This window comes from Ruegeria sp. ANG10 (assembly GCF_040705255.1).
GTDB lineage: Bacteria > Pseudomonadota > Alphaproteobacteria > Rhodobacterales > Rhodobacteraceae > Ruegeria.
The window spans coordinates 445,767-502,634 of sequence record NZ_JBFCVU010000002.1 but is presented as its reverse complement, the minus strand read 5'-3'; the positions used below and the strand labels follow the sequence as shown (position 1 = coordinate 502,634).

Annotated in this window: 55 protein-coding genes (2 of these 55 running past the window's edge); 36 read left to right on the top strand and 19 right to left on the bottom strand. The window is 58.4% G+C overall.

Annotated elements, in window-relative coordinates; translation table 11 throughout:
- Window positions 1–588: the 5' end (the start) of a polyhydroxyalkanoate depolymerase gene (gene phaZ / locus AB1A64_RS06555; RefSeq protein WP_366550670.1), read on the bottom strand. 684 nt of this gene lie to the left of the window's left edge; only the first 588 of its 1,272 coding nucleotides appear in the window; it begins with the start codon at window positions 586–588; its stop codon lies beyond the left edge, outside the window.
- A gap of 112 nt (window positions 589–700) precedes the next feature.
- On the opposite strand from phaZ, the gene phaC reads away from it, so the two are divergent.
- The 4 genes from phaC to AB1A64_RS06535 all read left to right on the top strand — a co-directional run bounded on the left by phaC (window position 701) and on the right by AB1A64_RS06535 (window position 4,541).
- Entirely contained in the window at window positions 701–2,503 is a 1,803-nt protein-coding gene (gene phaC, locus AB1A64_RS06550) for a class I poly(R)-hydroxyalkanoic acid synthase (protein ID WP_366550669.1), read from the top strand.
- Between the two features lie 131 nt (window positions 2,504–2,634).
- Complete coding sequence (locus AB1A64_RS06545) at window positions 2,635–3,081, top strand: phasin family protein (RefSeq protein ID WP_170349152.1); 447 nt, start codon at window positions 2,635–2,637, stop codon at window positions 3,079–3,081.
- A 135-nt stretch (window positions 3,082–3,216) separates the two neighbouring features.
- Window positions 3,217–3,771, top strand: a complete 555-nt coding sequence (gene phaR / locus AB1A64_RS06540) for a polyhydroxyalkanoate synthesis repressor PhaR (RefSeq protein ID WP_170375923.1) — start codon at window positions 3,217–3,219, stop codon at window positions 3,769–3,771.
- 104 nt (window positions 3,772–3,875) lie between these two features.
- Window positions 3,876–4,541, top strand: coding sequence for a trypsin-like serine protease (locus AB1A64_RS06535; protein ID WP_366550668.1), 666 nt, complete (start codon window positions 3,876–3,878; stop codon window positions 4,539–4,541).
- Between the two features lie 6 nt (window positions 4,542–4,547).
- On the opposite strand, the gene AB1A64_RS06530 is transcribed toward AB1A64_RS06535, so the two are convergent.
- The 7 genes from AB1A64_RS06530 to AB1A64_RS06500 all read right to left on the bottom strand — a co-directional run bounded on the left by AB1A64_RS06530 (window position 4,548) and on the right by AB1A64_RS06500 (window position 13,397).
- On the bottom strand, window positions 4,548–5,762 hold the full coding sequence (locus AB1A64_RS06530) for an aminotransferase class I/II-fold pyridoxal phosphate-dependent enzyme (protein WP_366550667.1): 1,215 nt from the start codon (window positions 5,760–5,762) through the stop codon (window positions 4,548–4,550).
- A gap of 113 nt (window positions 5,763–5,875) precedes the next feature.
- Window positions 5,876–7,180 carry an FAD-binding oxidoreductase gene (locus tag AB1A64_RS06525; RefSeq protein WP_366550666.1) on the bottom strand — a complete coding sequence of 435 codons (1,305 nt, stop codon included), beginning with the start codon at window positions 7,178–7,180 and terminating at the stop codon, window positions 5,876–5,878.
- Window positions 7,181–7,188: 8 nt separating this feature from the next.
- Window positions 7,189–8,547 carry a glutamine synthetase family protein gene (locus AB1A64_RS06520; protein WP_366550665.1) on the bottom strand — a complete coding sequence of 453 codons (1,359 nt, stop codon included), beginning with the start codon at window positions 8,545–8,547 and terminating at the stop codon, window positions 7,189–7,191.
- A complete protein-coding gene (locus tag AB1A64_RS06515) occupies window positions 8,547–9,227 on the bottom strand; it encodes a type 1 glutamine amidotransferase (protein ID WP_366550664.1) in 681 nt (226 codons plus the stop codon). The genes AB1A64_RS06520 and AB1A64_RS06515 overlap by 1 nt, the downstream gene beginning before the upstream one ends.
- A 58-nt stretch (window positions 9,228–9,285) precedes the next feature.
- A complete protein-coding gene (locus AB1A64_RS06510) occupies window positions 9,286–10,605 on the bottom strand; it encodes a glutamine synthetase family protein (RefSeq protein WP_366550663.1) in 1,320 nt (439 codons plus the stop codon).
- 137 nt (window positions 10,606–10,742) lie between these two features.
- Window positions 10,743–12,929, bottom strand: a complete 2,187-nt coding sequence (locus AB1A64_RS06505) for a xanthine dehydrogenase family protein molybdopterin-binding subunit (protein ID WP_366550662.1) — start codon at window positions 12,927–12,929, stop codon at window positions 10,743–10,745.
- Between the two features lie 3 nt (window positions 12,930–12,932).
- Window positions 12,933–13,397, bottom strand: a complete 465-nt coding sequence (locus AB1A64_RS06500; RefSeq protein WP_366550661.1) for a (2Fe-2S)-binding protein — start codon at window positions 13,395–13,397, stop codon at window positions 12,933–12,935.
- Between the two features lie 139 nt (window positions 13,398–13,536).
- On the opposite strand from AB1A64_RS06500, the gene AB1A64_RS06495 reads away from it, so the two are divergent.
- From AB1A64_RS06495 to AB1A64_RS06475, 5 genes are all read left to right on the top strand, one after another.
- Complete coding sequence (locus AB1A64_RS06495; protein WP_366550660.1) at window positions 13,537–14,139, top strand: TetR/AcrR family transcriptional regulator; 603 nt, start codon at window positions 13,537–13,539, stop codon at window positions 14,137–14,139.
- Window positions 14,140–14,291: 152 nt separating this feature from the next.
- A complete protein-coding gene (dusA, locus tag AB1A64_RS06490; RefSeq protein ID WP_366550659.1) occupies window positions 14,292–15,317 on the top strand; it encodes a tRNA dihydrouridine(20/20a) synthase DusA in 1,026 nt (341 codons plus the stop codon).
- Between the two features lie 39 nt (window positions 15,318–15,356).
- Window positions 15,357–16,181, top strand: coding sequence for a sulfite exporter TauE/SafE family protein (locus AB1A64_RS06485; RefSeq protein ID WP_366550658.1), 825 nt, complete (start codon window positions 15,357–15,359; stop codon window positions 16,179–16,181).
- The gene (locus AB1A64_RS06480; RefSeq protein ID WP_366550657.1) at window positions 16,178–16,960 is read left to right on the top strand and encodes a hypothetical protein; all 783 of its coding nucleotides are present in this window, start codon (window positions 16,178–16,180) and stop codon (window positions 16,958–16,960) included. The genes AB1A64_RS06485 and AB1A64_RS06480 overlap by 4 nt, the downstream gene beginning before the upstream one ends.
- A 34-nt stretch (window positions 16,961–16,994) precedes the next feature.
- Window positions 16,995–17,723 carry an STAS/SEC14 domain-containing protein gene (locus AB1A64_RS06475; protein WP_366550656.1) on the top strand — a complete coding sequence of 243 codons (729 nt, stop codon included), beginning with the start codon at window positions 16,995–16,997 and terminating at the stop codon, window positions 17,721–17,723.
- A 250-nt stretch (window positions 17,724–17,973) separates the two neighbouring features.
- Here the strand turns inward: AB1A64_RS06475 and AB1A64_RS06470 are convergent, their stop codons facing one another.
- The 3 genes from AB1A64_RS06470 to ccmI are packed head-to-tail and all read right to left on the bottom strand — an operon-like array spanning window position 17,974 to window position 19,907.
- Window positions 17,974–18,207, bottom strand: a complete 234-nt coding sequence (locus tag AB1A64_RS06470; RefSeq protein WP_170359116.1) for a DUF1289 domain-containing protein — start codon at window positions 18,205–18,207, stop codon at window positions 17,974–17,976.
- Between the two features lie 18 nt (window positions 18,208–18,225).
- Window positions 18,226–18,690, bottom strand: coding sequence for a Holliday junction resolvase RuvX (gene ruvX, locus AB1A64_RS06465; protein WP_366550655.1), 465 nt, complete (start codon window positions 18,688–18,690; stop codon window positions 18,226–18,228).
- Window positions 18,687–19,907: a c-type cytochrome biogenesis protein CcmI gene (gene ccmI / locus AB1A64_RS06460; protein WP_366550654.1), complete on the bottom strand. Its 1,221-nt coding sequence runs from the start codon at window positions 19,905–19,907 to the stop codon at window positions 18,687–18,689. Before ccmI ends, ruvX begins: the two co-directional genes overlap by 4 nt.
- Window positions 19,908–20,102: 195 nt before the next feature.
- On the opposite strand from ccmI, the gene AB1A64_RS06455 reads away from it, so the two are divergent.
- The 5 genes from AB1A64_RS06455 (at window position 20,103) to AB1A64_RS06435 (ending at window position 26,003) form a co-directional block, all read left to right on the top strand.
- Window positions 20,103–21,347 carry a sarcosine oxidase subunit beta family protein gene (locus AB1A64_RS06455; RefSeq protein ID WP_366550653.1) on the top strand — a complete coding sequence of 415 codons (1,245 nt, stop codon included), beginning with the start codon at window positions 20,103–20,105 and terminating at the stop codon, window positions 21,345–21,347.
- Between the two features lie 76 nt (window positions 21,348–21,423).
- Entirely contained in the window at window positions 21,424–21,753 is a 330-nt protein-coding gene (locus tag AB1A64_RS06450) for a sarcosine oxidase subunit delta (RefSeq protein WP_170349132.1), read from the top strand.
- A gap of 43 nt (window positions 21,754–21,796) precedes the next feature.
- Window positions 21,797–24,811, top strand: a complete 3,015-nt coding sequence (locus AB1A64_RS06445) for a sarcosine oxidase subunit alpha family protein (protein ID WP_366550652.1) — start codon at window positions 21,797–21,799, stop codon at window positions 24,809–24,811.
- A complete protein-coding gene (locus tag AB1A64_RS06440) occupies window positions 24,804–25,370 on the top strand; it encodes a sarcosine oxidase subunit gamma family protein (RefSeq protein WP_366550651.1) in 567 nt (188 codons plus the stop codon). Before AB1A64_RS06445 ends, AB1A64_RS06440 begins: the two co-directional genes overlap by 8 nt.
- Window positions 25,371–25,574: 204 nt before the next feature.
- Window positions 25,575–26,003: a hypothetical protein gene (locus tag AB1A64_RS06435; RefSeq protein WP_366550650.1), complete on the top strand. Its 429-nt coding sequence runs from the start codon at window positions 25,575–25,577 to the stop codon at window positions 26,001–26,003.
- A 66-nt stretch (window positions 26,004–26,069) separates the two neighbouring features.
- Here the strand turns inward: AB1A64_RS06435 and AB1A64_RS06430 are convergent, their stop codons facing one another.
- Entirely contained in the window at window positions 26,070–26,459 is a 390-nt protein-coding gene (locus tag AB1A64_RS06430; RefSeq protein ID WP_366550649.1) for a hypothetical protein, read from the bottom strand.
- A 100-nt stretch (window positions 26,460–26,559) separates the two neighbouring features.
- Window positions 26,560–27,321 (bottom strand): FkbM family methyltransferase, encoded by a 762-nt coding sequence (locus AB1A64_RS06425; protein WP_366550648.1) that lies wholly within the window; start codon window positions 27,319–27,321, stop codon window positions 26,560–26,562.
- A 101-nt stretch (window positions 27,322–27,422) separates the two neighbouring features.
- On the opposite strand from AB1A64_RS06425, the gene AB1A64_RS06420 reads away from it, so the two are divergent.
- The 3 genes from AB1A64_RS06420 (at window position 27,423) to AB1A64_RS06410 (ending at window position 29,561) form a co-directional block, all read left to right on the top strand.
- The gene (locus AB1A64_RS06420; protein WP_366550647.1) at window positions 27,423–28,022 is read left to right on the top strand and encodes a superoxide dismutase; all 600 of its coding nucleotides are present in this window, start codon (window positions 27,423–27,425) and stop codon (window positions 28,020–28,022) included.
- Window positions 28,023–28,025: 3 nt separating this feature from the next.
- Window positions 28,026–28,904, top strand: coding sequence for a metallophosphoesterase (locus AB1A64_RS06415; RefSeq protein WP_366550646.1), 879 nt, complete (start codon window positions 28,026–28,028; stop codon window positions 28,902–28,904).
- A 207-nt stretch (window positions 28,905–29,111) separates the two neighbouring features.
- Entirely contained in the window at window positions 29,112–29,561 is a 450-nt protein-coding gene (locus AB1A64_RS06410) for a host attachment family protein (protein ID WP_170349125.1), read from the top strand.
- Window positions 29,562–29,605: 44 nt separating this feature from the next.
- Here the strand turns inward: AB1A64_RS06410 and AB1A64_RS06405 are convergent, their stop codons facing one another.
- Window positions 29,606–30,157 (bottom strand): TIGR00730 family Rossman fold protein, encoded by a 552-nt coding sequence (locus AB1A64_RS06405; RefSeq protein WP_366550645.1) that lies wholly within the window; start codon window positions 30,155–30,157, stop codon window positions 29,606–29,608.
- A gap of 126 nt (window positions 30,158–30,283) precedes the next feature.
- Here AB1A64_RS06405 and AB1A64_RS06400 point away from each other — a divergent pair, with 126 nt between their 5' ends.
- From AB1A64_RS06400 to AB1A64_RS06385, 4 genes are all read left to right on the top strand, one after another.
- Window positions 30,284–31,630, top strand: coding sequence for a LysM peptidoglycan-binding domain-containing protein (locus tag AB1A64_RS06400; protein ID WP_366550644.1), 1,347 nt, complete (start codon window positions 30,284–30,286; stop codon window positions 31,628–31,630).
- 61 nt (window positions 31,631–31,691) lie between these two features.
- Window positions 31,692–33,515 carry an ABC transporter ATP-binding protein/permease gene (locus AB1A64_RS06395; RefSeq protein WP_366550643.1) on the top strand — a complete coding sequence of 608 codons (1,824 nt, stop codon included), beginning with the start codon at window positions 31,692–31,694 and terminating at the stop codon, window positions 33,513–33,515.
- A gap of 63 nt (window positions 33,516–33,578) precedes the next feature.
- Complete coding sequence (locus AB1A64_RS06390; protein WP_366550642.1) at window positions 33,579–33,983, top strand: DUF2147 domain-containing protein; 405 nt, start codon at window positions 33,579–33,581, stop codon at window positions 33,981–33,983.
- Window positions 33,984–34,137: 154 nt separating this feature from the next.
- Window positions 34,138–34,461, top strand: coding sequence for a hypothetical protein (locus AB1A64_RS06385; protein WP_366550641.1), 324 nt, complete (start codon window positions 34,138–34,140; stop codon window positions 34,459–34,461).
- Window positions 34,462–34,507: 46 nt separating this feature from the next.
- On the opposite strand, the gene AB1A64_RS06380 is transcribed toward AB1A64_RS06385, so the two are convergent.
- Both AB1A64_RS06380 and AB1A64_RS06375 read right to left on the bottom strand, forming a co-directional pair.
- Window positions 34,508–38,284, bottom strand: a complete 3,777-nt coding sequence (locus AB1A64_RS06380) for an efflux RND transporter permease subunit (protein WP_366550640.1) — start codon at window positions 38,282–38,284, stop codon at window positions 34,508–34,510.
- On the bottom strand, window positions 38,281–39,513 hold the full coding sequence (locus AB1A64_RS06375; protein ID WP_366550639.1) for an efflux RND transporter periplasmic adaptor subunit: 1,233 nt from the start codon (window positions 39,511–39,513) through the stop codon (window positions 38,281–38,283). The genes AB1A64_RS06380 and AB1A64_RS06375 overlap by 4 nt, the downstream gene beginning before the upstream one ends.
- Window positions 39,514–39,737: 224 nt before the next feature.
- Between AB1A64_RS06375 and AB1A64_RS06370 the strand changes: the two genes are divergently transcribed.
- From AB1A64_RS06370 to AB1A64_RS06350, 5 genes are all read left to right on the top strand, one after another.
- Complete coding sequence (locus AB1A64_RS06370; protein WP_366550638.1) at window positions 39,738–40,409, top strand: hypothetical protein; 672 nt, start codon at window positions 39,738–39,740, stop codon at window positions 40,407–40,409.
- A 39-nt stretch (window positions 40,410–40,448) separates the two neighbouring features.
- Window positions 40,449–41,771: a PQQ-binding-like beta-propeller repeat protein gene (locus AB1A64_RS06365; protein ID WP_366550637.1), complete on the top strand. Its 1,323-nt coding sequence runs from the start codon at window positions 40,449–40,451 to the stop codon at window positions 41,769–41,771.
- 48 nt (window positions 41,772–41,819) lie between these two features.
- Window positions 41,820–43,283, top strand: coding sequence for a ribosome biogenesis GTPase Der (gene der, locus AB1A64_RS06360; protein ID WP_366550636.1), 1,464 nt, complete (start codon window positions 41,820–41,822; stop codon window positions 43,281–43,283).
- A 164-nt stretch (window positions 43,284–43,447) separates the two neighbouring features.
- Complete coding sequence (locus tag AB1A64_RS06355) at window positions 43,448–44,434, top strand: fatty acid desaturase (RefSeq protein ID WP_366550635.1); 987 nt, start codon at window positions 43,448–43,450, stop codon at window positions 44,432–44,434.
- Between the two features lie 96 nt (window positions 44,435–44,530).
- A complete protein-coding gene (locus AB1A64_RS06350) occupies window positions 44,531–45,145 on the top strand; it encodes a helix-hairpin-helix domain-containing protein (RefSeq protein WP_366550634.1) in 615 nt (204 codons plus the stop codon).
- 58 nt (window positions 45,146–45,203) lie between these two features.
- Here the strand turns inward: AB1A64_RS06350 and serS are convergent, their stop codons facing one another.
- Both serS and AB1A64_RS06340 read right to left on the bottom strand, forming a co-directional pair.
- Complete coding sequence (gene serS, locus AB1A64_RS06345) at window positions 45,204–46,496, bottom strand: serine--tRNA ligase (protein WP_366550633.1); 1,293 nt, start codon at window positions 46,494–46,496, stop codon at window positions 45,204–45,206.
- A gap of 71 nt (window positions 46,497–46,567) precedes the next feature.
- Window positions 46,568–48,232 (bottom strand): mechanosensitive ion channel family protein, encoded by a 1,665-nt coding sequence (locus tag AB1A64_RS06340; protein ID WP_366550632.1) that lies wholly within the window; start codon window positions 48,230–48,232, stop codon window positions 46,568–46,570.
- A gap of 201 nt (window positions 48,233–48,433) precedes the next feature.
- Between AB1A64_RS06340 and yajC the strand changes: the two genes are divergently transcribed.
- From yajC to AB1A64_RS06290, 10 genes are all read left to right on the top strand, one after another.
- Window positions 48,434–48,721 (top strand): preprotein translocase subunit YajC, encoded by a 288-nt coding sequence (gene yajC, locus AB1A64_RS06335; protein ID WP_058280646.1) that lies wholly within the window; start codon window positions 48,434–48,436, stop codon window positions 48,719–48,721.
- Between the two features lie 33 nt (window positions 48,722–48,754).
- Window positions 48,755–50,416: a protein translocase subunit SecD gene (gene secD, locus AB1A64_RS06330; RefSeq protein ID WP_366550631.1), complete on the top strand. Its 1,662-nt coding sequence runs from the start codon at window positions 48,755–48,757 to the stop codon at window positions 50,414–50,416.
- A 1-nt stretch (window position 50,417) separates the two neighbouring features.
- Window positions 50,418–51,386, top strand: coding sequence for a protein translocase subunit SecF (secF, locus tag AB1A64_RS06325; RefSeq protein WP_366550630.1), 969 nt, complete (start codon window positions 50,418–50,420; stop codon window positions 51,384–51,386).
- Window positions 51,367–52,125 carry a TSUP family transporter gene (locus AB1A64_RS06320; RefSeq protein ID WP_366550629.1) on the top strand — a complete coding sequence of 253 codons (759 nt, stop codon included), beginning with the start codon at window positions 51,367–51,369 and terminating at the stop codon, window positions 52,123–52,125. Before secF ends, AB1A64_RS06320 begins: the two co-directional genes overlap by 20 nt.
- 9 nt (window positions 52,126–52,134) lie before the next feature.
- Entirely contained in the window at window positions 52,135–52,488 is a 354-nt protein-coding gene (locus AB1A64_RS06315; protein WP_366550628.1) for an Mth938-like domain-containing protein, read from the top strand.
- A gap of 66 nt (window positions 52,489–52,554) precedes the next feature.
- Complete coding sequence (gene ccmA, locus AB1A64_RS06310; protein WP_170349107.1) at window positions 52,555–53,169, top strand: heme ABC exporter ATP-binding protein CcmA; 615 nt, start codon at window positions 52,555–52,557, stop codon at window positions 53,167–53,169.
- A complete protein-coding gene (ccmB, locus tag AB1A64_RS06305) occupies window positions 53,166–53,822 on the top strand; it encodes a heme exporter protein CcmB (RefSeq protein WP_170349106.1) in 657 nt (218 codons plus the stop codon). Before ccmA ends, ccmB begins: the two co-directional genes overlap by 4 nt.
- A 61-nt stretch (window positions 53,823–53,883) precedes the next feature.
- A complete protein-coding gene (locus AB1A64_RS06300; protein WP_366550627.1) occupies window positions 53,884–54,657 on the top strand; it encodes a heme ABC transporter permease in 774 nt (257 codons plus the stop codon).
- The gene (ccmD, locus tag AB1A64_RS06295; protein WP_366550626.1) at window positions 54,654–54,812 is read left to right on the top strand and encodes a heme exporter protein CcmD; all 159 of its coding nucleotides are present in this window, start codon (window positions 54,654–54,656) and stop codon (window positions 54,810–54,812) included. Before AB1A64_RS06300 ends, ccmD begins: the two co-directional genes overlap by 4 nt.
- Window positions 54,805–55,344, top strand: coding sequence for a DsbE family thiol:disulfide interchange protein (locus AB1A64_RS06290; protein WP_366550625.1), 540 nt, complete (start codon window positions 54,805–54,807; stop codon window positions 55,342–55,344). Before ccmD ends, AB1A64_RS06290 begins: the two co-directional genes overlap by 8 nt.
- 91 nt (window positions 55,345–55,435) lie before the next feature.
- Here the strand turns inward: AB1A64_RS06290 and acnA are convergent, their stop codons facing one another.
- A protein-coding gene (gene acnA, locus AB1A64_RS06285; protein ID WP_366550624.1) for an aconitate hydratase AcnA crosses the window boundary here: on the bottom strand, window positions 55,436–56,868 show its 3' portion. The gene runs 1,258 nt beyond the window's last position; 1,433 of the gene's 2,691 nt are visible here — the last part of the coding sequence; its start codon lies off the right edge, out of view; the stop codon is at window positions 55,436–55,438.

Here is a 56,868-nt window from a genome sequence, read left to right as displayed (position 1 = left end):
GGGCTCAACCTCGGCCAGATAGGCCGTCGCGGCCAGAGTCAGCGGCGCGGGTTGGCAAATCGCCACAACATGAGTGTCGGGACCAAGTTCTTTCATGAAATCGACAAGATAGAGTGTATAGTCCTCTACATCGAACTTGCCTTCGGAAACAGGAATGTCGCGCGCGTTATGCCAATCAGTGATATAGACTTCGCAATTCACCAGCAGGCTTTTCACCGTCGAGCGCAACAACGTCGCATAATGCCCGGACATCGGCGCCACCAACAACACCTTGAGGGGCTGTTCCTCGCGGCCATTGACCCGGAAATGCACCAGGTCACCAAAGGGACGTTCGACAACGGGCGTGATGTCGACCAGGTGGTCTTTGCCATCCTCGCATGTAAAAGTGCGGATGCCCCAGTCCGGTTTGACGATCATCCGTTGGAAAGTACGTTCGGTGACATCACCCCAGGCAGCCATCATACTAATTGCGGGGTTGGGAATCATGGAAAACGCGGGGTAGGATGCGATTGCGCTGGCAGTTGCGCCCATCCATTGGTTGGTGTTGCGCATCGTTTCCATCAGGTCGTATGTCATCATGTAGCGCATGGAAAAGGGGCCTCCTAGATGTCAGCCAATAGATTGGACCATTCGCCGCTTTGCCCCCCGACACCCACGACGTTATTCTGCGTAGCAGCGAGGTTAGGGGGGAATTGTTAAAATGACAACAAGTGAAGACAAAATGCCAGAACTGACCGAAGAAAACGTTGAACGCCTTAAAGAAAATATGGAAAGGGTCGAGGCGCTTTCGAAGCGGCTGATCGAAGTCATGTCGGCCAAAAAGCCTCATACCCCCGCTTTGGATGGCCCGAATCAAGAGCTTTTCGCACGAGCAGCAACAGCCTATTGGGCCGAAGCTTGGCAAAATCCGGCAAAATTGCTGGAACAACAGATAGAATACTGGGGCAAGTCAGTTCTGAACTTCGCCGAAGCCCAAAAGACAATGACCACGGGTGAGGCTGACGACGACCAGCCCAAACCCCAGGACAAGCGCTTTTCCAACCCGTTGTGGGAAACCAACCCCTATTTCCGCCTGATCCGACAGCAATACCAGACCAACGCAGAAGCCATCGCGCAAGCCGTGGCCTCGGTTGAGGATCTGGATGACAAGGACAAACGTCGCCTAAAGTACTTCTCGCAGCAGATTGTCGACATGATGTCTCCTACGAATTTCCTGGCGACTAATCCAGACGCCCTACAAAAGGCGGTTGAAACCGAAGGGCAGTCATTGATCAAAGGGCTGGAAAACCTTGTCTCGGATCTTGAGGCCAATGACGGTGAGCTGGTTGTCAAACTGGCCGACGAAAACGCGTTTGAGGTCGGCGGCAATCTGGCGACCACCCCGGGCGATGTAGTCTATCGCAACCGCATGATGGAACTGATCCAGTACAAACCCGCGACTGAGACGGTGTATGAAACACCGATCGTGCTGTTCCCACCCTGGATCAACAAGTTCTACATTCTTGACCTCAAAGTCCAGAACAGCCTGATCAAATGGATCACTGAAAAAGGTTATACTCTGTTTGTGGTCAGTTGGGTCAATCCTGATGAAAGCTATGCGGATGTCGGGATGGAAAACTATATCGAGGATGGCTTTCTTACCGCAATCGACGAGGTAAAAAAGATCTGCAAGGTCAAGCAGGTGAACGCGATTGGCTATTGCATCGCGGGCACCACACTGAGTTTGACCCTGGCGCTACAGAAGCAGCGTGGCGACAAGTCGATCAAATCGGCCACCATGTTTACTGCGCTGACGGATTTTTCCGAACAGGGCGAGTTTACGCCATTTCTGCAGAACGACTTTATCGACGGCGTTGAGGCAGAGGTAAACAAAGAAGGTATCCTGCGCTCATGGATCATGGGGCGCACTATGTCCTTCCTGCGTTCGCGTGATCTGGTCTACGGTCCAGCCATCCGCAGCTATATGCTGGGCGAGATGCCGCCAGCCTTTGATCTGCTGTACTGGAATGGCGACGGGGCCAACCTGCCGGCCAAGATGACGGTGCAATACCTGCGCGGGCTGTGCCAGCGCAATGAGTTCGCCGAAGGCGGTTTCGAACTGCTTGGGCACAAACTGCATGTCAGTGACGTGGACGTGCCGTTGATGGCGATCACCTGCCAGACGGACCATATCGCCGCTTGGAAAGATTGCTATCGTGGGGTGCAGAAAATGGGGTCACGTTCCAAGACGTTCGTGGTCTCGGAGTCCGGTCATATCGCAGGCATCATCAACCCGCCCAGCAAGAAAAAATACGGCCATTACACCAACCCTGATCTGAAGGCGGACGCGGACACCTGGATGAAAGAGGCCGACTTCCACGAAGGTTCGTGGTGGCCCCTATGGGAGGCATGGTTGAAGAAGCGATCCGGCAAGCAGGTTCCTGCCCGCGACACCGGCGATTCGGATCATCCGCGGCTCGCCCCTGCGCCCGGGACCTATGTTGTAGCCGATCCAAACGGCTGATTTCATTTTGAAACTTAAAATTTTCTGCGTTGCAGCAAGAAAAAACTTGCAATGCTGCAACGCAGCAATCATATTGCCCTCAAGCTGATGAAAGCCGGGGTGGGCCCGGTTCGGCAAAAAGGATTAGGACAATGGCAAAGACTCAAGACTTTACCGCGACCCTGAAAGACATGATGGGTGCATTCCCCGTAGACACCACCGCTCTGGAAGGTGCCTTCAAATCGACCGCTTCGCTGAACGAAAAGCTGTCGGGTGTTGCTCTGGAAGCAGCAGAGAAGTCGGCTGAAATCTCGAACAAATGGACCAAAGACACACTGTCCAAGCTGACCGAGATGTCGAAAGCAAAGGCCGAGCCTGCAGAATACGCAAAAGCCGCAACCGACTTCGCAAGCGCGTCGGCTGAAGTTGCTGCTGAAAACATGGCTGCTTTCGCTGAAATCGCGAAAAAACTGCAGACCGAAACTGTCGAGCTGCTGATGGCTGCTGGTAAAGACGCTGCTGAAGAAGCAACCGTTGCTGTTCAGAAAGCCACCAACGACGTGACAGCTGCTGCCAAAAAAGCTGCAGCCACCAAGTAAAATTTGGGCGCGAGGCGCACCCACTCCTCCCATTTGGTGCATTCGCGCAGGGCGGGTCTTAGGACCTGCCCTTTCTTTTTGTTCTGCGGTCGCATAATCTCTGCTGCAATGCATCATCCTTGGGGAGGGCAAACGGTGCCAGAACAAGAAAAACCGCTGTTGATCAAGCGCTATGCAAGCCGCAGGCTGTATAACACCGAGACCAGCGACTATGTCACGCTCGAAGATATCGCGACCTTCATCCGCGATGGGCGCGAAGTGCAGATCATTGACCTGAAATCTGGCGACGATCTGACCCGGCAATATCTACTGCAAATCATCGCCGAACACGAAAGCCGGGGTGAAAATGTGCTGCCGGTCAACGTGCTGAACGATCTGGTGCGCAGCTACATGATTCCAGGCGGCGGGATGATGCCGCAATTCCTGCAAAGTTCATTTGAAATGCTGCGCGAAAGCCAAAGCAAGATGATGGAGAATATGAATGCCATGAACCCGATGTCGCAGATACCGGGTTTCGAAGCGATGCAGGCGCAGCAACAGGCATTCCTCAAGGCGATGACCGGAGGGCTGTCAGGCAATTGGTCAGGCCCTGAAGAAGGTGAAGATGCCAATCCGGAATCGAAAGAAGATCTGGATGACATTAAAAAGCAGCTGGCCGAGTTGCAGAAAAAGCTCTCCAAGTTGAACTGACGTCTGTTGTGTTGCGCTGGCTGGTCTTGAGTGTTGCGGTGCTTTGGGCCCACCCGGCGCTATCACAGGGCGTTTTTTCGGAAGGCTGGTCTGCGGTCTGCACGATGGGCGCCCAGTCCGAAGAAGGGTGCGGTGCCATTCGTGCGCGCGAGATCCTGGATGCGGATCAGCCCCCATGGCGTGCCATTGGGCGCCTCAATTTCGCCAGCCGGGACCGGCGATCACATTGTACTGGCGTATTGGTGTCTGACCGGCTGGTCCTGACTGCTGCCCATTGCCTGTACAATTCCCCGCGCAAACGTTGGATACCGCCCTCTAGCATCCGGTTTGCCGCTGGCTATCAACGCGGAGAGGCCGCGGCCGTTGCGGGCATCGATGGGTATAAGATGCATCCCGAACAAGGCGCTGACGGGGCGTTCGACGACCGTGCCGAATTGGACTGGGCGGTTCTGGAATTGACCGAGCCTATTGGTCAAACGGTTGGTTATCTGCCGTTGGCATCTGCGTTGACGCCTTCGTCGTTTGTTGCGGGGTATCCCGGTCTTCGGCCTCATGTCCTCAGCCGGACTTTGACCTGTGCGCCGCGTCCCCTTGAGGGTGGAATGGTCTTGTCGCTGTGCCCGGTCATGATGGGGGATTCGGGTGCGCCGCTCTTAGTGGACACACCGACCGGCCCCCAAGTCGCGGCGATCCTGTCGCGTGTGGGTGTAACCCCCGAGGGGATTACAGCCCTGTTTCTGTCGACCGAGGTTTTTGACCTCGATCCGTAAGCCTTATCAGGTGCCGTAGACGGGAACCGGGCCGGTCACCTCGCCGACCGAAGCCAGCAAAATATCGGCGATCACGTCCAGCTCTTCCTTGGTCAGCCGTACAGGCAGACGGACGTCGCACGCTTTCATCAGCATGTCCCGTGTCTGCGGCAAGTCGAACTTCTCGGGCAGGAATTGCCAGTTCCAGAAGGCGCGGGCGTTGTCCTCGCTCAGGCCAAAGACCTGAACTTTGACACCGCGTGCCTCGGAGGCCGCCGCAAAGGCGCGGATTTCGGCCTCATTCATTCCAACCAGATTGAACTGTATTGAATCCGGTGCCCGACGTTCGGGTGTCAGGGGGGCAGGGACGTCGATATGGGACGAAGTGTTCAGCCGCTCGGCCACGTAGTCGTGGTTCGACAGGCCATCCCGCACTCGCCGCGCCAGTTCGGGGATTTGCGGGCGGATCACAGCAGCGCTCAGGTTGCTCATCCGCAGGTTATACAGCGGCAACTGGTTCTGCCAGCGGGCAAAGGCTTGCTCCAACTCGGGCGAGTTGTCGCCATGCGGGGTTTTGTGCTTTTTCCAGTTATGTTCATAAGCGCCCGACATGATCACGGCCTGGGCCACCAGGTCGGCATCGTCGGTGATCAGGATACCGCCTTCGCCCGCGTTGATCATCTTGTAGGACTGGAACGAGAAGCACCCCACCTTGCCGATGGTGCCAATGTTCTGCCCATGCCAGGTGGTGCCCAGCGAATGGGCCGCATCCTCGATCACCGGGATGTTGCGTTCGTTGCACAGCGCCATGATCGCGTCCATGTCGGACGTGTGGCCACGCATGTGGCTGATGATCACGGCCTGTACGTCGTCCAGCTTGGCGGCAAAATCCTCCATGTCGATGCGATAATTCTCGCCGACTTCGCACAGTACGGGAATGCAATCCGCATGCACGACAGACGAAGGCACGGCAGCAAAGGTAAAGCCCGGGATCAGCACCCGCGCATCGCGCGGCAAGCCTAACGCCTTAAGAGACAGGAACAAAGCAGCCGAACACGATGACACGGCCAGCGCGTATTTCGTGCCCAGCAAAGTGGCGAACTCCGCCTCAAGCAAGGCCACCGGCGCGTCCTGCGGCGCGGTATAGCGGAACAGGTCCCCCGACTGCATCAGGGCGTCGATGGCGTCTTTTGCGGCTGCGGGGATGGGTTCGGCGTCATGAACGTTTGGAGGAAGCGTCATATTTGATTTTCCCAAATTCTAACTTTGGGAAAGATAAAGCTATTCGAATGGCAAGAAAACCCCTCAATCGCTGTGTGGGCGAAATTTCACCAATCTGTCATGGTTTTCTAAGGTCAGACCCCGAGGCGATCCCGTAGCGCGAACCATGTCATCGCCAGTACCAGCAGCGGGCTGCGCAGGGCGGGGCCGCCGGGGAAGGGCAAAGCGGGGACGCGGGCCATGGTGTCGAACCCTTCAGCTTGTCCCTGAACGGCCAGTGCCATCAATTGCCCGGCATGGGTGGCCGTGCCGACACCGTGACCTGAATAACCCGAGGCGGACAGGATATTTGGTGCAACCCGCGCCAGATAGGGCATGCGACGCATGGTGATGGCCAGTGTGCCGCCCCAGGCAAAATCGATCTTCACATCCTGCAGGTGAGGGAAGATTTCCGTCATCGGTTTGCGCACTTTCGCGGCAATGTCGCTGGGAAAACGGTAGCCATAGCTTTCACCGCCACCGAACAGCAGGCGCCCATCCGCGCTGAGGCGGAAGTAATTCACCACGAATTTGGTGTCAGCGACCGCGACGTCTTGTGTCAGAACGCGGGCAGCGTCGGAGCCCAAAGGTTCGGTCGCCGCAATGAAGTTATTGATCGGCATGACCCTTGACGCCACCTTGCGGTTCAGATCGCCCAGATAGCCGTTGCAGGCCAGAATAACATGGTCTGCGCTAACCGTTCCGTTCACCGTCTGCACCTTGGCAAGTTGGCCTTCCTCGATCCCGGTGACCTCGGTGCTTTCAAAGATGCGCACCCCGGCTTTTGCCGCCGCTTGCGCCAGACCCAAGGCAAAGTTCAACGGGTGCAGATGTGCCGCACCCATGTCCAGATATCCCCCTTTATACGAGGGCGATGGGCACAGCGCGTGGCCGGCGGCCTCATTCAGCAATTCAATCTGATCGTATCCGTAACGGCCGGACAGATGCGCGGCATGTTCATGCAGGTCTTGCTTTTCGCCGGAGCTGAGACCCAAAACAGCTACGCCGGGTTTCAAGTCACAGTTGATCTGATGCTTTGCGATCAGCGATTTGACCAGATCTTTCGCATCCTCGGCCAGATCCCACAGCTTGGCGGCATCATCGTCACCGACCAGCCGCTCGAGGTCTTCCTGATCCATACGCTGGGCGCTTCCCAACTGACCGCCGTTGCGACCGGACGCGCCGAACCCCACACGGTGCGCCTCAAGCAGTACCACGCTGAGCCCGGCTTCGGCCAAATGCAGCGCGGCGGACAGGCCGGTGTAGCCTGCACCGACGACACAGACATCGGCTTTCTCGTCTTTGCAGAGTGCCGGAAACCGATCCACCGGGTTGGCCGTCGCCGCATACCAACTGGCCGGATACTCGGCCTTGCGGTCGTTGGAATAGAGCAGGTTCATCGCGCACCTCAGACGTTCAGCAATAGATGCTCACGCTCCCACGGAGAGATCACTTGTAGGAATTCCTCGTATTCTGCGCGTTTGACGATGCTGTAGACGCGAGCGAATTCTGGGCCAAGGACCTCATGCAGGGCGTTGGCCTCATCAAACAAGTCAAGCGCGCTGCCCATGACCTGCGGGATATCGCCGTCGCCCTCATAAGCGTCGCCATAGAATTGACGGCGGGGGCGCTCTTGTTGGGTCAGGCCCAGATAGCCACAGGCCAGCGACAGCGCGATGCCCAGATAGGGGTTGCAGTCCATCCCGGCGATACGGTTTTCCACCCGGCGCGCCTCGGGCCCTGACAGGGGCACGCGGATACCCGTGGTGCGATTATCACGCGCCCATTCCAGATTGATCGGCGCGGCGTGGTCTTTCACGTAGCGCCTGTACGAATTCACATATGGTGCCATCACGGCAAGACCGGCGGGCAGGTGGTTCTGCAGCCCGGCAATGAAGTTATAGAACGCGTCCGTCTCTCCTCCCTGCGGGCCAGAGAATATGTTTTGCCCGGTCTCGGTATCGATGATCGAGTGGTGGATATGCATGGCTGAGCCCGGCTCATCTTCGATCGGCTTGGCCATGAAGGTGGCAAAGCAATCGTGACGCAAAGCGGCCTCGCGGATCAGGCGTTTGAAGTAGAACACCTCATCCGCCAGCTTGACCGGATCGCCATGGCGTAGGTTGATTTCCAGCTGGCCCGCGCCGCCTTCTTGCGTGATGCCGTCGATCTCGAACCCTTGATGTTCGGCGAAATCGTAGATGTCGTCGATCACCGGGCCGAATTCGTCCACCGCTGTCATCGAATAGGCCTGACGTGCCGCCGCCGGACGGCCCGAACGCCCCATCATCGGCTTGATTCCTTGTGCCGGATCGACATTGCGGGCGACCAGAAAGAACTCCATTTCAGGCGCGACAATCGGCTTCCAGCCCTTGTCGTGATACATCTGCACGACCCGTTTCAGTACGTTGCGGGGGCTGAAGGGGATCGGCTCACCATCCCGGTCATAGGCGTCGTGGATCACTTGCAACGTCCAGTCGCCGGTCCAGGGCGCGGCCGAGGCGGTCGAAAAGTCAGGCTTGAGGATCATGTCCCGTTCGATAAACCCATCCTCGCCCGCGGCCTCGCCCCAGTCACCGGTGATGGTCTGGTAGAAAACGCTGTCGGGCAGGTGGAAATAAGCCTGCTTTGCAAATTTCGATGCGGGCACCGCCTTGCCGCGGGCAATGCCGGGCAGGTCAGAGATGATGCATTCAACCTCATCCAGCCGCTGGCCGTCGATATAGGTTCGGGCTGCCTGTGGCAGTTGATCTTTCCAGTCGGCCATCAGGCCCTCTCTTTCTTCAGAAACTCGGCCATCATCTGTCCGATCTTCGGATTGTCGTTCTGGGCAGGCAGGCGGTTGGCGGCCGCCTCCATCAGCGCATCCGGCACAACGCCTTTGCCGCGTGTGTTCATCAGGCCTTGAATGAAGGCGTCGCCATATTCCGGGTGCGCCTGCACCGTCCAGACGTTGTCGCCATAGGCCACCATCGCGTTGCGGCAGAAGGTGTTTGTACCCAGCACACGCGCGTCTTCCGGCAGCTCAACCACCTGATCCTGATGCCAGGCGTTCAGCGTAACGGTCTGACTATTATATTCATAATCGGTGCGTCCGACGGCCCAGCCGCCTTTGAATTTTTCGACCTTCCCACCTAGCGCCTGCGCAACGATCTGATGGCCGAAACAGACGCCGATCAGGGGGCGACCACTGTGGCGGATGGCGCGGATCAGATCCTCGAGCGGCGGAATCCATGGATGGTCTTCATATGCCCCGTGGCGCGAACCGGTGATGATCCAGCCATCGGCTTGAAATTCATCTTTGGGAAACTGGCCATCCACGACGGCAAAGGTTTCATAGGTAAAGCCATTGCCGTCCAGAAGCGCGCGAAACATCACGTCGTATTCGTCGAACTGGTCCTGCAACACGTCAGGAGGGTGGCCGGTCAGTAGGATGCCGATTTTCATGGGTCACCAAATTTGATCAAATTTATTCTAGCCCACCGGGTTCACGCGGGCAAGAGGGTCATACCGCCTCGAGATAGCTTAGCCAGTGTTCTTCCGCCGGGCGGTCGGCAAAGCGGCGCATTTCCTGCCGCTTGGTCATGGCAAAAAAACGGATCAGATCGGCGGGGAAGATGCGCGCCACATTCGGGTCGGTTTCGAACGCGGTAATGGCTGCACCCCAATCTGCCGCCAGTTGCGGCAGGCCGTCGATCTCATAGGCATTGCCCGAGATCGGAGCAGGGGGTTCGGTCTCATCCTCAATCCCGTTGAGCGCGGCACCCAGCACGGCCGCCAGCATCAGATAAGGGTTGATGTCACCGCCCGCGACGCGATGTTCGATCCGCCGCGCGGCAGGGGCACCGCCGGGAATGCGTAGGGCGGCGGTGCGGTTTTCATAGGCCCAGCTGGCACCGGTGGGGGCGTGTGCGCCGGGTATGAGGCGCGTGTAGGAATTGCCGTGGGGCGCAAAAATCAGCGTGCATCCTGGCATCGCCGACAGACATCCGGCGACAGCCCAACGCAGCAGATCTGTGCCTTCCGGCCCGCCATTGTCGAACACGTTCCGGCCTTTTTCATCCACGACCGAGAAATGCACGTGCATCCCGTTGCCCGCGTCATCGGCGTACGGTTTCGACATGAATGTGGCCGTAAACCCATGTTTGCGGGCAAGGCCGCGCGTCAAGGTCTTGAAAAGCCACGTATCATCGGCGCAGCGCATGGCATCCTGATGGTTCAGGTTGATCTCGAACTGGCCAATGCCGCTTTCGGATATCGCTGTCTGGGCTGGTATGCCCATGGCTGCGCATCCGTCGTAGAGATCGGTGAAAAACGCGTCGAACGCGTCCATCTCGGCCATGGACAAAACTGCCTCATCCGCCAGCCGCCGATCTGTGACCGGGTTGATTGGAGGCTGCGGCTGGGGGCCGGATGCGTCCAGCAGAGTGAACTCCAGTTCGGTCGCTGCGATGACAGACCAACCGCGCTGGGCATAGCGTTCCAGCAAAGCGGCCAGAGCGTGCCGGGGATCCCCAGCAAAGGGCACACCTGCGTCATCGTGCAGGCACATCGGGACCAGCGCCGTGTCTGCGTCCAGCCAAGGCATTGGCACCGGCCCGCGATCCGTCGGCAGCAGCATTCCATCGGCGTCACCGGATTCAAAGACCAGCGGGCTGCCGTCGATATCCGCGCCCCACAGGTCGACGTTCAGCGCGGAAAAGGGCATCCGTACCGCGCCTTTGGTCAACTTGTCGGCATATGAGGGCGGCACTCGCTTGCCGCGCAGCTGACCGTTCAAGTCACAGGCAGCAACGCGAAAACTGTGCAGGGCGCTCAGGTCCATCGGGGTCTCCATTCTTCGAGTTACCCGAGATGTAATGGGTTAAACGCGCCTTGTCACTAAATTTGATCAAATTATCGCCGTGACGATATGGCGGAAAGTTGCTCCGCGCCCAAGGGGGACGGCGCGGAGCAGGGGCTTTAAACGAAGTTGACGCCGTTTTCAGCCATTGGCAGTTCGGCCACGTGCGTTCCGGACAAGGCGTTAATCGCATTGGCCAGAGCTGGGGCCGAGGGTGGGGTGCCCGGTTCGCCGACACCTGTGGGTGCCTCAGCAGACGGCACGATATGTACGTCGATCGCTGCGATGTCACCGATCCGCAGCGGCTCATAATCCGGGAAGTTGAATTGATCCACGGTGCCGTCTGTCAACGTGATCTGGTCGCGCATCACATGTCCGATGCCGTAACCGATACCGCCTTCCATCTGCGCGCGCACCACATCGGGGTTCACCGCAATGCCGCAATCGACGGCACATGTGACCCTTTCGATCTTGATGCCGTTTTCCGGATCGCCCGAAACCTCGACAACCTGAGCGGCATAAGACCCAAAGGACTTGTGAACTGCGATACCCTGTGCGCGGCCTGCAGGTACGTTGCCCCAGTTGGCCTTTTCAACCGCCAGTTTCAGAACCGCAGCTTTGCGTGCCTGATCCGGGTTGCTGCTATCGGCCAAATGCGACAGGCGGAACTCTACCGGGTCGCGACCTGCGGCCTCGGCAACCGCATCCATCATCGTCTCCATGACATAGCCGGTGTGGGTGTGGCCCACAGAACGCCACCACAGAACCGTTGTCGCCTTCGGTGTGTCGGTCAGCCCAAGCGCGATGCCAGGGATAGCATACGGACTGTCGGCGATACCCTCGATCGAGCTGTGGTCGATCCCGTCATGTACCAGAACGGATTCGAACGGGGTGCCTTTGATAACGGATTGACCGGCGACCTGATGCTGCCAGCCGACGATGTTGCCATCGGCATTCAAACCCACGCGGACCTTGTGTCCGAAGGCCGGGCGGTAATAGCCGCTGCGAATGTCATCCTCACGCGTCCACACCAGTTTGACCGGGCGCGAGCGGTCGGTGACCACAAAGGCCAGCGCAGCCTCAACCTGATAATCCGCATCCGGTGTCGCGCGACGCCCGAACGACCCACCCGCCAGCATCGTCTTGATGTGGATCTTTTCGGGCGGCAATTGGAAGATCTGCTGATACGCCATGTGCGGGCCGGTCGGCATTTGCGCACCGTCATGCAGAACGATGTCTCCTTCGGCAGTCTGCTCAATGGTGCAGTTCAGAGGCTCCATCGGTGCATGCGCAAGCAGCGGGAAATAAAAGGTCTTTTCGATGACCTTGTCTGCTCCGTCGATTGCTGCGGCGACTGCTGCAATGTCCGCCTTGTTCACATTGTATGTGGGGGCGGCGTCCAGTGCGGCCATGATCTCGGCCTTGATCTGATCCGAATGGCGGGTTTCCGCGCCCGACATATCCCAATCAACCTCAAGCGCGTCGCGCGCCTGAATCGCGGCCCAGGTGTTTTCGGCGTAAACCGCGACCCCTGCCTGATTGGGCAGCACGGCGGCTGAGATATAGCCTTTGACCTCTTTCGACGCGCTGTCGTCAAAGCCGTTGGCGATGCCGCCTTTTGACTCAGGGCGCTTGATCATGGCGACCATCTGCTTTGGCAGGTGAACGTCCATGGCGTACATGGCCTGACCATTGCCCTTGATGGCGGAATCCTTGCGGCGAACGGATTCGTTGCCGATCAGACGGAATTCCGATGGGTCTTTCAGGCGCGGCTCGGTGGGAGCCTCTAGCTGAGAGGCAGCAGCCACAAAATCGGCAATCGGGGCGGACAGGTCGCCCGCTTTGATGATGCCTTCGTCGATGGTGATACCCGCGGCATCCACGCCCCAGCTTTGGGCGGCGGCGGCGATCAGCATTTCACGCGCGGCGGCACCGGCCTGACGATATTGTATCCACGAATTCGCCATTGCGGTCGATCCACCCGTGCCCTGGAAGGGGCCGAACAGGAGGTTGTTGTAAACCTGCGCGTTAGACGGCGCGAATTCGTAGTCGATCTGATCCATGCGAAGACCGATTTCTTCAGCGATCAGTGTTGGCAGGCCGGTTGCGGGGCCCTGACCTTTTTCAAAGTGTTTGACGATGGCAGTCACTGTGCCATCCGCGTCAATCTTGACGAAGGGGTTGAACTGCGCAGTCTCGGATGAGGTCGCGGCCAGCACGCCATCGGCACGTGCACCAACCAGCAGAACAGCACCGGCAGCGGCGGCCCCTTTCAGAAATCCACGGCGAGAGGTGTTAATGGTCATGGATCAGGCCTCCAGAATTTCGGACGCGCGCTGAATGCCGGCGCGGATGCGTTGATAGGTGGCGCAGCGGCAGGCATTGCCGTGCATGTAATCGTCAATCTCTTCGACGGATGGGGTGGGATTTTCGGACAACAGCCCAACGGCCGACATCACCTGACCCGACTGGCAATAGCCGCACTGAACAACGTCCAACTCGACCCAGGCCTGCTGAACGGCGGCGCCGATCTTGTCCTTACCGACGGCCTCGATTGTGGTGATTTCGGCATCTTCAACGTCTTCGACATAGGTCTGGCACGAGCGTACGGGCTCGCCATTCAGATGCACGGTACAGGCACCGCACGAGGCGACGCCGCAGCCGAACTTGGTGCCGGTCAGTTTTAGTTCGTCCCGGATCACCCACAGCAGAGGGGTGCCGGGTTCGGCGTCAACCGTGTGGGTTTCGCCATTCAGTTTTAATGTCAGTGCCATGAGGGGACCTTCCGTGTTGGGCTGGTTACCTGAGTCGGTAAACTGGCGCGTTTACTATTTGCACAGAAATCCGCCCTTGTAAACTCCTGCGTTTACCTAGGATTTGACCGCCCCCGGTCAATAGGTCTATAGCTCTGACATGACCGAATGCAGCGCACCGAATGCGACCAAATACGCGCAGATCATCGAAGCCGCTGTGGCCGAGTTCCAGGACAAGGGCTTTGCCGCGGCCAGCATGGATCGCATCTCGGCGCAGGCCGAGGTGTCTAAGCGTACGCTGTATAAGTATTTCGAAAGCAAGGAAAACCTGTTTCGCTCAATTGTGATCGAACTGTCCAGCCGCTTTGCCGAAGTGGTCGAGATACGGTACGAAAAAGGGCGTGATATTCGCGAGCAACTGACCGAACTGGCCTGGGCCGAAGGGCGCATCCTGATGATGCCGGATGTGATGGCGATGTCCCGGATGATTATCAGCGAAACCTTGCGCAGCCCGGAACTGGCAGCGGCGGCTCAGGGTAAGCTGGATAAAACCGCCGCCTTCATTGGCATGATGCGGGATGCAGTCGAGGACGGGCAGTTGCAGATCAACGATCCGGAACAGGCGGGGCGCGAATTCATCGGCCTGATCAAGGCGCGCGCATTTTGGCCCCTTTTGTTCACCGGGTCTGTGCTGAGCGAGGCCGAAATGGCCGAAACCATCGAAAACAGCGTCGAAATGATGATCAGCCGTTATGCGGTTTGAGGGTCAAAACCCGTCGTATCATCCGCCCTGGCTGAGATTGGTCACGAAACTGACAATTTGGCATTCCGAGTGGCACTCGATCCCGAAATAGTGCTACAGGGCTGTTCTGAAATGATCCCCTGAGGAACAAGGCCTAGGCGGGCGCGGAAAGTATGTCGAATTTAGCAGAAAACACAGCCCCAAAAGGGGATGGACTTAGGCGTGCGGCCCGTCTGTCCGTTGCCCCTATGATGGATTGGACGGATCGGCACTGCCGCTATCTGCACCGGCTGCTCAGTGGGCAGGCATTGCTTTACACGGAAATGGTCACGGCCCCAGCGTTGGTGCGCGGTGGGGCGATGCATTTGCTGAGATACAGCCCGGAAGAACACCCCGTTGCGCTGCAACTGGGCGGGTCCGATCCAAAGGAATTGGCGCAGGCGGCGCGACTTGGGGTCGAGGCGGGCTATGATGAGGTCAACCTGAACTGCGGCTGCCCTTCGGATCGGGTGCAGTCGGGCACTTTTGGGGCGGTCTTAATGAAAGACCCGGGCCGGGTTGCCGAATGCGTGTCCGCTATGGGTGAGGTTGTGGATGTTGACGTGACCGTCAAATGCCGGATCGGCGTGGATGAACGAAACCCCGAAGAGGTTCTGCCAACATTTCTGGACCAAATCCGCGCCGCCGGTTGCGAACGGGTAACGATCCACGCGCGTAAGGCTTGGTTGCAGGGCCTCAGCCCCAAGGAAAACCGTGATATTCCGCCTTTGGACTATGATCTGGTTCACCGGATGAAGGCGGCATTTCCCGATCTGCATATCTCGATCAATGGGGGAATTACCTCTCTGGATCAGGCGCGAACGCATCTTGAAGCAGGGCTGGACGGCGTCATGATCGGCCGCGCGGCCTATCATCAGCCGACCGACATTTTGGCGGAAGCCGACCCGCTGATCTACGGCACCGGGCAGGCGGCTGATCCTGTCGAAGTTGTGCAAAAAATGGTTCCCTATGTCGAGGCTCACCTTGTCGAAGGGGGCCGGTTGCACCAGATCACTCGTCATATGCTGGGCTTGTTTGCCGGTCGCCCCGGTGCGCGGGCCTGGCGGCGGGCCTTGTCCGAAGGCGCGGTGCACGAGGGCGCAGGCCCCGAGGTAATGTTACAGGCACTGGAGCGCGTGGCGCCTCTGGTCGAGGTTTGAGCGGATCAAGATACGGCCACAGGCCGCTATGGGGGGAAGATGCCCGAGACAATGTTGCTGGCCCAGATGCTGGGCCTTTTGCTTGTAATCGGGGCGCTGGCCGGTGTGCTGGCCGGATTGCTGGGCGTTGGCGGGGGCATCGTGCTGGTTCCGGCCTTTTTCTATGCGTTTCAGACGCTTGGCTATGGCGGCCCGCAATTGATGCAGCTGTGTCTGGCGACCTCTTTGGCGACGATCATCGTGACCTCATTCCGGTCCGTGTTGTCGCACAATAAGAAAGGCGCGGTGGATTGGGATATACTGCGCGGCTGGGGGCCTGGGATTGCGGTCGGGGCGATCATCGGCGTTCTGGTGGCCTCGGCGCTGCGGACCGAGGTCCTGCAGATTTTGTTCGGGGTGCTAGGGATGGTCATCGGGGCCTATCTTGGGCTAGGCAAATCTGAATGGCGGTTGGGTGACGCCATGCCCAAAGGGATCAAACGTGCCGTACTGTCGCCTCCGGTGGGTTTTCTTTCGGTGTTGATGGGGATCGGAGGCGGCAGTTTCGGCGTGCCATTGATGAGCCTTTACAACACGCCCATTCACCGCGCCGTGGCAACAGCCGCCGGTTTTGGCGTGATTATCGCGGTGCCTTCCGTTTTGGGATTTCTATTTCTGGACGTTCCGTCGGAACACCGCCCGCCACTGACTATTGGGGCGGTAAATTTGATTGCCTTTGGTGTCGTTGTCACCATGACGACAATCACCGCGCCTTGGGGGGTAAAGCTGGCTCATGCGATGGATCCCAAACCCCTCAGACGAGTGTTTGCGGTGTTCCTGACGCTGGTCGCCCTGAACATGCTGCGTAAAGCACTGGGGCTGTGAGTGATTTTTACGAAAAAGGTTGGGTCAGGTTCCCCTTCGATCCAGCGCTGGCCGAGTGGGTAGGGCACGCGCTGCCCGCTGCCCGCGCGTCTGTCACTGATCCGGCCCATGCCCAATGGCTGGATTGTGAGGGGACGTGGTTTATTGGCGTCGACGCGCTGGACAATGACCCGCAGGGCAGGGTGGGGCAGTCAGGTGTGTTGTCTGGCCGAGCCATGGACTTCATCACCGAACAATACGGAGAACTGCCGCTGCACAAGGGGCAGGTCTCGGTCATCTATCCCGGCTATCCACGCCCGCGGCAGGGTGAAAGCACCAGCGCCGGGCAGTATCGGTTAAAGCGGGACGCGGCACATGTGGACGGGTTGCGGCCGATGGGACCGGATCGGCGGCGGCGGGTGGATGAGCCGCATGCGTGGATATTGGGCATTCCTCTGAACGATGCCAGTATTGATGCCGCCCCCATGGTGCTGTGGGAAGGCAGTCATAAAATCCTGCGCGCCGCGTTCAAACACGCGCTGGACGGGCACCCACGCAATAGTCTGCATCAGGTGGATATAACCGAGGCGTATCAGGCTGCGCGCCGCGAAGTATTCGACACTTGCCCACGCATCGAATTGCCCGCCAAACCCGGTGAGGCCTACCTGTTACACCGTCACTGCCTGCATGGGGTGGCCCCATGGGGCGCCAATGCCTCGGCCGGGGCGGATGGACGCATGATCGCCTATTTCCGCCCCGAGTGCGCCGGGGGAGTAGCCGAATGGATCGAATCCGCCTAACCTCCTGCCATTATTCGGATTTGGAGGTTTTTTGATGATTACGGTCCACAGGAATTCGGACGGAGCATTGCTGGAAGTCGAACTGTCCGGCGAGGTGACCAGCACTGATTACAGCGAGGTTCTGGTGCCCGCGATCGAGGCCGCATTGACCGAACATGACAACGTGCGTCTGCTGGCCGTCGTTCAGCCGGAATTCAAGGGTTACGATCTGAGTGCCGCTTGGGCCGATACAAAGCTGGGGCTGAGCCACTGGCGCGGATTTGATCGCATTGGCGTGGCGGCGGATCAGGGTTGGGTAAAGACCAGTATCCGCCTGGCTGCCCCGATCCTGCCATGCCCGGTGCAAGTCTTTGCCCTTTCCGAACTGGAGGCCGCCCGACGCTGGATGCGCGAATCCTTGGGGTCGATTCACGTGGTTGATCTGGGTGGGCCGTGCATTCAGATCAGCCTTTTGGGAAAGCTAGACCCCGACGAATTCAGCCGCGCGGAAGCGGATCTCGATAACTTATTGCAGACCAAGGAGGGGTTCCGGCTGTTGATCGACTTGCGGGAATTCGACGGCTGGCAGGGTCTGTCAGCGCTGGCATCGCATTTCAAACTGGTTCGGAAACATGCCGGGATGCTGGATCGCGCGGCCATCGTTGGGGACAAAACGTGGCAACATATGGCGCAACGGGCGGCCAGTCATGTTCTGGGCACGAGAACTCAGTTCTTTGCATCTGAGGATATCGAAAATGCCAAATCCTGGCTGGCTGCCGGTTAGGCCAAGATTTAACCTAACGCTTACGTAAGGTCATGCTGGGTCAGGCTTTGTTTTTCTTGATTGAATGGTCAAAAAACGATTAGCAATGCCTTGTTCTTCCGCGTAACCACTTCGGAGGAACCTGAAAACTGAAGCGCGTCGCTGTGGGTTGCCACTCACTCACCACAAGTGTTCGAACTTGATCCCCCTCGAAGTTCAGACCAACCTGCAGCGGCGCAGATTCAGACCATGTCCTCGATCTGGATAGAATTTAAGACTTTTTCAGGCGTGCGGCACGACCACCCCGGCGTTTGGTCAGCTGGGGTTTGCGTGAGGGCAGGTTTTCCATGATCTCAGCACGCTCGTTGCTGTCCATTTTAGACCAGCGCGAGATTTCATCGATGGTGCGGTAGCAACCGGTACAGATACGTTCGGTCGGGTGAACGACGCAGATCTGGATACAGGGGCTTTCGACCTCGTTCCTTTTCCAAACCATGTTCGTCATTGCCGTATCCCGTCGCAACTAAAGAAAGCGCAGCCTGTCCAGCGCCCCTTGCAGAATATAACCAGCCGCGACGTGATCGATAACCTGTCCGCGACGTTTTCGTGTCGTATCCGCCTCAAGCAGTGCCTTTTCGGCCGCAACCGTGCTCAGCCGCTCGTCCCAGAACCCGATGGAAACGTCGGTCAGCCGCGACAGGTTTCGGGCAAAGGCGCGGGTGGATTGGCAGCGGGGGCCTTCGGTTCCGTCCATGTTTTTCGGCAGACCCAGAATGATGCCGCCGATCTCGCGGTCAGCGATCAGTTCAAGCAACCGCGCGGAATCCAGGGTGAATTTTTTGCGCCGCACGGTCTCCAACGGGCTGGCCACACCGCGCATCCGGTCCGAGACGGCGACCCCGATGGTTTTTTCGCCCAGATCCAGACCCATCAGCGCGGTCATAGGCGACAGGGCGGCAGCAAATTCTTCGAACGCGTCGTGAATCATTGCGCTATTCCGGCCTGCAATGCGGCGGCGTCGATCAGTTCGATCGCATCGGCATTTCCGGCAAAGACTTCCATCGCCTCGTTTTTGATGTCGATGGCCCGCTGACCTTCGCCCAGAACGCCAAGGGCTGCAATCAGACGCGCCCATTCCTCGGGCGATCCGCCCTCAGAGGCCAGACGTTCAGACAGTTGGTTGACCATGCCCTTAATCATCTCTTGCCGTTCTTCCGGTGTCAGTTCGGCTGCGGCGTCGACGTCACCCTGGCTGGGGCCGGGGGCGGCAGGTATTTCAGGCGCGTTGAATACCCCGGCGCGGAAAGCCAGTTCGTCCAACTGTGCCCGAATGGCGTTGGCCCAGGGCGCGCCGGCAGGGGCATCGCGCAGTGCATCGACCCAGACCCGGTATCCAACGTCGGGGCGCCCGATCTGAACCATCATTTGTCCTAGATAGTATTGCGCAGGCCCATGGCGCGGGTCGCGTTTCAGCGCCTGTCTCAACGCCTCTTCGGCCTCGGGCGAGACATAGCCGCCCACGGACAGGATCATCATCTCGGCCAGATGTGAAAAGGCATCGGCGGGGATATCGTCGCCAGACAGCTCGATCACACGTTGCTGGGCTGCGTATGCGGCGGGAAAATTGCCTGCATTCGCCTCGTGTTGGGCCAGCAGGATATGGCCCTGTAGATCATCGGGGCGTGCTGCAACTGTGTCGCGCAACTGATTCAGAAGATTGGCATAACTCTCATCCAGCTGCGGCAATTGTGTGGGCGGGGCGGCTGCTTCGGCTTCGGCCTGGCTGGGGCGTTCGGCACGCAGAGCTTCGGCTTGCTCCAGCCGCAGCGACAAGGGCTGATCCGGCAGCCCTGCGGCACCCATCTGGCGATACATCCAGATCGCACCGCCCACGACGATAAGCGCGATGACCGCAAAGGCGGTAACGCTGGCCCAGCGAGGCGGCCCGGCGCGATCAACCCCGGCCTGCATCTGCGCGTCAGCGGCCAGAATGCGACGTGAGATTTCCGTGCGGACCCGGTCTGCGTCGGCCTCGCCGATTACGCCTCGGGCTAGGTCTTTGTCCACACCCGCCAGCTGCTCGCGATAGACACGCAGATCATATGCCGCCGCAGGCTCACGCGTTTTGCGGCTGCGGAGCAGGGAAAAGCCCAGGAACAGGGCAATCAGCAGTGCGGTTAGAATGGTGACGACCAGGAACGACATGGTTTCTCCGATGTGGCTGCCCTGACTTAGACCTCTCGGCGGGGCGACAAAAGGGACAAATGGCCGCGAGAGGACGTCATGTCGCAATAAAAGGGCGGATGTCGCAATAGTTCGATATTGTGGCGCTGTGCGGCAGGGGTAAAGTGTTCGCGCACGGCATATCTGCGCCAATCACCGAACCGGATGGATTCGCTTATGAAACATTACTCAGCCTTTGCTGTGGCGCGGGAGGCCCTGCGCTATCACACCGGATGGGAGCGTGCGTGGCGCTCGCCCGAACCGAAAAAGCGGTACGATGTGATCATCGTCGGCGCAGGGGGGCACGGTCTGGCGACCGCCTATTACCTCGGCAAGAATTACGGCATCCAGAACGTCGCCGTGATCGAAAAAGGCTGGTTGGGTGGTGGCAATACCGGTCGGAATACAACCATCATCCGGTCGAATTACCTGCAGGACCCTTCGGCCGCCCTCTATGAGAAGGCGCGCGATCTTTACGAGGATCTGAGCCAGGACCTGAACTATAACGTCATGTTCAGCCCCCGCGGTGTGATGATGCTGGCGCAGACCCAGCACGAAATTCGCGGCTATCAGCGCACCGCCCACGCCAATGCGTTGCAGGGCGTACAGACCGAATGGATCGGGCCAGAGCGGGTGAAACAGTTGGTGCCGATCATCAATATCGACGGTCCGCGCTATCCAGTTCTGGGGGCGCTGTGGCAGGAACGCGGCGGCACCGCGCGCCACGACGCTGTGGCGTGGGGCTATGCCCGTGCGTGTTCGGCCATGGGCATGGACATCATCCAGCAATGCGAAGTCAAAGGCGTCCGCACTGAAAATGGCCGTGTTGTGGGCGTTGACACCACCAAAGGCGCGATCGACTGCGAAAAGCTGGGGATCGTGGTTGCGGGTCATTCCGGTCAGTTGGCTGAGATGGCAGGCTTCCGTCTGCCGCTTGAGGCGATTGCCCTGCAGGCGCTGGTTTCTGAGCCGATCAAGCCCTGCATGGATGTGGTCGTAATGGCCAACACCGTCCACGGTTACATGTCGCAATCCGACAAGGGTGAGATGGTGATTGGTGGCGGCACCGATGCCTATAACAACTACACCCAGCGTGGCTCATTCCACCACATCGAGGAAACCGTGCGCGCGCTGGTCGAGACTTTCCCGATGATTTCGCGCCTGAAGATGCTGCGCCAGTGGGGCGGTATCGTGGACATGACCGGCGACCGCTCGCCCATCCTGTCGACAACACCTCTGGATAACTGCTTCATCAACTGCGGCTGGGGTACCGGTGGTTTCAAGGCGATCCCGGGGTCCGGCTGGGGGATGGCACAGCTGATGGCCACGGGCCATTCGCCATTGACCGAGGCGTTCTCGCTGGATCGTTTCAAAGAGGGCCGCTTCATCGACGAAAGCGTCGCCGCCGGGGTGGCGCACTAAGGGCGTTGCCCGAGGTTGCCCACAAACAGAATTCAGGTCGGCCATTGCGCCGACCGACCGCCAAAAGGATGAACACATGCTGATCCTGAATTGCCCGTATTGCGGCGTCGACGCCGAAGAAACCGAACTGGCCGCTGGTGGCGAGGCGCATCTGAAGCGTTTCGGTCCGGGCTCGTCCGATGACGAGTTCCACGACTACCTGTTCATGCGCGAGAACCCCAAAGGCGTTCATTTGGAACGCTGGCGCCACGCAAATGGCTGTGGCAAGTGGTTCCACGCTGCGCGCTGCACCCAGACGCTTGAGGTGTTTGGTACGTATTCCGCACAAGTCACCGAACCTCCGAAAGAGATCAAGGATGCCATCTCGGCCAAGCGCCCCGGCTGGACGTGGAGAGAATTCGAATGATCCGCGCCACCACCCGTAATTCCGCCTGCGAAAGGTCCGCAACATGAGCACCCGTCTCGCAAAACAAGGCCGGCTGATTGACCGGTCGAAACAGGTCACCTTTACCTTCAACGGTACCTCGATGCAGGGGTATGAGGGCGATACGCTCGCCTCGGCCCTGCTGGCCAATGATCAGATGATGATGGGCCGGTCGTTCAAGTATCACCGCCCGCGCGGCGTTGTCGCCAGCGGCGCAGAAGAGCCGAACGCGCTGGTCGGTCTGGGGCAGGGCAACCGGTTCGAGCCGAACCAGCGCGCCACTACGACCGAGTTGTTCAACGGTCTGACCGCGATTTCACAGAACCACTGGCCGAACCTTGAATTTGATATCGGGGCGGTGAACACGCATCTGTCGCGTTTTCTGCCGGCTGGCTTCTACTACAAGATGTTCATCCACCCCAAGCCGTTCTGGAAACACGTCTATGAGCCGTTCATCCGCCAGTCGGCCGGTCTGGGCAAAGCGCCCGACAAAGACAATCGCGATGCGGACACTTATGAGCACTTCTATGCCTTCACCGATGTTCTGGTAATCGGCGGTGGGGTGGCCGGTCTGCAGGCCGCAAAGGCGGCTGCTGCGTCCGGTGCCAAGGTGATGCTGATCGAACAGACAGCCCATTGGGGCGGTCGCGCTCCGGTCGATGGTGGCACCGTTGATGGCGCGCCTGTGGATAAGTTCGTGGATCAATTAGTTTCCGAACTGGAAACAATGGACAACGTTACCATGCGATTGCGCTGCATGGGCGCGGGTGTCTATGACCACGGTTATGTGCTGGGATATGAGCGTCTGACCGACCATACTCCGGGCATCCAGGGTCCACGCCACCGCCTGTGGCGCATCCGTGCCAAACAGGTTGTGACCGCAACCGGTGCAATTGAACGTCCGCTGTCTTTCGCGGGCAACGATGTTCCGGGGGTGATGCTCGCTTCGGCCATGCGCGACTATGTGGTGAACTGGGGTGTCACCCCGGGCGAGCGCGTGATCGTTGCCACCAACAATGACGATGGGTATCGCACCGCGATCATCCTGAAACAGGCCGGGGTGGACGTCCTGCGCGTGATAGATGCACGCGCCGCTGCGGGTCCGATGGCCGAAGAAGCGCGTCAGCTCGGTATCCGGGTGGACCCCGGAAAAGCCGTCGCCAAAGTCAAAGGTGGCAAGCGCGTCAAAAAGGTCGCGATCTGCAATCAGGAAGGTATCGGCGGTGCTCGCGAAGAGGTTGAGTGCGATGCCGTTGCCATGTCGGGCGGCTGGTCTCCGGTCGTTCATTTGTGGTCGCATTGCGGTGGCAAGCTGATCTGGGACGACGCGAACGCCCATTTCCGCCCTGACCCCGAACGTCCGCCGTTGGGCGCGAATGGGGAAGGCTTTGTCGTGGCTGCCGGCGCTTCGAACGGTCCGCTGGCACTGGGCGATGTTCTGATAGACGCACAGGCAGCAGGTAAAGCTGCGGCAAAAGCGGCAGGTTTCAAACCCAAGAACACCAAGGCACCACTTGGCGAAACCACGGCCGAGGCCGCGATGGAGCCGGTCTGGCTGATGCCCGCCAATGCCGAGGTTCAGTTGCGCATGAAGTCCTGGCTGGATTTCCAGAACGACGTCAAAGTGTCTGACGTCCAACTGGCGGCGCGTGAAGGCTATGAAAGCGTTGAACACACCAAGCGTTACACGACGCTGGGCATGGCAACGGATCAGGGTAAGTTGAGTAATATCAATGGCCTGGCGATCCTTGCTGATGCGCTGGAGTCCGAGATTCCGAAGGTCGGCACCACCACGTTCCGCCCGCCTTATACCCCGATCTCGATGGGGTCGATTGGTGGCGAGGCACGGGGTGACGTGTTCCAACCGATCCGTCAAACTCCAATGCACGACTGGCACGACAAGAACGGCGCCGATTGGGAGCCGGTCGGCCACTGGCGCCGGACTTACGCCTATGTCCGCTCCGGTGAGACCGTGCATGATGCAGTGAACCGCGAGGTCAAGAACACGCGCGAAAACCTCGGCCTGCTGGACGCGTCGACGCTGGGCAAGCTGATCGTCAAAGGCCCGGACGCTGGCAAGTTCCTGGACATGATGTACACCAACATGATGTCCACGCTGAAGGTTGGCAAATGCCGCTATGGCCTGATGTGTTCGGAAAATGGCTTTCTGATCGACGACGGCGTTGTTGCCCGCATCGACGAAGATACCTGGCTGTGCCACACAACCACCGGCGGAGCGGAACGCATCCACGGCCATATGGAAGAGTGGCTACAAACCGAATGGTGGGACTGGAAAGTCTATGTTGCCAACGTGACCGAGCAATACGCGCAGGTTGCCGTTGTCGGCCCCAACGCCCGCAAGGTTTTGGAGAAGCTGGGCGGCATGGATGTGTCCAAGGAGGCGCTGCCATTTATGGAATGGCGTGATGGCAAGATCGGCGATTTCGATTGCCGTGCCTATCGTATCTCGTTCTCGGGTGAGCTGTCCTATGAGATCGCGGTTCCTGCCTCGCAGGGGCAGGCGTTCTGGGATGCGCTGGTTGAGGCCGGGCAAGAGTTCGGCGTTATGCCTTACGGCACCGAATGTCTGCACATCCTGCGGGCCGAGAAGGGCTTTATCATGATCGGGGATGAGACCGACGGCACCGTGATCCCGCAGGATCTGGGGCTGCATTGGGCACTGTCCAAAAAGAAAGAGGACTACCTTGGAAAGCGCGCCCATTCGCGCAGCCATATGGCCGATCCTGACCGCTGGAAACTGGTGGGGCTTGAGACTGTGGATGGTTCCGTCATTCCCGATGGCGCTTACGCGGTGGGCGAGGGCGTCAACGCCAACGGTCAACGCAACATGATCGGTCGGGTGACCTCAACCTATTACTCGGCCAATCTGGGCAAAGGCATCGCCATGGGCCTGATCAAGCACGGCACCGACCGGATGGGCGAGATTGTCGAGTTCCCAGGCACCGATGGCAAAACCTATAAAGCCAAGATCGTGGACCCGATCTTCTATGACAAAGACGGGGAGAAGCAGAATGTCTGAACCCATCAGCGCACTGAACCACGCTAGCTATGATGGTATTGTCAAAGTCGAGGAATGCGGCCTGCAGGGCATGATCACCCTGCGCGGCGACCTGTCTGACAAGGTGCTAGCCAAGGCGATCAAGGATGCCACAGGCCGGAAAGTGCCCGGCCAGCGTGAAGCGCTAGTCAATGGCGACAGCGGCGTTTGTTGGATGTCCACGGACGAATTGCTAGTGCTAGTGCCGTATGCCGAGGTTGAGGCCAAGTTGGCCGCAATGGCAAACGCGCTTAGCGGCACACATGCACTCGCGGTCAATGTCTCGGACGCGCGGGCCGTGTTCCGCATCTCGGGCGCCAGCGCGCGCGAGGTGGTTGGCAAACTGGCCCCGGCCGACCTGTCGGTCGAGGCGTTCCAGCCCGGTCAAATCCGCCGCTCGCGCCTGGCGCAGGTGGCGGGGGCGTTCTGGATGGACGACGCCGAGACCTTCCGTGTGGTTTGTTTCCGGTCGGCTGCGGATTACGTGTTCAAACTGCTCAAAGTTGCCGCACAGCCCGGCAGCGAGGTCGGGTTTTATTGACTCCGTAATTCCCGCTGAAAAGTCACAAATAGCAGCCGCCTTCTCCAAAAAAGGCGGCTGCTATCGTTTTGATCTTGCGCAGCATTTCGATACCCTTTTATGAGGGGAGGGCAAAAGGAGCCTCTCCTTAAGATTGTATTGAGTTTTAAGTGGGATAAGGCTGCAAGCTTTAGTGTTATTGGTAAAACTTGAAAGCGTAAGAAGATGAAGAAAGCGATAGCCGCCCTGGCTTTGACCTTGGCTGCAACCACAGCGAAAGCTGAAGTCGTCACCTATGACTGCAACTTGCACCGGATGGAACAAGGATGGATCGCCGAGCGTGTGATCCTGAGTGTTGACGCGGAAAACAAGCGTGCGCGGGCTTATGACGCCTACATTCATCACTATGAGGATAAGCAGCCCAAAGATGTGAAATTCAAAACAACCCGCAAGGGCGAATACAGGCTCATGTGGAAAATGAAAATTCCCGCCAGAAATAGCGGGCTTGCGTATGTAAGTTATACAGCCACACTGAACCCGGAAAAACGGCGCCTGGACATGATCGCAAGATTTCCGCAAGCCAATGTGCTGAACCGGCCATCGGGTTTTGGGGAGTGTTCAGTAAACACGATCGAGTCGCTTTACGCTTCCTGAGTTCTGTAAGCTCGCAGGTTTTGAGTACTCGAAAAAATGAAAATCCCCGGGTTTCCGGGGATTTTTTTAACTTTCAACGCTGCAGGTACCCACACCGTAAGGTTTGTTTGCGGCGTTTGTACTAACAAAAGCCATACGAACCTTAAGACTGTTGTCAGCAGGATTCAGGTTTGCCTGATACTTGACGCGCAAATTACCACCGGCAGAGGCGCGGCGTGTTTCGGTCCAAACCATCCGAACACCTTTGTTACCACGACTTTTGTATTTTGTGTCGATCCATTCAGGTCTGCCCGCTACCTTTGCCCAGCCGTCTTCGGCGTCCACTTGAAAGGCATAGCTCCGCGCGATCCAGCCGTGGCTGTCCTGTTTGGTCATCTTGCAGTTGTAGGTAACGGTTTCCGCCATGGCGCCATTTGCAAAAAATGCGGCCAAAGCAACAATGCTGAGATATTTCATTTAGTTCATATTTCCTTGTAACTGGGTGTAGGAAATTCCAGCAACGGACAGAATGAACAAGGGGTTCCGGGCAATTTTCCAGAATGTCTTCGGAATACTGTCAATTGCGCAACAACAATGTTTTGTATTGCGCAAGAGCGGTCGGATTCAACAGTTGCTCGGCCGTAGTAGGTTGGGAGTTGTCGTCGGTGACCTCGGAATAGAAACCCAAAAGATCCAACAGATTTTTCGTCCTCTCCAGTCGATCATCCGCTGACAACAGCGGCCCGTGAAGCGATAACAGCAGGGCGGGGCGCTGCTTCTTCAGCCAGGCGGTCAAAGTGGGCAGCACGAAATACTCGGCCCCTTCGATATCCATTTTGACCAGAGATACGCCTGACAAATCATTTGCGGCCTCAAACTGATCCCATGCAATTGTTAGGGCGTCGCTGCCATGCGTGCCGTCATGCAGTAGGGAACTGGTGGAATCGCCCGGCTCGCCGCGTACCGAGGCCATGCGGGCCACGCCAAACTGGTTGGACAGCGCCACGCCAAAGGCCGAAACGTTGTGGATATCGTTCAGGTCCAAATTCCACGCCAGATAGCGGAATGCAGTCGGGTCGGGCTCAAAACACCACACGTGCCGGGCGCGGCGGGAACCGTAAAGGACGGTGGGGCCGATCCAGGCGCCGATATCCAGATAGTCGCTGTCGGGTGAAAGATGTTTGTCGAGAGTGGCGAAGGTTTCGGGCTCCCACGCACCGGCTGAGGCTTTGCGCCAGAATTTCGAATGATAGGGGTCCAGATGAAACGGCTCGCCATTCAGGCTGCCTGCATAGTACCCGCGGGCGCGGTAAAACATCTTGCGCGCCTGTGTCAGCATCGCGGACCTCCGGGTTTTATTGTCACGGGCCTTGACCTATGGCGGCTGTCAAAGCATTTAACCTTGGGAACCGCAACTTACATTTATAACAGGGGGCCGACATGGCTTTTGAACTTCCTGATCTTCCTTATGCACATGACGCGCTGGCAGCCAAGGGAATGTCCGCAGAAACGCTGGAATATCACCACGATCTGCACCACAAGGCATATGTCGACAACGGCAACAAGCTGATCGCCGGAACCGAGTGGGACGGCAAATCGTTGGAAGAGATCATCGTTGGCACTTACGACGCAAACGCAGTCGCGCAAAACGGTATCTTCAACAACATCAGCCAGCTGTGGAACCACAACCAGTTCTGGGAAATGATGGGTCCCGTTGGCAACGCCATGCCTGGTGAACTGGAAAAAGCCCTGACCGAAAGCTTTGGCTCGGTTGACGAATTCAAGTCACAGTTCAGTGCTGCCGGCGCAGGTCAGTTCGGCTCGGGCTGGGCATGGCTGGTCAAGAACGCTGACGGCTCGCTGGCAGTGACCAAGACCGAAAACGGCGTTAACCCGCTGTGCTTTGGTCAGACCGCTCTGCTTGGTTGTGACGTGTGGGAACACAGCTACTACATCGACTTCCGCAACAAACGCCCGGCTTACCTGTCGAACTTCCTCGACAATCTGGTGAACTGGGAAAACGTTGCATCGCGGATGTAATCCTTGAACCGCAGAAGGTTCATAAAGGGCCTGCTGGCGACCACGCTGGCAGGCCTGTTTGTTGCAGCCTATGGGTTCTTTATCGAGCCCTCGCTACGGTTGCGCGTGCGCAAGTGGCGCGTGCGGCGCAAGGATTGGACAGCGCAGCCGCTACGGATCGCGGTTCTGTCTGATCTGCATGTCGGTGAGCCTTATGTCGGTCTTGATCGTGTCCGGCAGGTTGTGCGCCGTACCAATGCATTATCCCCCGATCTGGTCTTGTTGTTAGGGGATTATGTGGGCCACTACGAAGGCATCACCGCTAAAGTCGAAGCTGAAGATTTGGCTCCGGTTCTTGGACAGCTTGAGGCGCGCAGCGGAGTCTTCGCTGTTCTGGGAAACCACGACTGGTGGGATGATAAAGATGCCCAACGGCGTGGTGGCGGGCCGAACAAATTCGCTACTGCGTTTCAGGGGCAGGGCATCAAAGTGTTGTCCAACGAGGCGATGCGCCTAGACGATTTGGGCATCTGGCTGGCCGGGCTTGAAGATCAGCTTGCCTTTAGACGCAATGGCAAGCTTGTTGGTCTGGATGATCTGCCGGGAACCATGGCGCAAGTGACCGACGACGCGCCCGTGGTAATGATGGCGCATGAGCCTGACATCTTTCCCGACATCCCGAATAATGTGGCGCTGACCTTGTCCGGCCACACGCATGGTGGACAGGTGCGGCTGTTTGGTTGGTCGCCGGTGGTGCCATCCAAGTATGGCAATCGTTATGCTTATGGGCATGTACACGAAGACGGGCGCGATTTGGTCGTGTCTGGTGGGATCGGGTGTTCGATCCTGCCCGTGCGCTTTGGGGTAACGCCCGAGATCACGGTGATCGAACTGTCAGCCTGACAGGAGAAAACCCGCCTATGAACAAAGTTTCATACTGAGACGGGTTTGCACACAACCTCATAATGCTTACCTATGGTGAGGCGGAGGGAGAGAGCCGCTAACCATATGAAAATGCACAGGCAACGCGCCGGAAACCTCTGGTCGCGTCAGGGTAAACCTATGCCCGGCAATTGAGGGATGGCCGTAGAAACATGACAGGAGATCACGATGGTCGCACTTGAACAGGGAACCTGGGTTGTCATTGCCGATGGGGAAAAGGCGTTGTTCGTCGAGAACATCACTGATGCCGAAGACCCTAATCTGGTTGTTGTTTCGGTGGAAGAACAGGACGGAGTTAGCCGACCCACCGACCGGGCCGGGCGGCGTTTTGATACCGGACCGAACCAGAAATCGTCGGTTGAAGAGCCAAACTGGAAGACCCACGCCAAATCCCTTTTCGTTCAGGATGTCGCCAATCTGTTGAACCGCAAGGGGTTAAAAGGGGCCTTCAATCGACTGGTTCTGGTTGCCAGCCCGCATGTGCTGGGCCTGTTGCGCCGCCGTCTGCACAGCGAAGTGCTGGCCAAGGTCGTGGCCGAGGTGGACAAGACCCTGACCAACCACCCCATGCACAAGGTCGAAAAGCTGCTAACCAGCCGCCTGAACCCGGCAGTTTAGGCGATTTTTCCCCCGGTGGGCGGTCTCAGCGTTCCGTCCACCGGTCAGGTCAGGAACCCGCGCAGCGTCGACATCGCCGAGGCCGGATCATCAACCCAAGTGATGTAATCCGCCAACGACTCATCCGCGAACCCCTGACCGATGACGCGCTGCACCAGCTCGTGCAGCGCGTCCCAGTAGCCATCCACATTCATGACCAGAATGGGTTTGTCATGCAGACCCAGCTGCCGCCATGTCAGGGCCTCGAACAGTTCATCCAGAGACCCCGGGCCGCCCGGCAGAACGACCACGGCATCCGCGTTCATGATCATGACCTTTTTGCGCTCGTGCATCGTTTCGGTGACCACAAAGCGGGTCAGGTCGGTTTTGCCGACCTCGCGCTGAAGCAGGTGAACCGGGATCACGCCAAACGTGTCGCCACCAGCGGATTGTGCAGCTCGGGCGACTTCGCCCATCAGTCCGACATCCCCGGCACCATAGACCAGACGCCAGCCTTCTTGTGCCAGCATCGTTCCGAATGTCCTTGCGGCTTTGGAATAGGCGGAATTTGCGCCATTGCGTGACCCGCAATACACACAAACAGATTTCTGAGACATAGTGAACGCTCTCCGGGGTTGTGCCTGGGCTTTTGACCCCTGATAGCGGGATTGATAGATTGTCTCAACCGCCGGGCAGAATGTGTTGAAGACACGGCACTTGCGCTGCGGAGTGAAAGGAAAAGAATGAACGCCGAGTCGGGAAGCGGAAGCTCTGGCACCTTCACCTGGGGGGTGATCGCCGGTATCGCAGTTTTAATCGGAGCGGGTGGATTGTACTGGTCCGGTATGGTCGGGGGGGACTCGGAAGAACCGGCACCAGAGGTCGAAGTCGCAGTTCAGACCCAAGAGGACAGCGCTGAGCCCGCTGAGCAACCTACCGAAAGTTCCACACCACCTGCCGCAGAAGATGAGCAGAGCGCCGAGGCCGCGACCCCACCTGCTGCGGAAGAGGCGGTGCCTGAAGCTCCGACTGAGGACCGGGCAGCCCAAGCTGAGCCGGCTGTGAAACCGCTGTTGGATCAAATTTTTGTTGAACCGGACGGCAATACGGTTCTGTCAGGTTCTGCCGAACCGGGTTCCGAGGTCAACGTGCTGCTGGACGGAGAAGCGGTGCATAGTTTCACGGTCGATCCTAGCGGTCAGTTTGCCGAATTCGTTTCACTTCCCTTCGCCGATACAGCGCGCGGTTTGACGTTGGAGACGCAGGGCGATCAGCCGGTGCGCTCGGACGACTACGTGATTGCGGCACTGCCCGAGCCTGAAGCTGCGGATGACACTGTCTCTGTTGCGAATACGGCTGAGGATGCAACGCAAGAACCCGAAGTGGCTCAGGCAACCGAGACCGATCAGCCGGCGTCGACCGACACGGTTGCCACTGACACGCCCTCTTCCGACACGGCTGAGGCTGACGCGCCGTCGGCCGAAGAACAAACTGAACAAGTTGCCGAGGCTCCGGTCGAGGACACGCCGGATCAACAGGTCGCTATCCTGCGGTCGGGGGAGGACGGTGTTGAACTGGTACAAGGCCCAACAAGTCAACCGAAGGAACCGGAACAGATCGCACTCGACACCATTGGGTACTCCGACGCCGGCGAGGTCGAGCTGACAGGCCGGGTACCGGATGGATCGGCTGTGCGCCTGTATTTGGACAACCGGCTGGTCGATGATCTGTCCCCGGCCGATGACGGCAAATGGCGCAGCGAGTTGGACGGGGTCGAACCCGGCGTCTACACCCTGCGCGCTGACGAGATTGCACCGGATGGTACCGTCGTTAGCCGTATTGAAACGCCATTCAAACGAGAGGCAACCGAAGTGCTGCGCGCCGTCGAGGCGACGGACAGCTCCGAGGCAGCAGAGGATGCTCCGTCGATCCGGTCGGTCACTGTGCAGAAGGGTGACACGCTCTGGGCCATTTCCCGCGAACGGTTTGGCGACGGTGTTCTATATGTGAAGCTGTTCGAGGCCAACCGGGCTGCTATTCGTGACCCGGACCTGATCTATCCCGGGCAAATCTTCACGATCCCCGAATAAGCTTTTGCCTCTGGCCCCTGCAGGGGCGGGGGGCTATGTCTGACCGCAAACCAGGTACGTGATGAGACGAACAGCCCCGATGCATTCAGACGATCTTCCAGAGACGAACGAGCGCCGCTCAGGCTGGCGCACAGTCCGCAAGGTCTCCCCCTACCTTTGGCCCAAGGATGAGCCATGGGTCAAACGCCGCGTCGTTCTGGCCATGGGGATGCTGGTTCTGGCCAAGCTGATCGCGGTCTACACGCCTATCTTGTACAAGGGTGCAGTCGACGGTCTGGCGGGCGAGGGTGTGGCGCCATTGGCGCTGGGTGCTGTGGGATTAACCGTGGCCTATGGCGTTGCCCGGATGATGACCGTGGGCTTTCAGCAGTTGCGTGATGCGGCTTTTGCCCCGGTCGGGCAACGGGCCTTGCGAGCGCTGGCGCTGGAAACCTTTCAGCACATCCACCAATTGTCGATGCGCTATCATGTGACGCGCCGCACTGGCGGCCTCAGCCGGATTATCGAGCGCGGCGTGAAGGGCGTGGAATTCCTGTTGCGGTTCCTGTTGTTTTCCATCGGACCGCTGATCCTGGAATTGCTGCTGGTCGCGATCATCCTGATGTGGTTGTTCGATGTCTGGTATCTGGTCGTCGTCGCGGTGACCATCGCGCTCTATATCTGGTTCACCTTCGCAGTCACCGAGTGGCGCGTGAAGTTGCGGCGCGAGATGAACGATCAGGATACCGAGGCCAACCAGCGCGCTATCGATAGTCTACTGAACTTTGAAACCGTAAAGTACTTCAATGCCGAACAGCGCGAAGCTGAACGCTATGATGTCTCGATGAAAGCCTATGCTGGCGCGGCGCTGAAAACGGCTTATTCGCTGGCCTTCTTGAATTTCGGGCAGTCCTTTCTGATCACCTGCGGCCTGATCGGTGTGATGGTTCTGGCTGCCATCGGTGTGCAGGATGGCGCGCTGACCGTGGGTGATTTTGTCATGGTCAACGCCTACATGATCCAAATCACCGTGCCGTTGAACTTTCTGGGCACGGTCTATCGTGAAATACGCCAATCGCTGGTCGATATGGGGCAGATGTTTGATCTGTTGGAACAACCCACCGAGGTAACAGACAAGCCCTGCGCACCGAACCTTACGATCGATGGCGGCGAGGTGACGTTGGACAATGTGCGGTTTGGTTATGATGCGGATCGCGAAATCCTCAAGGGCATCTCACTGACCGTTCCAGCGGGTAAGACTGTGGCGATTGTCGGGGCTACCGGCTCGGGTAAATCCACTATCGGACGGCTGCTGTTCCGATTCTATGACGTGACCGGCGGAGCGCTGAGGATCGACGGGCAGGATGTGCGCGACGTGACCCTGAACAGCCTGCATGCCGCCATCGGTGTGGTGCCGCAGGACACGGTGCTGTTCAACGATACGATCCGCTACAATATCGCCTATGGCCGCGATGGCGCCACCCAGGAAGAGGTCGAAGCCGCGGCCAGAGCGGCCCAGATTCACGAATTCATCGCCACGTTGCCCGAAGGCTATGACACCAAGGTTGGTGAGCGTGGGCTGAAACTGTCCGGCGGTGAAAAACAGCGGGTCGGTATTGCGCGCACGTTGTTGAAGAACCCTCCGATCCTGTTGCTGGACGAGGCGACCTCGGCACTGGATACAGACACTGAGCAGGACATCAAGGATGCATTGGCGCGGGCCGGAGAGGGGCGTACGGTTCTGACCATCGCGCATCGTCTCAGCACCATCGCCGAGGCCGACCGTATCGTGGTGCTGGAGCAAGGCGAGATTCTGGAACAGGGCACCCATGATGAGTTGTTACAACGCGAAGGCCGTTACGCGCAGCTGTGGAGCCGTCAGCAATCGGATGCGCAGGCTGCCTGAACCGAAACCGGCCTCCGATTGGACCATGTGATATACTGAATGGGTTTTGGAGGAGTTGGTTTGATGCGCAGATTGAAAAGAACCTTTGTTATTCCGGTCGTTATTGCCGTGCTGATGCCAGTGATGGCGGTGGCTGACCCCATTGTCGGCGTCTGGAAAACCGAACCGGATCGCAAGAACCTGATTTCGCATATCAAGATATCTGCCTGCGGAGACAAGTTCTGCGGTCAAATTCAGTCGGCCTATGACAAAACAGGGAAAGAGGTGCAGACCCCCAATATCGGCAAAAAGCTGTTCTGGGATGTGGCCAGCGAGGGGGGCGGAAAATATGGCGGCGGTGATTTCTGGATTCCCATGGTCAATGTGGATGTGGTGCCACAAATAACACTGAGCGGAGACACTCTGACCGTGCGCGGATGCGAGCATGTTGTGTGCGGGCATCAGAAATGGACCCGATTGTCTAATTGATCGGGTCGTGCTGACAGGACTTTGTTGCAACTAAGTCCAGCGCTACGGTTACCATTCTGACCTTGGGTGATTGTCGATTGACCGGTGATATTGCTTCGGTATGACGGGCAGTACCAACCGAGTGGTGTTGGGCAATAAATCAGGGAAACACCTAATGAAGAAATTCTTTGCTGCGCCGATCGTTCTGGCGTCGCTTTTCGCGTCGACCGCATCCGCCGAGGATCTGGTATTTTTGCTGGGTAATGAAAGCAGCGTCGATCTGGTCGAATTCAATATCTCGGCAAGTGCATCCAATGAGTGGGAAGCAAACTTGCTGCAAGGCGATTACATCGCGCCAGGATACGAAGCAGACGTGTTGATTGCCGACGGTCTGACCACCTGTGTCTATGACATTCGCGGCGCGTTTTCCGACGGGTCCAGCGCCGAGGATTACGGCGTAGACCTGTGCGATCTGGGTGAATACGTCTTTACCGACTAAGCCTGTCTGAAACGAACAATGGCGAGCCGTCGGGCTCGCCATTCTTTTATTCTGCCGCTTTTAGGGGGGATCCCGGCGGATGTTCGGGCGCTTGAGCATCTTTGGACGCAGGGGGCGTTTCGTCACCCCAGACCACCTCGGTCGCTTGTGCCTGACGGACGGCTTTGCCAATCGCCATATCCTGCGCAAACTGGTTGGATCGGCCGAATGTTGCACGGGCCAGTGCCCGGCCCAGCCATATCGTGTAGGTCGAAACCCAAACGCGCAACGCCAGCAGCGAAGGTGTCACGATCAGTGTCAGAATCGTCGCGATGCCCAGTCCGAAGACCACCGCAGTGGCCAGCTGTTTCCACCACAGCGCGGTGGGGCTGTTGATCGAATAACCACCATTGATGAAGTCTAGCGACAGGCCGAACATCATAGGTGTCAGACCCGCCATCGTGGTCAATGTGGTCAGCAGAACCGGGCGGATACGCGCCTCAGCCGTGCGGATGATGGCTTCGATCCGGGGCATATAGCGGCTGTATTCCTGATAGGTATCGATCAGAACAATGTTGTTGTTCACCACGATCCCCGCCAGAGCCACAATGCCTGTGCCGGTCATGATGATCGAGAACGGTTGCCCCATAACGATCATCCCGATCAGAACCCCTGTGGTCGAAAGAACAACCGCCAGCAGCACCAGTACCGAGTTGTAGAACGAGTTGAACTGCGCCAGCAGGATCACGAACATCAGGCCCAAAGCACCCAGGAAAGCGCTTTGCAGGAAGGCCCCCGATTCCTCTTGATCCTCTTGATCGCCGGTCCATTCCCAAGCAATCGCGTTAGAGAAGGGGCTGGTGTTCAACCATTCCGTCAGCACAGCGATCCGCTCGTTCGGATTGATCAGCGCGAAACGAGCCTCTTCTTCCGCAATAGCTGTGCGCAGGTCCTCGACGGTTTCGGCTCCGGTCAGTTGGAACAGCTCGTAAACCGTGCCATCTGGGCTGGTGATGGTCGTTCCGTTGGGCTCCGCGCCTTCTTCGACCGCGCGCACGACGGCCAGCCGCTGTTCGGTTCCGTCAGGACCGTCGATTACCACCTTGGACAGGCCCGGCTCGACATCTGCTTTGACGTCATAGTAACGCTGCTGGTCGATCCGGTTGATCTCGGCAAGCTTAGCCACCGGTTGACGGGTGACAAAGTTGGACAGCGGCACCAGCCCGTCCGGGGTGCGAACCTTGAGCGAATCCAGCGTCGACAGAACCCGGTCATGTTCGGGCAGGCGCACGCGAATCTCGACTTCTTCATCGGTGTTGTCTGGACGCATCTCGCCCAGCAGAATGCCACGGGTGACCAGCTGCACCATTGCACCCACCGTGGCGACATCCGCGCCAAAACGTCCTGCCTTGGCCACGTCCACGTCGATCTGCCAGTCGATACCGGGCAGGGGCATGGTGTCTTCGATCTTGATCAGCCCCGGCGTTTCATCAAACACGGCCCGCGCGGATTGGGCGGCGGTAGTCAGCTCTTCCCATCCGTCGCCCTTGATGCGCAGATGCACGGGCTTGGCCGAGGCTGGACCCTGTTCCAGCGGTAGAATTTCCACGATGAAACCGGGCAGCTTGGCAAGTTCCGCATTCAACTCATCCAGAACGAAGTCACCGTCGTATTCAGGGGCGATGATTTCGCGTTCGAACAGACCGAAAATCGCGGGTTCGGTCAGCGTTGGGCGGTCCTCCCACGGGGTGATTTCGAACTGCACACGGCCGACAGTGTCCGCCGGAGCTTCGGCACCGCCGTTGTTCTGGTTCAGGCCGCCTTCACCGGCAAAAGCGAACACGTTGGTTACGGCTGGGTGTGCCCCAATCACCTCTTCGGCGGCCAGCACCATCTCGTCTTTTTCCTGTAGTGACAGGTTGCCGCGCGCGCGGACATAGGCCGTAGCCTGTTCCGGTTCGGTTTCGACAAAGAACTCAACGCCCTTGGATTCATTGGGGTACCAAATGAAGGCCACAAAAAATACCGACGCAAACACGACCATCAGCGAGACAACGGGCATGATCGGGTTGCCGACCAAGAACTTGACCAGATAGCCGAACATAGAATGTTCACGCGCTGTATGTACGCGTTCTTCCTTGTGTCGCTCGATTTTGGCGGCGCTTAGGGTGACTGACCCTGCAAAGCCACCGAAGACGAAAAGCAAGGCACCCGACAGCACGCCCCCGGGCAGCAGATAGTCAGGGTTCAGCATCTGCATCGCGCCCAAGAAGATCATGTACAACGACGGGGGCACCAGAACTGCACGAACCCACCACGGGGCAACGCTGCGCAGCCAATTCGACGTTCGATCGAACGTGCGGCTCATTCGTCCGGATACACCTCCGACGACCGGCAGGTAGATCAGCGCGACGATCAGCGAGGAGGACAGAACGAAGATCAACGTGATCGGCAACATCTTCATGAATTCGCCGGGTACGCCGGGCCAGAACAGCATCGGCAGGAAGGCACACAGCGTCGTCGCGGTCGAGGACACGATGGGCCAGAACATCCTCTGCGCCGCCTCGACATAGGCGTGCATCGGGCCGATGCCTTCCTTAATACGCTTGTCGGCGTATTCGACCACAACGATGGCACCGTCGACCAGCATCCCCACCGCAAGGATCAGCCCGAACATCACCATGTTCGAGATGGTGACGCCCATGACCGCCAGGAAAGCAAAGCTCAGCAAAAACGAGGTCGGGATTGCAAACCCGACCAACAGCGCAGCGCGCGTGCCCAGCGAGGCCAGAACAACGATCATCACCAGCGCGATGGCAGTCAGAACCGAGCCCTCAAGCTGGCGCACCATCGAGGCGACGATACGGCTTTGGTCGTTCGAAGTGCCCACCTCAACCGCCGCACGCAGTTCGGCGGGCCATTTCTCTTGCGCTGTGGCGAGGGTCGCTTTGACGTCATCGACGGTGTCGATGAGGTTGAAACCTTTGCGTTTGACCACCTGCAGGGCCACCGTGGATTGGTTGTCGAACCGGGCGGTGCCTTCGCGGTCTTCGAAAGTATAGTTGATCTGCGCCAGCTCACCCATCGTCACCACGCGGTCGCCATTGACCTTGACGGGCAGGCTGTAGACATCTTCTGCGGTTTTGAACGAAGACGGGATCTTGACCGAGAACGTGCCCTGCGCTGAATCCACCTCACCAGCAGCGATCAGCTGGTTGTTGTTTTGGACAACGGTGATCAATTCGTCGGCCGAGACGTTGTAAGCCTCCAGCCGGAGCGGATCGATAATCACCTCGAGCAATTCGTCCCTGTTGCCCGCGATCCCGGCTTCGAGAACCGAATCCAGCGATTCAAGGTCGTCCTGCAAGTCTTTGGCGATACGCGCCATTGTTCGCTCGGGGACTGCGCCAGTTAGGTTGACGATGACGATTGGGAATTCAGAAAAGTTAATCTCGAAAAGCGAATACTGCTCAGCCCCTTCAGGGAAATCGGCCTGCGCGCTGTTCATTGCGTCGCGCACATCCGCCATGATCGCGGTCTTGTCCCAGCCGAATTCGAACTCTAGCGCGATACCGGCATAGCCTTCGGCTGCAGTGGCGGTCATTTCCTTGAGACCGTCTAGATCCGCCAGTTCAGTCTCCATCGGCTTGATTAGCAGGTTCTCGGAATCCTCGGCGGAAATACCGGGAAACTGGACCGAGACGAACAGCGCCGGGATTTCGATATCCGGCTCACCTTCTTTGGGCAGACCAACATAAGCAAACCCGCCAACAATCAGCGAGATCGCGATAAAGGCCAAAACCATTCGGGCCCTGTGGGCGGCCCATGCAACCAATCCTGTCATTGCGCAGCTTCCCGGTAGGTGGGCTCGACCTTAACGCCTTGCGTCACGAATTCCTGACCAATGACAATGACATCAGAGGTTTCCGGCAACCCGTCGACCCAAACGCCTTCGGCTGTGTCGCGCAGCAGCAGAATCGGCATGAAATCAACAATTTTGTCAGCGCCAACCGTGCGCACGCCCAATTGGCCTTCGTTGTTCAGTGTCAGGGCGGATTGCGGCAGCAGGTGGGCCTTTGCCCCGTCGGCGGCAATGCGGATATTGGCCGTCTGGCCGTCGCGAATGGCCAGTTCCGGATTTGGCACAGTGATCTCAACCTCGAAAGTACGGGTTGTTTCATCTGCAGACCGGCTCAGGAAAGTCACACGGCCTTTGACCTCAAGACCCGTGATCAGTCGCGCGGACGCTTCCGATCCAACGATGATCTTGTTTACATCTGTTTCGGGTACGAACCCCACCAGCTTGATCGGGTCCAATTGAATGACGGTCGCACACAGCGATCCGGGCTGCATCAGGCTGCCCAGTTCGGCGGTATCGCTTTCCAACAGGCCTTTGAATGGGGCTTCGATGGTCTGACGGTCAATCTCGCGCTGGGCGGCCTTGACCTCGGCGGTGGCGGCTTCGATCCCGGCGCGGGTGGCCTCCAGACCGGCCTCGGCGGTTTTAACGCCAGCCTCGGCCGAGCGCATCGCGGCTTCGCTGGAAATGCGCCGCGTTTCCGAACCGAAGCCGGTTTCCGACAGTTTCTGTGCGGCCGTCAGGTTGATTTGCGCCTCAGCAACCAGGGCATGCGCCTCTTCCAGTCGGGCCTCGGCTTCGGGAATGCGGCTTTCGGCTTCCAGTTTCGCGGCCATGGCCTCTGCCAAACTGGCAGGGCGGGTGCCGGGGTCCAGTTCGCACAGCAAATCTCCGGCTTCAACGAAGGCCCCTTTCCGTTTGGGTTCCGAAATCACGGTCGAAGTGGTTTCGGCCAAAACTTCGACCTGACGATTGGCTCTGGTCTGGCCGCGCAATAACACGGCGCTGTCAATTTCGCGTGCTGCCGAGCGTAGGACGACCACGCCAATGGCGTTCTGGGCAGTCTGGGGATCGGACACAGATTCTTCCGTGGATGCAGACGCCGTTTCAGCGTCGCCGCGACCAGCAAATGCAAACAAGGTATCACGTTCAAATACCAACAAGAATAACGCAGCAATAACCAAAATCGCATTTACGAATGAAATCAATCGCATACGGGGCCTCTCTAAGAATTCTTAGCCGATTGTCCTTCGGCGTGCATGTTTAAAAATGGGGGCAGGCACGCTCGTTTTCTACACTAAACTGAATAGTTCGGTTCACTTTTTTTCGCAAGGGTGGCGTGACGTCGTGAAAATGTGCGAAATCCGGCCCTTGGCTTGGCAAGGTCGCCGGGGTATGACATGGCGCCATAGAAAATGTGACAGCCCGGGGAGCAGGGATGAGCGACACCGACAGTTTTATTGATGAGGTGACCGAAGAGGTTCGCCGTGATCGCCTGTATCTGCTGCTGCGTCGCTGGGGCTGGATCGGCGTTCTGGCCGTGGTTCTCATCGTTGGCGGGGCCGCGTTTAACGAGGTTCGCAAGGCCCGTACCACGGGTCAGGCCGAAAAGCTGGGTGACGAGATTCTCAGCGCGCTTGCGCAGAATGACTCGGCTGAACGTGCAAACAGCCTGGCCAGCATTGATGCGGTAACACCCGGCGGTGATGCGGTTCTGAACATGCTGCTGTCCTCGTCGCAGATCGAGGCCGGTTCGCGGCAAGAGGCTGTGGACAGCTTGAACGCCATTGCCGTTCAGGGTGAACTGCCGGAAATTTATCGTGCGATTGCTACATTCAAGTCGCTGCTGCTGCAAAGTGACACTCTGCCCGTGGCGGATCGCCGTCAGCAATTCGAAGCACTGTCCGCGCCGGGCGCACCGCTGCGCTTGTTGGCCGAAGAACAACTGGCACTGATTGATGTCGCCGAGGGGAATGCCGACGCAGCAATCGAGCGTCTACAGGCGATGCGTCAGGATGCCGAGATTGGTGTGGACCTTCAGCAACGCGCTGCGCAACTGATTGTCGCGCTTGGCGGCGAACCGGAACCACTGGTGGCCCAACAGGGCTGAACCGGCGGCAATTAGAATGACAGGCGAGTTCGGAGTATCATGGTGACAAGTCTTTTCTCCCGCATTGGATTGCCGGCTGCGGCCCTATCGCTGAGTGTTCTTGCCGCATGTGAGGAACCCGAGGTCATTTTGCCCGGTGCCCGCGAAGACATTCGGCCCACCTCTGACAATGTGACAGTGGTGACCCAGGGTTCGAAACCGATCAGCCTGCCTGCGCAACAGGCCAACGCCAATTGGTCGCAAAGCGCCGGTACGCCCGCATTTCGCACCGGCAACGCGGCACTGCGCGCAACGCCTCAACGTGTGTGGTCGACCTCGATCGGGGATGGGGATTCGCGCAAGCGTCGCATCACCGCAGAGCCTGTTGTGGCCGGTGGCCTGATTTATACGCTGGATGCAGGCGCGACCGTTTCTGCGGTTACACCGCAAGGGCAGGTGGCCTGGAGCAAGAATCTTATCCCGGCCAATGATGGCGACGCGGACGCGACCGGTGGCGGATTGGCCTATGCCAATGGTGTGCTTTACGTGTCGTCCGGGTTTGGGCGTCTGACGGCGTTGGATGCGAAAACTGGGGCGATCAAATGGCAAAAACGCCTGAATGCCCCAGGCAACGGCGCACCCTTGGTAAATGATGGTTTGTTGTATCTGGTGGCAGGCGATGAAACCGGCTGGGCCGTGAACACCAAGGACGGCCGCATCGCGTGGCAAGTTCAGGGTACGCCAAGCGTGGGCAATGTTCTGGGGGCTCCAGCTCCTGTGATTGCACAGGAATTTGCCGTCTTTGCCTTTGGTTCGGGCGATATTTCCGCGTCTTTCCGCAAGGGGGGTATCGGGCGCTGGAACTCTTCGGTCGCGGGTGGGCGCCGGGGACGTGCGGCCGCACAGATCGTGGATGTGACCGGCGGACCAATGGTGGTGGGCGATACGATCTATATCGGCAATCACTCGGGCCGCACCGTGGCGTTTAACGCCACCTCGGGTGAGCGGATCTGGACGGCGGATGAGGGGGCTGTGGATACGGCCTGGCCTGCCGGTGACAGCCTGTTTTTGATCAGTGACCGCAGTCAGTTGGTCCGGTTGAACAGGGCAGATGGATCGATCATCTGGGCGCAGGATTTGCCCGGTTTTGTCAAGGACAAGCCCAAGCGCCGTGGTCCAATCGTTGCGCATTACGGCCCGATCGTGGCCGGTGGGCGCGTCGTTGTCGCGTCGAATGACGGTTTCCTGCGGTTCTTTAACCCGGTCGACGGCACGCTGGTCAACAGCGTCGAGGTTCCCGGCGGGGCCACCACGGCCCCTGTTGTGGCCGGGCAGACTCTGTACGTCGTTTCGACCAAAGGTGATCTACACGCTTTCCGTTGATCGCAAGATGCGCTAAAGGGCGCGTCTGAGTCTTGAAAGTTGAGTATCATGTCGCTGACCCTCGCCATCGTGGGGCGCCCGAATGTGGGCAAATCCACTCTGTTCAACCGCCTAGTGGGCAAACGTCTGGCCCTGGTCGACGACCAGCCGGGTGTGACGCGCGACCTGCGCGAAGGCGAAGGGCGTCTGGGCGATCTGCGCTTTACCGTGATCGACACAGCGGGTCTTGAGGACGCAACCGATGACAGCCTGCAAGGCCGGATGCGTCGGCTGACCGAACGCGCGGTCGACATGGCCGATGTGTGCCTGTTCATGATCGATGCGCGTGTCGGGTTGACGCCGACGGACGAGATGTTCGCCGAGATTCTGCGCAAACGTTCCAAACACGTGATCCTTGCCGCCAACAAGGCCGAAGGAAACGCGGCGGATGCCGGTGTGCTTGAGGCGTATAATCTGGGTCTGGGTGAGCCCGTGCGACTGTCGGGTGAACATGGCGAGGGGATGACGGACCTTTATGCACAACTCATGCCGCTGGCCGATGCCGCGGCTGAGCAGGCCGAGGATGACGCCCCGCAAACCGATATCGAACTGGACGAAGACGGCGGGGGCGAGGCGCCGCTGATCACGGCAGCGAAACCGCTGCAGGTTGCCGTAGTCGGGCGGCCAAATGCCGGAAAGTCCACATTGATCAACAAGATCATCGGCGAAGACCGCCTGTTGACCGGCCCCGAGGCTGGTATCACCCGCGATGCGATCAGCCTGCGCATTGACTGGGCCGATCCCGATGGCGACAGCACCCCGATGCGGATTTTCGACACGGCGGGCATGCGCAAAAAAGCCAAGGTGCAGGAAAAGCTGGAAAAGCTTTCGGTGTCCGACGGTCTGCGCGCCGTAAAATTTGCCGAGGTCGTGGTGGTGCTGTTGGACGCGGCCATTCCGTTTGAACAGCAGGACCTGCGCATCGCCGATCTGGCCGAGCGCGAAGGCCGCGCCGTCGTTGTTGCCGTGAACAAATGGGATATCGAAGAGAACAAGCAGGAAAAGCTGCGCGATCTGAAAGAGTCCTTTGATCGTCTTCTGCCGCAATTGCGTGGCGCGCCGCTGGTCACCGTATCTGCCAAGACTGGTCGAGGGCTGGAACGTCTGCGCACTGCCATTCTGCGCGCCCATGATGTGTGGAACCGCCGCGTGCCGACAGCTGCGTTGAACCGCTGGTTAACGGCCATGCTGGAACAGCACCCGCCGCCAGCCCCGCAGGGCCGCCGGATCAAGCTGCGCTATATGACACAGGCCAAGACCCGCCCCCCTGGGTTTGTGGTGATGTGTTCGCATCCCGACAAGATGCCAGACAGCTATACCCGGTATTTAGTGAATGGCCTGCGCGAGGATTTCGATATGCCCGGGTCACCAATCCGCCTGACATTGCGTGGGCAGGGTGACAAGAATCCCTATAAGGGGCGGCGCAAGAAAAACGCGGGCGCTTTGGCCAAACATCTCAAAGGTCGCGCGTAACTGCGCCAATTTTCAGCATTTTCGGCTGAAGTGCGTGACAGCCCCGCTGCCGCAGGCTAGCATTCTCCTGTGTGCATCTGTTTTTGTGCGCGCTGCTTGATTACAAGCAAAACGCAAATAGTTTCGTGGTGATATTAATTGGGCCAAACGTGGGGACAGGCTGAATGAATTTGCGGGAATATACGCGACAATATGCGGTACAGGACAATCGGCTGGCCGCGCTAAGCTATTTTGGGACCTTCGCCGTTTATTTCGCGTCGCTGACGCTGGCGATTATCTATGTCGACCGCTGGTACATCATGATCCCTGCCGGGATCGTCTTTGCCTTTTCAGCTGTGCGTCTTTACGTTTTGCAACATGATTGCGGCCACCATTCCCTGTTTGAGACCCGCGAGCAGAATGAATGGGCCGGGCACGGTTTGTCACCCTTCACCTTTGCTCCATTCGAAGTGATGAAGCAGAACCACAATTTGCACCATTCGGGGATCGGTAATCTGGAACACCGCGAAACGGGTGAGATTCACACGATGACCCTGCGGGAATGGAACGCTGCTGATTGGAAGAAGCGATTGTTCTACCGTCTTTACCGCAACCCTTTCATTCTGGTTCCGGTTGGCGCGCTTTTCACCTATTTCATTCGCTACCGCTGGCCCAAGAACACAGTACGGTTTGGTGTGACCGGAGTTGTGCTGCACAATCTGTCGATCGTGATCTTCCTGGGACTGCTTTATCTGATCGCTGGCATGACCGGTATTCTGGTCTGGCTGGTGTTCTCGTTGCTGGGGGGCATGCTGGGTGTATTCCTGGTCTACCTGCAACATAATTTCGAAGACACTTATTGGGACCGCCGTCCGGACCTTGATCCGCAACTAGCAGCCTTGCAGGGGTCTTCTGCTTTGGATTTCGGCTGGTGGTTCGACAATGCCGTTGCCTGCATCACGCTGCACGACATCCACCATTTCAACGCCCGTATTCCATCCTATCGGCTGCGGGCGTGCCACTATAACCTGCCGCCTGAATTCACCCCGCGTCGGATCAAGTTCCCCGAGGCGGTGGCGGCGCTGAATTTGAAACTCTGGGACGAAGATGCCAAGCGTCTCGTGCCATTCCCCAAAGAGGATAGAACCGGCACTCTGGCTCACGGCAGTTGACGCAAAGACGTCTCCGAAACTGCTCGCCGATTAGTAGGCGTCTGTGCCCAGTGTGCATTCAATTGAAAATGTAGGGAGAGAAAGGAAGGCTTAGTAATGACCGCAGTGACCGACGTTAAGGGTGTAGGAAAGGCGCTTGGGCAGGCGCTGATCGCCAATGGGTACAAAACCGCTGAAGCCCTTGCCAAAGCCAACCCCGCCGACCTTGTTAAAGTTCCTCGAATTGGTACCTCTAGCGCGCCGTTGCTGATCGCCGCGGCGAAAGACGCGATTGCAACCAAGCCCGCAGCGAAAACGGCTGCGGCAAAACCCGCAGCCAAAAAGCCAACTGCGGCCAAGACAGCCAGACGCGCGCCCGCGCGCAAACCTGCGACGCGCAGGCCTGCCGCCCGGAAAACCGTCGCGGCCGCCGCTGCCGAGAAACGTGCCGAAGAGGCCGCGCGCAAAGCTGCCGAGGAAAAAGCCGCCGCAGAAGCCAAGGCGCGCAAGAAGGCCAAAGCCAAGGCCAAGGCTGAAAAGGCCGCCAAAAAGCTGCAAGAGATGGAAGCCGCGATCTCAAAGGCCAAGGACAAGGTGAAGGCCAAGGCCAAGAAAGACAAAAAGTCCAAAAAGGACGGTAAGAAAAAAGATCAGTCCAAGAAGGGCGATAAGAAAAAAGACCAGCCCAAGAAAGACAAAAAGAAGAAGGGTAAGAAAAAGACGAAGAAGTAATCCTCCTTCGCCTTACGTTCTGCAAGACCGGCACTACGCAATGCGGGTGCCGGTTTTTTTATGCCAGTGTGCCGTCCAGTTGCAGTGTTCGTTTACCGCCCAGGTATGGCGCCAGCACTTCGGGCAGGGTCACGGTGCCATCCGCGTTCTGTCCATTTTCCAGAACCGCAATCAGGCAGCGCCCGACCGCCAGCCCTGAACCGTTCAGGGTGTGGACATATTCCGGTTTGCCGCCACCTTCGGGGCGGAAACGTGCGTTCATACGGCGGGCTTGGAAAGCTCCGGTGGTCGAGACCGAACTGATCTCACGATATGTGTCCTGCCCGGGCAACCAGGCTTCGATATCAAAGGTGCGGCGCGCGCCAAAACCCATGTCACCTGTACACAGAACGACAGTGCGGTAGGGGATGCCCATCTGCTCCAGCAAGTCCTCGGCACAGCGCAGCATGCGTTTCTGTTCCTCATCCGATTTGTCGGGATGCGTGATCGAAACCATTTCGACCTTTTCAAACTGGTGCTGGCGCAGCATGCCTGCGGTGTCCTTGCCCGCGCTGCCCGCCTCGGACCGGAAACAGGCCGTGTGGGCGGTCATGCGGATGGGCAGGGCGGCTTCGTCCAGAATGTCACCGGCCACGGAATAAGTCAGCGTCACCTCGGACGTTGGGATCAACCACCAGCCATTGGTGGTCTGATAGCTGTCATCGCCGAATTTCGGCAGCTTATCAGTGCCGTACATCGCCTCATCGCGGACCAGAACCGGAGTTTGCATCTCGGTCAGGCCGTTCTTGTCGATATGGGTGTCCAGCATGAATTGGGCCAACGCACGATGGATACGCGCGACACCCTTCGACAGGTTTACAAAACGGCTGCCACTGGTTTTGGCGGCGGTCTCAAAGTCCATCGCTGCGGCGACGGCGGGAATGTCGAAATGCTCTTTCGGAGCAAAGCCGAGTTCGCGCGGGGTGCCCCAGCGGTTCACCTCGACATTGTCATTCTCATCCGCACCTTGCGGCACGTCGTCGGCGGGCAGGTTGGCGATGCGGGCCAACTGATCGATCAGCAGTGCGTCCAGATCCTTGGCCTCGTTCTGCATGCGGGCGATTTCGGCCTTTTTTTCGGACACCAACGAGCGCAGACGCTGGAATTCATCCTCGTCCCCGCGCGCTTTGGCGGCACCGACCTCTTTGCTGGCCTTGTTCTGCTCCGCCTGTGCGGTTTCGGCGGCCAGAATCTTAGCCCGGCGGCTTTCGTCCAGCCGCAGCACATCTGACGACACCGGCGCATCCCCACGGCGAGCCAAGGCGGCGTCGAAGGCGTCAGGGTTTTCGCGAATGGCGCGGATGTCGTGCATGGTTCAGATCCTTAATGCGTGAATCACTAGGATCGCTTATGCACCATCTGAAAGGCAGGGTGTAGCACCGGTTACGACTTATCGGTGTCCTCGTGTGTTTCATGCGCCAGATGCCCGTCCCATTCCTCGGCAGGTATTTTCGGCTCGGGTGGATCGGCCATGTAGGACGGCGTCATGATCTGCACGTTGTTTTCGTTGAACACTGCCACGATATTGCGGTGCAGATCCGAGCGGATTTTGGGGATGATACTACCCCGCGTCGTATAGCCATTGATCTGATAGTTGATCGCATAGTCGGCCAGTGCAGTCCACAACACGAATGGTTCGGGCTTGGCTTTGATCCCCTTGGTGCGCTTGGCGGCTTCGATCAGCATAGCCTCGATCTTCTCAGGTGGCTCCTCGTAGCCGATGCCGACTGTGGTGTGCAGTAACAGCCCGCTACCATCTGTTTTCTTTGAGAAATTCACTACATCCGAATTCATCAATTGCGCATTAGGGATCGAGATCAACTCATTCTTGATGGATTTCAGGTGGGTCTCCATCAGTTTGATCTGCACCACATCGCCAATGTGGTCCCCGATCTGAATACGGTCCCCGATCGAGGTTGAGCGGCGGTAGATCACGAACAACCCCGCCAGCATATTGGACACGACCGAATTTGCCCCCAGCGACAGCATGGCGCCGACAAGAATTGTGAGACCCTGAAACGCCGCCGAGTCCGACCCCGGAATGTAAGGAACGGCAAAGACCAGTGCGATGAGGATGACGACGACTCGGGCGATATTGAAGGTCGGATTAACCCAGTGCTTCTCGAAATCGCCCATATCGAACGACCCGGCCTCAACGGCATCAAAGAACACGCGCATGCCCTTGATGATGTACATCGTGACCCAGGTGATCAGGGCCAGCATGATCATGTTGGGGATGTAAGAGAGAATGCCTTGGAAGATCAGCAGCACCGGCTCGGTCAGGTAGGTGAGTAGAAGCTGCGCGAAATAGCGGGTTTCCGCAAAGGCCAGCAGAACAAAGGACAGGTAGTAATAGAAGCCCAGGAAGAAGATGATGAGGAGAACGAAATTCAGGCCATACCGGACCAGTGCGGCAATCGCCTCGGCCTGAACGCTTTTGGCAGTGGCGGTTTCCACATCCCGCAAGTGGCGTTTGACAAATTTTAGCGTGCGCCGCCTGATCCGGCGATGCAGCCACAGGATCGCAACGATGAAAACGGCAAACCCAAGGGTCCACGCGGCGGCTTCGATCGCGCCGGATACGCGCGCCTGCTCCGTACGATTGGCCCGATAGGCAAGGATGGCTTCTTCGATGGCCTGACCGTGAAGGAAGCTGAGAACATCCAGTTCCATCTGGTCCAGCTCAGCATCTGCCACGGTCACGATGGACACGATCACACCATCCGCGCGAATTCGGATGCCAAGCTCGGTGTCTTCGAATGAAATGTCGACCGAGGGGTCTTCTGAGGCCTCGGCAACTTCGATGATCTTGTTCTGGACACTATCCGCCCGTTCCGGCGCGGGCAGGGCGCTAGAGCCGCGCAGGAAGAATAGCATATCGCCGTCCACGATGACGGGGGCTTTGAAACTGTCTGTTTCCTCGGCCTCGGGTTCAACGATCTCAGCGGGCGTTTCTTGCGCAGTTAGCGGTGCTGCAAGACACAAAGTCAAGGCCAGCAATGACAGCAAAAGCGTCAACGATTGGAATGGTTTGTAACGAACTGTCATTGTCCCTCCTCAGGTTTGACTATAGCTGAGTTCAGGCCTCTGCCTAGGACATATCTGCAACGCTTTGATGCGAGTTCATGCGTTGGGATCAGGTTCAGGTGGGTTACAGCGCCGCCTTTGCTTGCAAAGGCGCATCTCAGGGCATAGGTTCCCGCCAAATTTGCGGAACCGTGCCGCAATCCAAAGCAAAAGGAATATCCCATGGAAGGTGGCGCATTCGCCCAGTTTCTCCCGCTGATCCTGATCTTCGCGATCATGTATTTCCTGCTGATCCGTCCGCAGCAGAAGAAGATGAAGCAACATCAGGCGATGGTCGAGGCTGTGCGCCGGGGCGATCAAGTTGTCACTCAGGGCGGCCTGATCGGCAAGGTGTCGAAGGTCAAGGAAGGCGAGAACGAGGTCGAGGTTGAACTGGCCGAAAACGTCAAGGTTCGCGTGGTTAAGTCGACTATTGCGCAGGTTCTGAATAAGACCGAACCGGCGAAGTAACTTCGCGCGACAAATCCTTGAAAAGGCAGGGTAATGCTGCAAATTAATACCTGGAAGCGGGTTCTGATCTGGTCGGTCTGTGTGATCGGCCTGCTGATGGCCCTGCCGAATGCGTTTTACACGCGCGTCGAGCAATCCAACGATGCCAAGGCCGCGATTGAACTTGGCATCGACACCCCAGAGATGCAGGCACAGGCGGCGCAGTGGCCCAACTGGTTACCATCGTCGCTGGTCAATCTGGGCCTCGATCTGCGGGGCGGTGCGCATCTGTTGGCCGAAGTGAAGGTCGAAGATGTCTACGAATCCCGGATGGAGGCGATGTGGCCGGAAATCCGTGATGCGCTGCGCGATGAGCGCGCGACTGTGGGTACGATCCGCAAACAGGAATCAGCCCCGGATGAGATTCGCGTTCGCATCAGCCAGCCCGAGGGCATGTCCCGCGCGCTGGAGGTTGTGCGCGGTCTGGCCCGTCAAGTGCAAACGCTGACCGGTGTTGGTGCCACTGATATCGAAGCTCGCGCAGACGGTGACACCATCGTCGTGCAGTTGTCTGAGGCCGAAAAGCTGGCCTCGGATGATCGCACCGTGCGGCAGGCTCTGGAAATCATCCGCCGCCGGATTGACGAGGTCGGAACGCGAGAGCCCACAATTCAGCGTCAGGGTGCAGACCGCATTCTGATCCAGGTGCCGGGCATTGGCAGTGCAGGTGAATTGAAAGAGATCATCGGCACCACCGCTCAACTGACTTTCAACTCGGTCGTCAGCCGCGGCTCCGACCCGGACGCCGTGCCCGGTATCGGGCAAGAGGTCGTACCGTCCATTGATGAAGATGACGTTTATTACATCATCGAGTCCGCTCCCGTTGTGACGGGTGAAGAACTGGTGGATGCACAGCCATCGTTCGACCAGAACGGTCGCCCTGCGGTCAGTTTCCGGTTCAACACATCCGGCGCACGTAAGTTTGGCGACTACACGCTGGAAAACATCGGCGCGCCCTTTGCGATTGTATTGGATGACGAGGTGATCTCGGCCCCTGTGATCCAGAGTCACATTCCGGGCGGGTCGGGTATCATCACCGGTAACTTCACCGTTGAAGAAAGTACTAATTTGGCGGTCCTGTTACGAGCTGGTGCGCTGCCTGCGGGGCTGGAGTTCCTTGAAGAACGCACCATCGGTCCCGAGCTGGGGCAAGACAGCATCGACGCCGGTAAGGTGGCAACCATCGTGGCCTTTGTCGCTGTGCTGACCTTCATGGCGCTCAGCTATGGTTTGTTTGGCGTGTTTGCCAACATTGCGCTGATCATCAACGTCGGGTTGCTGTTCGGCCTGCTGTCGCTGATCGGGGCAACGCTGACTTTGCCGGGTATTGCGGGGATCGTCCTGACGGTCGGTATGGCGGTGGACGCCAATGTGCTGATTTTCGAGCGTATCCGTGAGGAACTGAAATCCGCCAGAGGCCCGGCGCGTGCCATTGAGCTGGGTTATGAAAAAGCCCTGTCCGCTATTCTGGACGCAAACGTTACCACTTTCATCACCGCCGTCATCCTGTTTGCCATGGGCAGCGGGCCGGTGCGCGGGTTCGCGATTACGCTGGGGCTGGGTATTCTGACCTCGGTCTTCACCGCGATCTTCGTGACGCGCCTGATGATCGTGATGTGGTTTGAACGCCGTCGTCCGAAAATGATCGAGGTTTGACATGAGACTGAAACTCGTACCCCAAAACACCTCGTTCGATTTCTTCAGCCGCTGGAAGGTCTGGTTGGGCATCTCGGCCCTGATGATGGTCGTGGCGTTCACGTCCTTCATGCTGCAGGGTCTGAACTTCGGTATCGATTTCCGTGGTGGGACCACGATCCGGACTCAATCTGCGCAGGAAATTGACGTCGGCGCCTATCGTGACGCGCTTACGCCGCTGGAACTGGGCGATGTGACCATCACCGAAATCTTCGACCCCACTTTTGGCGATGATGAAAACGTCGCCATGATCCGCATTCAGGCGCAGGCCGATGCCGAGGCCGTCTCGGCCGCGACGGTTTCCGCAGTGGAAGAGGCGTTAAAGGTCGCCGCGCCGGATATTGAATTTGTATCCGTCGAATCCGTAGGCCCAAAAGTTTCAGGCGAATTGATCCAGACCGCTGTGATTGCGGTGGTTTTGGCCATCGGGGCCGTTCTGGTCTATATCTGGCTGCGCTTTGAATGGCAGTTCGCGCTGGGGGCCGTGGCGGCTCTGGTGCATGACGTGATCCTGACCATCGGCATCTTCTCAGAACTGCAAATCCGGTTTGACCTGGCCATTATCGCGGCGCTTCTGACCATCGTGGGTTATTCGCTGAACGATACCGTGGTCGTGTTCGACCGCGTGCGTGAGAACTTGCGGAAGTATAAGAAGAAAGACCTGAAAGAGGTTCTGAACATCTCGATCAACGAAACGCTCAGCCGAACAGTGATGACCTCGGTGACCACGCTGCTGGCGCTGATCTCGCTTTATGTGCTGGGTGGGGATGTGATTCGTGGTTTCGTCTTTGCGATGATCTGGGGCGTGATCGTGGGAACCTATTCTTCGGTCTTTGTGGCCTCGACCATTCTGCTGTGGCTGGGGGTCAAACGCGACTGGTCCAAGCCGTCGAATACGGCGGGCAATCAGTTTGCCAATATCGACGCCTGATATTTTCGGCCAGTCCCCAACGGGGCTGGCCGTTATCATTTTTGCGGCTTTCCTCGGCGGCGTTGTTCGTGGGTTTTCCGGATTCGGCACCGCACTGATTTTCCTTCCTCTTTCCACACCCTTCCTTGGTCCGTTCGGAGCCATCATCGGCCTGACCATCATGGACATCTTCGGCCCATTGCCGAACCTGCGCGGCGCTTGGCATGTTGTGCATCGTAAGGATCTGTTGCGGCTGTTGTTGGGCTGTGCGCTGTTGCTTCCTGTAGGGTTATGGGTGCTGACTAAGGTTGAACCCGAGGTTTTCCGCTATGCCGTCAGTCTGCTGGCGCTGTTCATGCTGGCCGTGCTTATCCTTGGGTTGCGGTATCATGGCCATGTTGGTCGGGGAATGGTTGCGGGAATTGGCGCAGCAGCCGGGTTTCTGGGCGGCGTGGCGGGCCTGCCCGGCCCGGCGGTGATCCTGTTTTACATGTCGCGTCCCATACCGGTCGAAGTGATCCGCGCCACGATTCTATTGTTCCTGTTCGGGTTCGATTTCCTCCTCCTTGGGTTCCTGACCGGGATGGAGCGGATCACTTGGGCGGCGGCGGCACTGGGTCTTGCGTTGGCAGTGCCGAATTTGCTGGGCAACTGGCTGGGCGGTTGGTTGTTCCGGCCCGCGTATGAAAAGCTGTATCGCGCTGCGGCTTACCTGGCGATTGCGGTTGCTGCCTTGTCGGGCCTACCGCTTTGGGGCTAGAACACGGCCATGCGCCTGAATGAGATTTCCTATACCAACGCAGTCCCTGTTGACGGGTATGGCCCGGGCTTTTTCCGGATCGGCGGACAGGTCTATCAGGGGGCGGTTCTGACAGGCCCAGCCGGGACCACGACCTGGGGCGGGTATGAGGACAACGCGCCGCTGCTGGAACTTTCCGACACCGTGGACGTTTTGTTCATCGGCACAGGGACTGAACTGAATCACATCCCTGCTGATCTGCGCACGACCCTGGAAAATGTCGGTATCGGGGTTGAGATCATGAACTCTCCGGCCGCGTGCCGCACGTATAATGTGCTGTTGTCCGAAGGGCGGCGCGTTGCGCTGGCCTTATTACCGGTCTGATCTGTCGGCAAGGCCTGCGTCAAATCTCGCCTTTTGCCCCTGACGGCGATGAGATAAGCGGGACCCATGACATTGACTGTAACCGATCTGGCCATCGCCCGTGGCGGCGTTCCCGTGCTTGAAGGGCTGAGCTTTGCTTTGCCGCCGGGCAAGGCGCTGATTCTGCGCGGGCCGAACGGGATCGGTAAGACGACCTTGCTGCGCACACTGGCCGGGTTGCAGCCGCCGCTGGCGGGGCGGATTGACGGGGCTGAGGATCAGATCGCATATGCCTCGCATTCCGACGGGTTGAAGCCGACATTGACGGTGGTTGAGAATCTGACCTTCTGGGCCTCGGTCTTTGGCACTTATGAGATTCAACCCGCGCTCGACGCCTTTGCACTGAACGAGTTGTCCGACCGTCATGCAGGCAACCTGTCGGCTGGGCAGAAACGGCGGTTGGGTTTGGCACGAATGCTGGTTACGGGGCGGCCGATCTGGATGCTGGACGAGCCGACCGTGTCGCTGGACCGCAACGCGGTGCAGATGTTCGCCGATGCTGTACGCGCGCATCTGGGGCAGGGCGGATCGGCCCTGATCGCCACTCATATCGACCTTGGCTTGGACGGAGAAGTTCTGGATGTCGGCCGCAACAAGGCGAAACCCAAACCCATCGAAGATTTCGACGGAGGCTTCCTGTGATCGCCCTGTTGCTGCGTGACCTGAAACTGGCCTTCCGCGCGGGCGGGGGGTTTGGTCTCGGTCTGGCGTTTTTTCTGATCGTGACCGTTTTGGTGCCGTTTTCAGTAGGGCCGCAATCCTCGCTGCTGTCGACCATCGCGCCGGGTGTTCTGTGGCTGGGCGCGCTGCTGGCCTGCCTGTTGTCGCTGGACCGCCTGCTTGCACTGGACTGGGAGGACGGCTCGCTTGACCTGCTGGCTACTGCGCCGCTGCCGTTGGAAGCGGTAGTGACCATCAAGGCGCTGGCCCATTGGCTAACCACTGGCCTGCCACTGGTTCTGGCCGCTCCGTTTCTGGGCGTGCTGTTGAACCTGCCCGTGCCGGGGTTTTTCTGGCTGGTCGTATCCCTGCTGATCGGGACACCGGCCATGAGCGTCATCGGCACCTTTGGCGCGGCCCTGACCGTGGGCCTGAAACGTGGCGGATTGCTGCTATCCCTGCTGGTCCTGCCGCTGTATGTGCCAACGCTAATTTTCGGGGCCGAGGTTGCACGCCGAGGAGCCACGGGGATGGAGACGCAGACCCCGCTGCTGATGCTGGCGGGAATCACCGCCGCGACAATCGCCCTTTTACCCTTTGCCAGCGCTGCGGTGCTGCGCATTAACCTTCGCTGACGCGGTCAAACTTTGACTGATGTCAATTGAGAACGAACCCGACTCGGACTAGATAAGGCCCATGTCTATCGCAGCCAAAGCCAACGCCCTCTGGGAATACGCCAATCCGCGCAAGTTCCTTGCCACCAGTGAACGGGTGATGCCGTTTTTCTGGCTGTCATCGCTTGCCTGCATCCTGGTGGGGCTGGTGTGGGGGTTCTTCTTCACACCGGATGACTACAAGCAGGGCTCGACGGTCAAGATTATCTATTTGCATGTGCCCGCTGCGCTGATGGCGATCAATTGCTGGCTGATGATGCTGGCGACCTCGCTGGTCTGGCTGGTGCGGCGCCATCATGTCAGCGCACTGGCGGCGCGTGCAGCGGCCCCTGTGGGCATCGTGATGACCCTGATCGCCCTGGCGACGGGAGCAATCTGGGGTCAACCGATGTGGGGCACCTGGTGGGCCTGGGATCCGCGCCTGACCTCGTTCCTTATCCTGTTCCTGTTCTATCTGGGCTATGTCGCCCTCTGGGAAGCCATCGAAGATCCCGATACGGCGGCCGATCTGACCTCGGTCCTGTGTCTGGTGGGGTCTGTCTTTGCGATCCTCAGCCGTTATGCGGTAAACTTTTGGAACCAGGGGCTGCATCAGGGCGCGTCGGTGATGCGTGCCGCTGCTGTGACCGGGGCGGATACCGAAGAAAAGGTCAGCAACATCTATTTCTACCCGCTGCTGCTGTGCATCATCGGGTTTGTGCTGCTGTTCATTGCGCTGGTCCTGTATCGCACCGGTACGGAAATTCGCGCGCGCCGGATCAAGGCGCTGCTGGCGCGGGAAAGGGTGAACGGATGATCCCTGATCTGGGAAAATATGCCGATACGGTTCTGTGGTCCTATGCGGCCTCGATCGGGTTGCTGGCGGTGCTGATCGTGTTCAGTATCGTACGCGGCCGCAAGATCCGGGCCGAGATGGAGAAGGTCGAACAAAGGATGACGCGCAATGGCTAAAATCTCGCCCCTGATGATTGCGCCGCCGCTGATTTTTGGCGCTTTCGCCGTTCTGGCGGGTATCGGCATGTTCCGCGATGATCCCAACGCGTTGCCCTCGGCCCGCGAGGGTCAACCTGCGCCGCCGGTGGTCTTGACGGAATTCGCGGGCAAGACAGGATTTGATGATGCCACCCTGCGGGACGGAGAAGTCAAGCTGGTCAACTATTGGGCCAGCTGGTGCGCGCCTTGCCGGGCCGAACACCCAAACCTTGAGGCGCTCTCCAAGGAAGGCATTCCCGTCTATGGCATCAATTACAAGGATAAGCTAACCAACGCCGAAGCGTTCCTAACCGAACTGGGCGATCCTTACGCCGGGATCGGCCGAGATGAGCAGGGGCGTATGGGGTTGGACTGGGGTGTCTATGGCGTGCCTGAGACCTATGTGATCGATGGTGAGGGTACGATCATCTTGCGTTTTGCCGGGCCGATCACTCAGCGCGTGATCGAAAGCACGATCCGTCCGGCATTGGAAAAAGCGGCAAGCAACTAAAACCGCGCGTTAAACTGTGATATCCGCGCTGAAAGAAACACAAAAAAAAAGGGCGTCCAATCGGACGCCCTTGGTAATTTAGCGTTCAGGTTTACCCTGCCTTTGCCAAGTTCCGCAGCACATATTGCAGCACACCGCCGTTCTCGACGTATTCGATCTCGGGCGCGGTATCTATGCGGCACTTGAGGGTGATGGTCTTTGTGGTGCCATCGCCATAGGTGATAGTGCAGGGCACCTCTTGCAATGGTTCAACCTTATCCAGACCGTCAATCGAGACAGTCTCATCCCCCTTAAGCCCCAGCGATTTACGGGTGTCGCCGCCGGTGAATTCGAACGGGATCACGCCCATGCCAACCAGGTTGGAACGGTGGATACGCTCAAAACTTTCGGCGATCACAGCCTTGATGCCCAGCAACGCGGTGCCCTTAGCGGCCCAATCGCGCGAGGAGCCGGCACCGTATTGTTGACCTCCGAACACGACAAGCGGAACACCCTGTTCCTGATAGGCCATCGACGCGTCGTAGATTGAGGTCTGCTGACCATCCGGACCTTTAGTATAGCCACCCTCGACACCATCCAGCATCTCGTTCTTGATGCGGATATTAGCGAACGTGCCGCGCATCATGACCTCGTGATTGCCCCGGCGTGAACCGTACGAGTTGAACTCGCGCGGCTGAACCTGACGCTCTGTCAGGTACTTGCCCGCAGGTGAGGTTGCAGCAAAGGACCCCGCAGGCGAGATGTGGTCGGTGGTGACCATATCGCCCAGAATGGCCAGAACCTTGGCGCCGTCGATGTTCGAGATGGTGCCCGGTTCTGGGCTCATGCCTTGGAAATAGGGCGGGTTCTGGATGTAAGTCGAGGTCGGTGGCCAGTCATAGGTTTCCTGTTGTGGGACTTCGACCGCCTGCCATTTCTCGTCGCCTTTGAACACGTCGGCATATTTCGATTGAAATGCTTCGCGTGTAACAGTCTCCTGAACGATATCAGCGATTTCCTTCTGGTCCGGCCAGATGTCTTTCATGAATACATCATTGCCGTCCTTGTCCTGACCGATCGGTTCCGAGGTCAGGTCGATATCCATGGTGCCCGCCAGCGCATAGACCACCACCAGCGGAGGGGAGGCCAGATAGTTGGCCCGTACATCCGGAGAAATCCGACCTTCAAAGTTGCGGTTACCCGACAGAACCGAGGTGGCGACCAGATCGCCCTCGGCAATCGCTTCGCTGATTTCTTTCTGGATCGGACCCGAGTTGCCGATGCAGGTGGTGCAGCCATAGCCCACAAGGTTGAACCCGATGGCGTCCAAATGCTGTTGCAGCCCGGCGGCCTCAAGATATTCGGTCACGACCTGCGATCCGGGGGCCAGCGAGGTCTTGACCCAAGGCTGACGGTTCAGACCCAACTCATGCGCCTTTTTCGCCACCAGACCGGCCCCGATCATCACATAGGGGTTAGACGTGTTGGTGCATGAGGTGATCGAGGCGATTACCACCTTGCCGGATTCCATGGTGTAGTCTTCGC

Coding starts and splice junctions, on each gene's coding strand:
- AB1A64_RS06365 (WP_366550637.1), top strand. CDS start 40,449: ATGGTGACAAGTCTTTTCTCCCGCATTGGATTGCCGGCTGCGGCCCTA.
- AB1A64_RS06495 (WP_366550660.1), top strand. CDS start 13,537: ATGACCGAATGCAGCGCACCGAATGCGACCAAATACGCGCAGATCATC.
- AB1A64_RS06485 (WP_366550658.1), top strand. CDS start 15,357: ATGCCCGAGACAATGTTGCTGGCCCAGATGCTGGGCCTTTTGCTTGTA.
- AB1A64_RS06390 (WP_366550642.1), top strand. CDS start 33,579: ATGCGCAGATTGAAAAGAACCTTTGTTATTCCGGTCGTTATTGCCGTG.
- AB1A64_RS06385 (WP_366550641.1), top strand. CDS start 34,138: ATGAAGAAATTCTTTGCTGCGCCGATCGTTCTGGCGTCGCTTTTCGCG.
- AB1A64_RS06455 (WP_366550653.1), top strand. CDS start 20,103: ATGAAACATTACTCAGCCTTTGCTGTGGCGCGGGAGGCCCTGCGCTAT.
- AB1A64_RS06535 (WP_366550668.1), top strand. CDS start 3,876: ATGGGCGCCCAGTCCGAAGAAGGGTGCGGTGCCATTCGTGCGCGCGAG.
- ccmI (WP_366550654.1), bottom strand. CDS start 19,907: ATGTCGTTCCTGGTCGTCACCATTCTAACCGCACTGCTGATTGCCCTG.
- AB1A64_RS06290 (WP_366550625.1), top strand. CDS start 54,805: ATGGCTAAAATCTCGCCCCTGATGATTGCGCCGCCGCTGATTTTTGGC.
- AB1A64_RS06450 (WP_170349132.1), top strand. CDS start 21,424: ATGCTGATCCTGAATTGCCCGTATTGCGGCGTCGACGCCGAAGAAACC.
- ruvX (WP_366550655.1), bottom strand. CDS start 18,690: ATGATTCACGACGCGTTCGAAGAATTTGCTGCCGCCCTGTCGCCTATG.
- AB1A64_RS06475 (WP_366550656.1), top strand. CDS start 16,995: ATGATTACGGTCCACAGGAATTCGGACGGAGCATTGCTGGAAGTCGAA.
- AB1A64_RS06395 (WP_366550643.1), top strand. CDS start 31,692: ATGAGACGAACAGCCCCGATGCATTCAGACGATCTTCCAGAGACGAAC.
- AB1A64_RS06430 (WP_366550649.1), bottom strand. CDS start 26,459: ATGAAATATCTCAGCATTGTTGCTTTGGCCGCATTTTTTGCAAATGGC.
- AB1A64_RS06545 (WP_170349152.1), top strand. CDS start 2,635: ATGGCAAAGACTCAAGACTTTACCGCGACCCTGAAAGACATGATGGGT.
- ccmD (WP_366550626.1), top strand. CDS start 54,654: ATGATCCCTGATCTGGGAAAATATGCCGATACGGTTCTGTGGTCCTAT.
- AB1A64_RS06520 (WP_366550665.1), bottom strand. CDS start 8,547: ATGGCCGACTGGAAAGATCAACTGCCACAGGCAGCCCGAACCTATATC.
- AB1A64_RS06515 (WP_366550664.1), bottom strand. CDS start 9,227: ATGAAAATCGGCATCCTACTGACCGGCCACCCTCCTGACGTGTTGCAG.
- ccmA (WP_170349107.1), top strand. CDS start 52,555: ATGACATTGACTGTAACCGATCTGGCCATCGCCCGTGGCGGCGTTCCC.
- AB1A64_RS06380 (WP_366550640.1), bottom strand. CDS start 38,284: ATGACAGGATTGGTTGCATGGGCCGCCCACAGGGCCCGAATGGTTTTG.
- AB1A64_RS06370 (WP_366550638.1), top strand. CDS start 39,738: ATGAGCGACACCGACAGTTTTATTGATGAGGTGACCGAAGAGGTTCGC.
- AB1A64_RS06350 (WP_366550634.1), top strand. CDS start 44,531: ATGACCGCAGTGACCGACGTTAAGGGTGTAGGAAAGGCGCTTGGGCAG.
- der (WP_366550636.1), top strand. CDS start 41,820: ATGTCGCTGACCCTCGCCATCGTGGGGCGCCCGAATGTGGGCAAATCC.
- AB1A64_RS06300 (WP_366550627.1), top strand. CDS start 53,884: ATGTCTATCGCAGCCAAAGCCAACGCCCTCTGGGAATACGCCAATCCG.
- AB1A64_RS06400 (WP_366550644.1), top strand. CDS start 30,284: ATGAACGCCGAGTCGGGAAGCGGAAGCTCTGGCACCTTCACCTGGGGG.
- phaC (WP_366550669.1), top strand. CDS start 701: ATGACAACAAGTGAAGACAAAATGCCAGAACTGACCGAAGAAAACGTT.
- secF (WP_366550630.1), top strand. CDS start 50,418: ATGAGACTGAAACTCGTACCCCAAAACACCTCGTTCGATTTCTTCAGC.
- AB1A64_RS06525 (WP_366550666.1), bottom strand. CDS start 7,180: ATGAACCTGCTCTATTCCAACGACCGCAAGGCCGAGTATCCGGCCAGT.
- AB1A64_RS06440 (WP_366550651.1), top strand. CDS start 24,804: ATGTCTGAACCCATCAGCGCACTGAACCACGCTAGCTATGATGGTATT.
- AB1A64_RS06470 (WP_170359116.1), bottom strand. CDS start 18,207: ATGACGAACATGGTTTGGAAAAGGAACGAGGTCGAAAGCCCCTGTATC.
- secD (WP_366550631.1), top strand. CDS start 48,755: ATGCTGCAAATTAATACCTGGAAGCGGGTTCTGATCTGGTCGGTCTGT.
- AB1A64_RS06435 (WP_366550650.1), top strand. CDS start 25,575: ATGAAGAAAGCGATAGCCGCCCTGGCTTTGACCTTGGCTGCAACCACA.
- AB1A64_RS06405 (WP_366550645.1), bottom strand. CDS start 30,157: ATGTCTCAGAAATCTGTTTGTGTGTATTGCGGGTCACGCAATGGCGCA.
- AB1A64_RS06425 (WP_366550648.1), bottom strand. CDS start 27,321: ATGCTGACACAGGCGCGCAAGATGTTTTACCGCGCCCGCGGGTACTAT.
- AB1A64_RS06315 (WP_366550628.1), top strand. CDS start 52,135: ATGCGCCTGAATGAGATTTCCTATACCAACGCAGTCCCTGTTGACGGG.
- AB1A64_RS06355 (WP_366550635.1), top strand. CDS start 43,448: ATGAATTTGCGGGAATATACGCGACAATATGCGGTACAGGACAATCGG.
- AB1A64_RS06510 (WP_366550663.1), bottom strand. CDS start 10,605: ATGGACCTGAGCGCCCTGCACAGTTTTCGCGTTGCTGCCTGTGACTTG.
- AB1A64_RS06420 (WP_366550647.1), top strand. CDS start 27,423: ATGGCTTTTGAACTTCCTGATCTTCCTTATGCACATGACGCGCTGGCA.
- AB1A64_RS06530 (WP_366550667.1), bottom strand. CDS start 5,762: ATGACGCTTCCTCCAAACGTTCATGACGCCGAACCCATCCCCGCAGCC.
- dusA (WP_366550659.1), top strand. CDS start 14,292: ATGTCGAATTTAGCAGAAAACACAGCCCCAAAAGGGGATGGACTTAGG.
- AB1A64_RS06500 (WP_366550661.1), bottom strand. CDS start 13,397: ATGGCACTGACATTAAAACTGAATGGCGAAACCCACACGGTTGACGCC.
- AB1A64_RS06505 (WP_366550662.1), bottom strand. CDS start 12,929: ATGACCATTAACACCTCTCGCCGTGGATTTCTGAAAGGGGCCGCCGCT.
- AB1A64_RS06445 (WP_366550652.1), top strand. CDS start 21,797: ATGAGCACCCGTCTCGCAAAACAAGGCCGGCTGATTGACCGGTCGAAA.
- serS (WP_366550633.1), bottom strand. CDS start 46,496: ATGCACGACATCCGCGCCATTCGCGAAAACCCTGACGCCTTCGACGCC.
- yajC (WP_058280646.1), top strand. CDS start 48,434: ATGGAAGGTGGCGCATTCGCCCAGTTTCTCCCGCTGATCCTGATCTTC.
- AB1A64_RS06410 (WP_170349125.1), top strand. CDS start 29,112: ATGGTCGCACTTGAACAGGGAACCTGGGTTGTCATTGCCGATGGGGAA.
- AB1A64_RS06340 (WP_366550632.1), bottom strand. CDS start 48,232: ATGACAGTTCGTTACAAACCATTCCAATCGTTGACGCTTTTGCTGTCA.
- AB1A64_RS06375 (WP_366550639.1), bottom strand. CDS start 39,513: ATGCGATTGATTTCATTCGTAAATGCGATTTTGGTTATTGCTGCGTTA.